49 protein-coding genes and 4 pseudogenes are annotated in these 57,671 nt (G+C 44.5%); 47 read left to right on the top strand and 6 right to left on the bottom strand.

Annotated features, from left to right (window positions below; all coding sequences use genetic code 11):
- Positions 1-238 precede the first annotated feature (238 nt).
- From hxlB to AC3WTJ_RS36750, 3 genes are all read right to left on the bottom strand, one after another.
- A complete protein-coding gene (gene hxlB / locus AC3WTJ_RS36760; RefSeq protein ID WP_492526659.1) occupies positions 239-790 on the bottom strand; it encodes a 6-phospho-3-hexuloisomerase in 552 nt (183 codons plus the stop codon).
- 5 nt (positions 791-795) lie between these two features.
- The gene (gene hxlA / locus AC3WTJ_RS36755; protein ID WP_492526657.1) at positions 796-1,428 is read right to left on the bottom strand and encodes a 3-hexulose-6-phosphate synthase; all 633 of its coding nucleotides are present in this window, start codon (positions 1,426-1,428) and stop codon (positions 796-798) included.
- Positions 1,429-1,606: 178 nt separating this feature from the next.
- Positions 1,607-2,002 (bottom strand): winged helix-turn-helix transcriptional regulator, encoded by a 396-nt coding sequence (locus tag AC3WTJ_RS36750; protein WP_127455617.1) that lies wholly within the window; start codon positions 2,000-2,002, stop codon positions 1,607-1,609.
- A gap of 450 nt (positions 2,003-2,452) precedes the next feature.
- Here AC3WTJ_RS36750 and AC3WTJ_RS36745 point away from each other — a divergent pair, with 450 nt between their 5' ends.
- The 6 genes and pseudogenes from AC3WTJ_RS36745 (at position 2,453) to AC3WTJ_RS36720 (ending at position 9,979) form a co-directional block, all read left to right on the top strand.
- Positions 2,453-6,412, top strand: coding sequence for an S-layer homology domain-containing protein (locus AC3WTJ_RS36745; protein WP_492526654.1), 3,960 nt, complete (start codon positions 2,453-2,455; stop codon positions 6,410-6,412).
- Between the two features lie 199 nt (positions 6,413-6,611).
- Complete coding sequence (locus AC3WTJ_RS36740) at positions 6,612-7,517, top strand: NUDIX hydrolase (RefSeq protein WP_492526652.1); 906 nt, start codon at positions 6,612-6,614, stop codon at positions 7,515-7,517.
- 21 nt (positions 7,518-7,538) lie between these two features.
- Positions 7,539-7,646, top strand: a pseudogene (locus tag AC3WTJ_RS36735) (NADAR family protein); the annotation flags it as partial.
- 87 nt (positions 7,647-7,733) lie between these two features.
- Positions 7,734-8,198 (top strand): macro domain-containing protein, encoded by a 465-nt coding sequence (locus AC3WTJ_RS36730; protein WP_492526650.1) that lies wholly within the window; start codon positions 7,734-7,736, stop codon positions 8,196-8,198.
- A gap of 42 nt (positions 8,199-8,240) precedes the next feature.
- Complete coding sequence (locus AC3WTJ_RS36725) at positions 8,241-9,104, top strand: TIGR02452 family protein (RefSeq protein WP_492526648.1); 864 nt, start codon at positions 8,241-8,243, stop codon at positions 9,102-9,104.
- Complete coding sequence (locus AC3WTJ_RS36720) at positions 9,101-9,979, top strand: ADP-ribosylglycohydrolase family protein (protein WP_492526646.1); 879 nt, start codon at positions 9,101-9,103, stop codon at positions 9,977-9,979. Before AC3WTJ_RS36725 ends, AC3WTJ_RS36720 begins: the two co-directional genes overlap by 4 nt.
- 389 nt (positions 9,980-10,368) lie before the next feature.
- On the opposite strand, the gene AC3WTJ_RS36715 is transcribed toward AC3WTJ_RS36720, so the two are convergent.
- A complete protein-coding gene (locus AC3WTJ_RS36715) occupies positions 10,369-10,707 on the bottom strand; it encodes a helix-turn-helix domain-containing protein (RefSeq protein ID WP_492526644.1) in 339 nt (112 codons plus the stop codon).
- A gap of 251 nt (positions 10,708-10,958) precedes the next feature.
- Here AC3WTJ_RS36715 and AC3WTJ_RS36710 point away from each other — a divergent pair, with 251 nt between their 5' ends.
- Positions 10,959-11,240 (top strand): hypothetical protein, encoded by a 282-nt coding sequence (locus tag AC3WTJ_RS36710; protein ID WP_492526642.1) that lies wholly within the window; start codon positions 10,959-10,961, stop codon positions 11,238-11,240.
- 466 nt (positions 11,241-11,706) lie between these two features.
- Positions 11,707-12,843, top strand: a complete 1,137-nt coding sequence (locus AC3WTJ_RS36705) for an MORN repeat-containing protein (RefSeq protein ID WP_492526640.1) — start codon at positions 11,707-11,709, stop codon at positions 12,841-12,843.
- A 591-nt stretch (positions 12,844-13,434) separates the two neighbouring features.
- Here the strand turns inward: AC3WTJ_RS36705 and AC3WTJ_RS36700 are convergent.
- On the bottom strand, positions 13,435-13,677 hold the full coding sequence (locus AC3WTJ_RS36700; protein WP_492526638.1) for a hypothetical protein: 243 nt from the start codon (positions 13,675-13,677) through the stop codon (positions 13,435-13,437).
- Positions 13,678-13,930: 253 nt separating this feature from the next.
- Between AC3WTJ_RS36700 and AC3WTJ_RS36695 the strand changes: the two genes are divergently transcribed.
- The 15 genes and pseudogenes from AC3WTJ_RS36695 to AC3WTJ_RS36625 all read left to right on the top strand — a co-directional run bounded on the left by AC3WTJ_RS36695 (position 13,931) and on the right by AC3WTJ_RS36625 (position 32,640).
- Positions 13,931-14,590: a CPBP family intramembrane glutamic endopeptidase gene (locus AC3WTJ_RS36695; RefSeq protein ID WP_492526636.1), complete on the top strand. Its 660-nt coding sequence runs from the start codon at positions 13,931-13,933 to the stop codon at positions 14,588-14,590.
- 128 nt (positions 14,591-14,718) lie between these two features.
- The gene (locus AC3WTJ_RS36690) at positions 14,719-15,546 is read left to right on the top strand and encodes a protein-glutamine gamma-glutamyltransferase (protein ID WP_492526634.1); all 828 of its coding nucleotides are present in this window, start codon (positions 14,719-14,721) and stop codon (positions 15,544-15,546) included.
- Positions 15,547-15,634: 88 nt separating this feature from the next.
- Positions 15,635-16,252 carry a hypothetical protein gene (locus tag AC3WTJ_RS36685; protein WP_492526632.1) on the top strand — a complete coding sequence of 206 codons (618 nt, stop codon included), beginning with the start codon at positions 15,635-15,637 and terminating at the stop codon, positions 16,250-16,252.
- Between the two features lie 209 nt (positions 16,253-16,461).
- Entirely contained in the window at positions 16,462-17,385 is a 924-nt protein-coding gene (cysD, locus tag AC3WTJ_RS36680) for a sulfate adenylyltransferase subunit CysD (protein ID WP_492526630.1), read from the top strand.
- 1 nt (position 17,386) lies between these two features.
- Positions 17,387-19,018, top strand: coding sequence for a GTP-binding protein (locus AC3WTJ_RS36675; protein ID WP_492526628.1), 1,632 nt, complete (start codon positions 17,387-17,389; stop codon positions 19,016-19,018).
- 511 nt (positions 19,019-19,529) lie between these two features.
- Positions 19,530-20,570: a hypothetical protein gene (locus AC3WTJ_RS36670; protein WP_492526626.1), complete on the top strand. Its 1,041-nt coding sequence runs from the start codon at positions 19,530-19,532 to the stop codon at positions 20,568-20,570.
- Between the two features lie 182 nt (positions 20,571-20,752).
- Complete coding sequence (locus AC3WTJ_RS36665) at positions 20,753-23,221, top strand: RHS repeat-associated core domain-containing protein (protein WP_492526624.1); 2,469 nt, start codon at positions 20,753-20,755, stop codon at positions 23,219-23,221.
- Positions 23,222-23,244: 23 nt separating this feature from the next.
- Positions 23,245-23,511, top strand: a complete 267-nt coding sequence (locus tag AC3WTJ_RS36660; RefSeq protein ID WP_492526622.1) for a CPCC family cysteine-rich protein — start codon at positions 23,245-23,247, stop codon at positions 23,509-23,511.
- A gap of 712 nt (positions 23,512-24,223) precedes the next feature.
- A pseudogene (locus AC3WTJ_RS36655) lies at positions 24,224-24,765 on the top strand (site-specific integrase).
- Between the two features lie 1,224 nt (positions 24,766-25,989).
- On the top strand, positions 25,990-26,421 hold the full coding sequence (locus AC3WTJ_RS36650; RefSeq protein WP_492526620.1) for a transposase: 432 nt from the start codon (positions 25,990-25,992) through the stop codon (positions 26,419-26,421).
- 394 nt (positions 26,422-26,815) lie between these two features.
- Entirely contained in the window at positions 26,816-27,817 is a 1,002-nt protein-coding gene (locus tag AC3WTJ_RS36645) for a glycosyltransferase family 4 protein (protein WP_492526618.1), read from the top strand.
- An 18-nt stretch (positions 27,818-27,835) separates the two neighbouring features.
- Entirely contained in the window at positions 27,836-28,954 is a 1,119-nt protein-coding gene (locus AC3WTJ_RS36640) for a glycosyltransferase family 4 protein (RefSeq protein WP_492526616.1), read from the top strand.
- Between the two features lie 23 nt (positions 28,955-28,977).
- Positions 28,978-30,261: a protoporphyrinogen/coproporphyrinogen oxidase gene (locus AC3WTJ_RS36635; RefSeq protein ID WP_492526614.1), complete on the top strand. Its 1,284-nt coding sequence runs from the start codon at positions 28,978-28,980 to the stop codon at positions 30,259-30,261.
- A 614-nt stretch (positions 30,262-30,875) separates the two neighbouring features.
- Positions 30,876-31,978: pseudogene (locus AC3WTJ_RS36630) on the top strand (slipin family protein).
- A gap of 320 nt (positions 31,979-32,298) precedes the next feature.
- Complete coding sequence (locus AC3WTJ_RS36625) at positions 32,299-32,640, top strand: DUF805 domain-containing protein (protein WP_492526612.1); 342 nt, start codon at positions 32,299-32,301, stop codon at positions 32,638-32,640.
- A gap of 678 nt (positions 32,641-33,318) precedes the next feature.
- Here the strand turns inward: AC3WTJ_RS36625 and AC3WTJ_RS36620 are convergent.
- Positions 33,319-34,011, bottom strand: coding sequence for a YHYH domain-containing protein (locus AC3WTJ_RS36620; protein WP_492526610.1), 693 nt, complete (start codon positions 34,009-34,011; stop codon positions 33,319-33,321).
- A gap of 219 nt (positions 34,012-34,230) precedes the next feature.
- Between AC3WTJ_RS36620 and AC3WTJ_RS36615 the strand changes: the two genes are divergently transcribed.
- From AC3WTJ_RS36615 to AC3WTJ_RS36500, 24 genes and pseudogenes are all read left to right on the top strand, one after another.
- A complete protein-coding gene (locus AC3WTJ_RS36615) occupies positions 34,231-35,202 on the top strand; it encodes an aldo/keto reductase (RefSeq protein ID WP_492526608.1) in 972 nt (323 codons plus the stop codon).
- 29 nt (positions 35,203-35,231) lie between these two features.
- Positions 35,232-36,101: an NAD-dependent epimerase/dehydratase family protein gene (locus tag AC3WTJ_RS36610; protein WP_492526606.1), complete on the top strand. Its 870-nt coding sequence runs from the start codon at positions 35,232-35,234 to the stop codon at positions 36,099-36,101.
- 157 nt (positions 36,102-36,258) lie between these two features.
- Positions 36,259-36,441: pseudogene (locus tag AC3WTJ_RS36605) on the top strand (hypothetical protein); the annotation flags it as partial.
- Between the two features lie 67 nt (positions 36,442-36,508).
- Positions 36,509-36,889, top strand: coding sequence for an iron chaperone (locus tag AC3WTJ_RS36600; protein WP_492526604.1), 381 nt, complete (start codon positions 36,509-36,511; stop codon positions 36,887-36,889).
- A gap of 444 nt (positions 36,890-37,333) precedes the next feature.
- Complete coding sequence (locus tag AC3WTJ_RS36595) at positions 37,334-38,626, top strand: O-antigen ligase family protein (protein WP_492526602.1); 1,293 nt, start codon at positions 37,334-37,336, stop codon at positions 38,624-38,626.
- Positions 38,627-38,712: 86 nt separating this feature from the next.
- A complete protein-coding gene (locus tag AC3WTJ_RS36590; RefSeq protein WP_492526600.1) occupies positions 38,713-42,891 on the top strand; it encodes an S-layer homology domain-containing protein in 4,179 nt (1,392 codons plus the stop codon).
- 135 nt (positions 42,892-43,026) lie between these two features.
- The gene (gene eutL / locus AC3WTJ_RS36585; protein ID WP_492526598.1) at positions 43,027-43,692 is read left to right on the top strand and encodes an ethanolamine utilization microcompartment protein EutL; all 666 of its coding nucleotides are present in this window, start codon (positions 43,027-43,029) and stop codon (positions 43,690-43,692) included.
- A gap of 16 nt (positions 43,693-43,708) precedes the next feature.
- Positions 43,709-44,227 (top strand): BMC domain-containing protein, encoded by a 519-nt coding sequence (locus AC3WTJ_RS36580; RefSeq protein ID WP_492526596.1) that lies wholly within the window; start codon positions 43,709-43,711, stop codon positions 44,225-44,227.
- Entirely contained in the window at positions 44,224-45,732 is a 1,509-nt protein-coding gene (locus tag AC3WTJ_RS36575; RefSeq protein WP_492526594.1) for an acetaldehyde dehydrogenase (acetylating), read from the top strand. Before AC3WTJ_RS36580 ends, AC3WTJ_RS36575 begins: the two co-directional genes overlap by 4 nt.
- A gap of 26 nt (positions 45,733-45,758) precedes the next feature.
- Complete coding sequence (locus tag AC3WTJ_RS36570; RefSeq protein WP_127455654.1) at positions 45,759-46,046, top strand: BMC domain-containing protein; 288 nt, start codon at positions 45,759-45,761, stop codon at positions 46,044-46,046.
- Between the two features lie 3 nt (positions 46,047-46,049).
- Positions 46,050-46,811 carry a phosphate propanoyltransferase gene (gene pduL, locus AC3WTJ_RS36565; RefSeq protein WP_492526592.1) on the top strand — a complete coding sequence of 254 codons (762 nt, stop codon included), beginning with the start codon at positions 46,050-46,052 and terminating at the stop codon, positions 46,809-46,811.
- Positions 46,812-47,663 carry a PT domain-containing protein gene (locus AC3WTJ_RS36560; protein WP_492526590.1) on the top strand — a complete coding sequence of 284 codons (852 nt, stop codon included), beginning with the start codon at positions 46,812-46,814 and terminating at the stop codon, positions 47,661-47,663.
- A gap of 6 nt (positions 47,664-47,669) precedes the next feature.
- Positions 47,670-47,978 carry a EutN/CcmL family microcompartment protein gene (locus AC3WTJ_RS36555; RefSeq protein ID WP_492526588.1) on the top strand — a complete coding sequence of 103 codons (309 nt, stop codon included), beginning with the start codon at positions 47,670-47,672 and terminating at the stop codon, positions 47,976-47,978.
- Positions 47,954-48,295: a BMC domain-containing protein gene (locus AC3WTJ_RS36550; RefSeq protein ID WP_145668689.1), complete on the top strand. Its 342-nt coding sequence runs from the start codon at positions 47,954-47,956 to the stop codon at positions 48,293-48,295. The genes AC3WTJ_RS36555 and AC3WTJ_RS36550 overlap by 25 nt, the downstream gene beginning before the upstream one ends.
- Before the next feature lie 4 nt (positions 48,296-48,299).
- A complete protein-coding gene (locus tag AC3WTJ_RS36545) occupies positions 48,300-48,740 on the top strand; it encodes a EutP/PduV family microcompartment system protein (protein WP_492526586.1) in 441 nt (146 codons plus the stop codon).
- Positions 48,741-48,764: 24 nt separating this feature from the next.
- Positions 48,765-50,210 (top strand): sensor histidine kinase, encoded by a 1,446-nt coding sequence (locus tag AC3WTJ_RS36540; protein ID WP_492526584.1) that lies wholly within the window; start codon positions 48,765-48,767, stop codon positions 50,208-50,210.
- Complete coding sequence (locus AC3WTJ_RS36535; RefSeq protein ID WP_492526582.1) at positions 50,207-50,815, top strand: ANTAR domain-containing response regulator; 609 nt, start codon at positions 50,207-50,209, stop codon at positions 50,813-50,815. The genes AC3WTJ_RS36540 and AC3WTJ_RS36535 overlap by 4 nt, the downstream gene beginning before the upstream one ends.
- Positions 50,808-52,289, top strand: coding sequence for an ethanolamine ammonia-lyase reactivating factor EutA (locus tag AC3WTJ_RS36530; RefSeq protein ID WP_492526580.1), 1,482 nt, complete (start codon positions 50,808-50,810; stop codon positions 52,287-52,289). The genes AC3WTJ_RS36535 and AC3WTJ_RS36530 overlap by 8 nt, the downstream gene beginning before the upstream one ends.
- Positions 52,286-53,647 carry an ethanolamine ammonia-lyase subunit EutB gene (locus AC3WTJ_RS36525; RefSeq protein ID WP_492526578.1) on the top strand — a complete coding sequence of 454 codons (1,362 nt, stop codon included), beginning with the start codon at positions 52,286-52,288 and terminating at the stop codon, positions 53,645-53,647. The genes AC3WTJ_RS36530 and AC3WTJ_RS36525 overlap by 4 nt, the downstream gene beginning before the upstream one ends.
- A 13-nt stretch (positions 53,648-53,660) precedes the next feature.
- Positions 53,661-54,527, top strand: coding sequence for an ethanolamine ammonia-lyase subunit EutC (eutC, locus tag AC3WTJ_RS36520; RefSeq protein WP_492526576.1), 867 nt, complete (start codon positions 53,661-53,663; stop codon positions 54,525-54,527).
- A 24-nt stretch (positions 54,528-54,551) separates the two neighbouring features.
- Positions 54,552-54,680: a hypothetical protein gene (locus AC3WTJ_RS36515; protein WP_315955750.1), complete on the top strand. Its 129-nt coding sequence runs from the start codon at positions 54,552-54,554 to the stop codon at positions 54,678-54,680.
- A 45-nt stretch (positions 54,681-54,725) separates the two neighbouring features.
- Entirely contained in the window at positions 54,726-56,249 is a 1,524-nt protein-coding gene (locus tag AC3WTJ_RS36510; protein ID WP_492526574.1) for an amino acid permease, read from the top strand.
- A gap of 84 nt (positions 56,250-56,333) precedes the next feature.
- Complete coding sequence (locus AC3WTJ_RS36505) at positions 56,334-57,086, top strand: YwmB family TATA-box binding protein (RefSeq protein WP_492526572.1); 753 nt, start codon at positions 56,334-56,336, stop codon at positions 57,084-57,086.
- 14 nt (positions 57,087-57,100) lie between these two features.
- Entirely contained in the window at positions 57,101-57,313 is a 213-nt protein-coding gene (locus AC3WTJ_RS36500; protein ID WP_492526570.1) for a hypothetical protein, read from the top strand.
- The last annotated feature ends 358 nt before the right edge of the window (positions 57,314-57,671 follow it).

The raw sequence follows: 57,671 nt of genomic DNA, 5'->3' as shown, positions 1-57,671 counted from the left end.
CGGATGAGTAGGTGAAATCTATGAAGGTATATATTAAAAGAGGTTTTGATAACGAAATTGCCAATCATAATTTTACGCGGCTTTTGATGGGTTTAAACAAATGGGATTTGAAATTCAATATTTTAATGAGATCAACGACATATCAGATCATAACAAGTTTAGATTTAAGCACAAAAACTCGGCCTCCTCTCCAAACGGTAAAATACCGATGGAAGGGTACCGAGTTTTCTTGTTGCTTTTATTCCAGATTGGCGTGATTCTTAAACATAGTCGCACCTTGAAGTTCCTTTATCTCCATAAGGCTTAGTACGACCGTATCCAGCAGCAGCAGGAGGGCTTGTTCGAATAAGCTTCCCATAGGCTGCCTGGAACTGCCCGATGTGCTTTCTTTGGTAGAAGCGGGAATGCGTACGACCGTAGAAGATAATATACCTAAGGTTGATTCTGATACAATTGTAATGGCAGCAACCGAGGCGCCTGTGCTTTTGGCTTTGGATGCCATTGCCGTCAAGCTTTTGGTCTCGCCAGACCCTGACCCAACCAGAAGCAGATCACCTTGGGTAATACCTGGTGTTATGGTCTCTCCTACCACATAAACACGGAGTCCCATATGCATAAGTCTCATCGCGAATGCGCGCATCATCAGCCCAGAGCGTCCTGCTCCTGCTACAAAGATCGTTTCAGCTGTTAAAATCTGATGAGCAAGCTCATCAATCTCATTTGGTTGAATACCTTGAAGCGTGCGCTCCAGTTCTTGAAGAATAGAGGATACAGTTTGCAGCGTACTCATTTCCATTATCTCTGTCTGATCAGTTGCTGCATTTGAGCTGCAACTGCTGGTTTATCTTCAACGCCGGTAATACCGCCGCCCACGATAACCAGATCAGGCTGTGCGTGGATGACTTCAGGCAGTGTCTGAAGTTTAATGCCGCCAGCGATTGCTGTTTTTGCCTGTTTTACGACACGCTTAATTGTAGCCAAGTCCTGAAAAGAGTTTTTACCCTCTGCTTGATGGTCGTAGCCGGAATGTACACAGATATAGTCAACGCCAAGGTTGTCGATTTCTACTGCACGGACGGCAATATCTTTCACATTAATCATATCAACCATAATTTTTTTGTTTTGTTTCCGAGCTTCTTCCACAGCGCCTCTAATCGTGGAATCATCGGATACACCAAGCACGGTAATGATATCAGCTCCTGCTTCGGAAGCTTTCATCACCTCATAACCGCCGGCGTCCATGATTTTGAGATCGGCGAGTACTTTAAGCGATGGGAATTCTGCTTTGATTTCTTTAACGGCGCGAAGCCCTTCGTTGATCACAACAGGAGTTCCAATTTCCACGATATCGATATAAGGCGCTACCTCTTTTATAAGTTGTTTTGCCTCAGGGATGTTGACCAAGTCGAGTGCCAGTTGAAGTTCCATATAATGAAATGTCTCCTTTAGATGAATTATTATTTTAGGGCTGAGTTCATAGTAGGACGATACCGAAATTTATGGAAGTACGCACTTTCAAGTAAGTCTGTATCCTGTAGGATACTGTAGAGCGCAAAAAAGCAGACTCCATGCGGAGTCTACCGGTTTGTAATAGATATATACTCGTTTATTTTTCAGTAGCTTGAAGTGGTATTAGCTCAGAATTAGAGGTTCTGCCGAGCACTTCTTCGCCATAATTTTTCCCCCAGTTGTACATCAGCTTAAGAATCGGGACGAGGCTTTCTCCATATGGAGTCAGCTTATATTCAACCTTTGGGGGAACAACCGGATACACGGTTCGCTCGACAAGCTGGTCTTCTTCCAGCTCGCGGAGCTGGTTGGTTAAAATCTTTTGCGTGATATGGGGAATGAGCCTCTGAAGCTCACTAAATCTCTTAGTACCGTCGATGCCCAGATGCCAGAGGATAATAAGTTTCCATTTGCCTCCGATTAACGCGAGAGTGAGTTCTTTCTCACAGTTAATTTGATCAATTTCAATTCTTGAACGGATATCTTTCGCCAAAGATTAAGCACCTCCACATTCCTATAGTGTCACAATAGATTACAGGATTATAGGGCACATGTCTATGGAAGAAGATGTCGAGTATTATTCAGGAAGATCGCGGTTTGCTAGATGAACTCCGAACTGAGAAAGCAGTTGTTGCAGAGTATCCTCTGTGATGGCTGCTTTTTCTTCTAAGGCTCCGGGCACATTACATCTGACAAAAAGGAAAAGTCGAATAGCGACCAGCGCTGGATTTGCTAGAAAAGTTATTGATAATGATTGGATACATCGAGATTGACCCCATTAAGATCCCCCGGCGATGCCAACGATGATTGAGTCGAAGGCGTAAGCCGTCTTTTTGCTCAGAATTTGCTCAGAACGGTGTGCTATGGTTAATGGGCATGACAAAAAAATACACAATGCGACAGAATTAATAACTGGGCCTTGTGCAAAGGATTGGGGATATCAATGAAGAAAGTGTCTGCGTTTCTTATCATGGTTGCCATGTTATTTGTTAATTGTTCTTTTGTATCTGCTGCTGTAAAAACGGGATGGGATATAAATGCTGCTCGTGGCCTGGCGGTTGACGCAAGCGGTAAAATATACGTCGCGGATCTGGGGAATCATCGCGTTCAAATTTATAATAGTGACGAAAGTCTATATAAGACGCTTGGTGTTAAAGGAGTACTCGGTTCAGACAACAGCCACTTTAACTCGCCGAGGGCAGTTGAAGTCGAGAGGACGACAGGGGATATCTATGTCCTAGATACTACCAATAATCGTGTGCAAGTGTTTGACGCCCAAGGTAACTGGTTGCGAACCATCACGCTGCCGCCAAATGCTAGCAAAACACCAATCCCTGAAGCCATGACACTGGATGGCAATGGGCATCTATTCGTGTCTGATCAAAATATTAATATCGTATACCGATTCGACCTCGATGGGACGAATATGATCGTCGTTGATTCTTCCGGGGTTAGTGGAAGGCCAATGGGGCTGGCCGTGGATGATTCAGGAAATCTGTACGTCTCACAATATAATTCTCAAGTTGTGTTCAAATACCAATATAACTCAGGTTCGGGTACGTACTCAAAAGTAAAAACGATTGGATCTCTGAACGCTCCAGATACAGACAATAGCCACTTTAATGGTCCTTGGGGTTTGTACACCGATAGCAGCAACCGACTATATGTTACAGATCAGACTAATAAACGCGTGCAAGTTTTTAATAGTGACGGCAGCTATGCGCTAACATTGTCCGATACTGGTTTTATGATTCCGCATGATGTAGCTTCAGATAGCAGTGGGAATGTTTATGTGTTGGATAGAGGGGCCAATAAAATATTTTTATTTAAACCGCAAGAAACCTCTGGTACAGCACTTGGTCAAAACATCGTTCCGATTTTTATAGGAAGTATCACGACCCTGACCGTCGATCAAAATTCCGGTGCTGCCGATATCACAAGCTTATTGCACGTCAGCGACACGGATTTGGGTCAGATCGAGACATGGACAGCCAGTACTCCACCTTCCCATGGTACGTTGAGCATCACCAATGTGACAGCTCCCAGCGGTGGTGCCGATATCGCTCCAAGCAGCCCGATTACGTATACACCGACAGCGGGATACTCCGGTACCGACAGCTTTACGGTACAGGTAAGCGATGGCGTCGGCGGAACGGTAACCCGTACCATATCCGTAAATATAAGGGGGCAGGTTGCCACGCCGACAGCCAATCCAGCAAGCGGGGCTACAGTAGCGAACAACAGTAAAGTGATTTTGGGATCCGCAACAAGCGGAGCGACGATTTATTACACGACCGATGGCACGACGCCAACGACAGGCAGCGCGAGCGGGACCAACGTGACGATCAGCGGCGGTCCTGGCGCAACCGCAACTGTCAAAGCGATAGCGGTAAAGGCAGGCAGTTTGAACAGCAACCTGGCAACGTTCACGTATACGATTCAAGCTCCTGCGCCAACAAACTTGACGGCAGCAGCAGGAGACGGCCAAGCAACGTTGAGTTGGATCGGGGTTCAGGGAGCAGTTACGTATAGTCTTTATCAAGGAATAGCCAGCGGTAATTACGATTCGATTCCAGTGGCTACGGTTAGCGGTGTGTCTCATACGGTAACGGGATTGACGAATGGCAATACTTATTACTATGCAGTCAAGGCCAATTACGCAGGAGGAAGCAGCGGCTACTCCAACGAAGCGATTGCAAAGCCTAGATCAAGCGATGCGAATTTGAGCGGCCTAGCAATATCGAGAGGTACGCTGAATCCGATATTTGCGCCGAACATAACGAGTTATGAAGCAGACGTAACGTACGACGTGACCAGCGTCACGGTAACGCCGACGGTATTCGATGCCGGCCATACTGCGGTAACGGCGAGTGTCTACACAAGCAGCGGCAATCTTACGGACGGACCGTTTACTTTGACGAGCGGTACGGCTTCTCCTGCGATTACCCTGGACGAGGGAAGCAACGTGATTAAGGTAGTTGTGACAGCACAAGATACCACAACGAAGACGTATACGGTGACGGTGTCAAGGGCTTCCGCACCTGCGCCGACCAATTTAACGGCAGCAGCAGGAGACGGCCAAGCAACCTTGAGTTGGACGGGGATTCAGGGAGCAGTTACGTATAGCGTTTATCAAGGAACAGCTAGCGGTAATTACGATTCGATTCCAGTGGTTATGGTTGGCGGTGCGTCTCATACGGTAACGGGATTGACGAATGGAACCACTTATTACTATGCAGTCAAAGCCAATTACGCAGGAGGAAGCAGCGACTACTCTAACGAAGCCATTGCAAAGCCTAAATCAGGCGATGCGAATTTGAGCGGCTTGAGTCTGACGAGCGGGTTGCTTAGTCCAGTGTTTGCATCGGGTACGACGAACTACAACGCGACAGTGCCTAATGATGTATCAGTCACCACAGTGACCTACCATACTACTGATGGCCATGCAACTGCGGATTTACGGCTTAATGGAGCTTCGGCTAACAATCCAGTTAATCTGACCGTGGGCTCAAATATCATTAGTGTTGTTGTTACTGCGCAAGATGGAACTACGAAAAGCTATTCAGTGGCCGTTACACGTGCAGGTTCAAATAACGCAGTCTTAAGTTCGCTGAACTTAAGCGGCATTACGCTAGATCAACCGATAACTGGAAATGTTTATGCGTATACCGCGACCGTGCCTTATGATGTTTCTGTTACAACAGCTACGTACGCAACTACGGAAAGCCATGCGACCGTTGCTTTGAGTTTAAATGGAGCACCAGTTAATAATCCGATAAGTTTACAAATGGGGTTAAATATCATTAGTTTTGCAGTGACTGCACAGGATGGAACGGTGCAAACCTATACAGTTAATGTTACACGGGAACCCCAACGGGTTGCTAATATCTCAGTGTCCAGCGCTAGCGAAACCGTGTACGTCGGAGACTCTCTACAATTTAGTACAAGTGTAACTCCTGACAATGCAACGGATAAAACAGTTAGCTGGTCGGTACTTCCAAGTACGGGGGCGGCAACAATCAATGAGGATGGTTTGCTCGTTGCAACTCAAGTGGGTATGGTTACCGTTCAGGCAACTGCACAGGATGGTTCCGGTATTGTAGGAAGCAAAGTTATTACGATCTCTAACAGATCTACTAGCGGCGGTAGTCATTCTGATTCTCATACAGACACTCAATCGCCGCCTGCACCTGTACAGACTACGGAACCTGCACAGACACCGGATTCGACACCAAATCCTTCAACAGATGTGTTTAGGTCGAATGTAGTACAAGGCGACAATAATGTTGTTAAGAACATAGAAACACGTATTCAGGAAGCTAAAAAAGACCCGACTACAGCTAATCTTTCGGACACTACAGGACACTGGGCAGAAAAGACGATTAATATTTTGGTAAAACTACATGTGATTGAAGGTTACGACGATGGTGCGTTCAAGCCGAATGGTGATATCACACGCGCTGAATTCGCAATGATTCTGAACCGGGTATTCGATATCAATGGCGGTGACAATACCAGCACTGTCTTGAAGGACGTTGATAGCCACTGGGCGAAAGGCGCAATCGAGAAATTTGTAAAGGCAGGGGTAATCAGCGGCTACGAGGACGGTACGTTCAAGCCGGATAAAACGATTACTCGCGAGGAAATGGTAGTTATGTTGTCCCGCATAGTAAACCTTAACAACGTGGCGAAGGACACTTCCAAAGGCAATTTCAATGATCTAGAGGGGGCTTATGCAACAAATGAGATCAAAGCTGAAGCGCAGGCAGGAATCATTAGTGGTAAAGCGGATGGGAAATTTGATCCCAAAAATAATGCCACACGCGCTGAAGCTTTGCAGATTATATTGAATACGCTGAAGCTCAACCCGCAATTGAAGACGTTGTTGGATTCGTTTAATTAATATCGTTGCATAGCGAGGCGGCGAATTGTGAATTTATTTTTACCTTGTCACGGGAATATGAATATGAATTTCTACTCTTAAGTCCGAGAAATCGGACTTTTTTATTTTCCATGTATTGACAATAATCTTCAAAGCTATATAATAACAATTAGATATTAACAAAGTGTTATTAACAAAACGAAAACAACAGGTGACTAAGATGACGGAAATAATCATGAGAGACCGCAACGGGTTGACGGAGCGGGAATTTTTGCAAAAATATGATGCCAGTATATATGAACGTCCTTCGGTTACCGTGGATATGCTTATTTTTACTGTTTTTGATAAAGATCAAGATAATTACCGGAAACTGCCCGAAAAGTCCTTGCAATTATTGCTCATTAAGAGGGGCGAGCACCCCTATTTGGGTCAATGGGCACTACCAGGAGGATTCGTATCTGTACGTGAAAGCATTGAAGAGGCGGCGCAAAGAGAATTGAAAAGCGAAGCCAATATCGAGAACCTCTATATGGAGCAGTTATTTACATGGGGCGACGTGGGGCGTGACCCAAGAACGCGGGTAATCAGTTCCTCTTATATGGCGCTTGTGGACCGGACGTCACTAGATGTTAAGGCGGGTGACGATGCAGCGGACGCGCGTTGGTTTGAAGTCAAACATCAAGTTTTCCAAGAGAAAAAAACGATTCTGGAAGATGGGTACGAGTTTGAGCGAATCGTAAAAATAACGCTGAACCATGAAGCGGAGCTTCTAGCCGCAACGGTGAAGATAACGACAATGATTACTGGGCGGACAAGGAGAGTCAGCCGTGAAATTGTCGAGTCGCAGGGGCTTGCTTTTGATCATGCCAAAATTATTGAATACGCCGTAGAGAGGTTGCGCAATAAAATCGAATACACCGACATCGCGTTCCATCTCATGCCTCCATTATTCACGCTGTCAGAGCTTCAACAAGTCTACGAGGTCATTCTCGGAAAAGAGCTGCTTGCTGCAGCATTTCGAAGAAAGATAGCGCCTATGGTTACAGAGACGAATGAATTTACAAAAGATGCCGGGCATCGCCCCTCCAAGCTTTATCGCTTTAACCCCAATTGGGAGAACACTTAACCATGTGAGGACGGATTTACTATGGAAAAATTCACTTTTTTCTACCGGACAGAATCGCCATTTTCAAAATGGCATCCTGCTCCATTTCAAATAGATGGAATAACCTTTAATTGCGCAGAACAGTACATGGAGAGGGACTAACTGGTTGGGCGAAGTGCTTACGAATTTAAGGGAAGACCTGCTCTCTGCGATGAATAAATGAGAGAAGAAAGTGAAGTGAGTACGGTGGTTAACGTCGTAATAGGGGACTTATTTCAAGCATCCGAATCCATTATTGGTCATCAAGTCAATTGTCAGGCCGTAATGGGCTCGGGTGTAGCCAAGCAAGTGAAGCAGCTCTATCCTGAGGTGTTTAGAGAGTATATATCATTTTGTAACCAATATAAGGGAAACTTGCTCGGATCGTGCCAAATTGTCGAAGTTGGTAAGGGAACAAATAAATACGTGGCGAATTTATTCGGCCAGCAAACTTTCGGTAGGGATGGCAGGAAATATACGAACGATTACGCTTTAAAGAATGCTCTATCCCAGTTGTACGAGTTCGCCAAGGCAAACCATTATTCAATAGCACTTCCTTATAAAATTGGCTGCGATCGCGGCGGTGGGGATTGGAGTGTTGTTTTAGGAATGATCAGTGATATTTTCACGGATGTGGACATTAGACTATATAAATTGGAATAGAAAATTGAATTAATTGGAAGTTCGAAAAATGGAGTGAGTGATATGAATCTACAAAACAGTAACAGAGAAATAAGATCAAAAGTAGCGAAAGAAACGTTAGCTATTCTAGAAAAAGGTTACTACCTTAACACAGAAGGGAACATAATTACAATAGAACAAGAGGTTGAGACGGCTATACGTAACTCAAAACTATATTCGCCAAACGGACTGCCGGTAATTAAACAGGAGGCTGTATCCCGGATAAATAATCATCAGGGAATTCAAACAAAAATTGAAGTGACGGACGAATCTACTTTGGCTGCCGCCCGAAGACTTGTGGTACAGGAAGGGTTGCAGAACACCCTGTGTCTAAATTTTGCCTCTGCGAAGAATCCAGGTGGGGGGTTCCTTGGAGGCAGCCAGGCGCAGGAAGAAAGTTTGGCTCGTTCCTCTGCGCTATATCCCTGCATTTCACAAATGGATGAGATGTATACTTATAACCGGAATCTTAAGACTTGTCTGTATTCAGATTATATGATCTATTCCCCTAAAATTCCCGTCTTCCGAAGCGATGATTGCACACTTTTAGAAAATCCGTATTCAGTTTCCATCCTCACAGCGCCAGCTGTTAATGCTGGAGTTGTCCGCGAGCGGGAACCGCAGCAAGTGAGTATGATTGAACCGGTCATGCTGGAGAGAATCCGGTATATTCTTTCCGTAGCGGCAAAACATGGGGAGAAAGCTATCATTCTGGGGGCATATGGATGCGGCGTTTTTAGAAATAATCCTAGCGATGTTGCCAAAATGTTTAAGCGTGTGTTGATGGATGAAGGCTATCGGATGCTATTTGATCATATTGTTTTTGCGATCCTGGATAAGACTGACGAAAAGAGAGTTGTTAATCTATTCAAGGGGGAGATTCTATGAGTCTGAATAGTAAAATTAAAGGCGGTCTCTACGGAGTAGCAGTAGGTGATGCATTAGGCGGGACGACGGAATTTATGAGCACCCGGGAAATCCAGAAAAAGTACGGATATCTCACCGATATCGTCGGTGGCGGAGCTTGGGATCTCACGCCAGGAGAAGTAACAGACGATACCATGATGACCCTTTGCGTGGCGGAAGGAATTCTAATTGACCCTCACGAACCCGAGCAGGCGATCGGCGAGAAGTTCCTCGAGTGGTACAGATCGGATCCTAAAGATATTGGAAATATCATTAGAAGATCTCTCAGTAACTATCAAGGTAACTGGTTTGAGGCTGCGTTTTTAGCTGACTTAGATTTAGGACAAAGTGCAGGTAATGGCTCACTTATGCGCTGTCTTCCTGTTGGTTTGATTTACCCTAATCTTTCGGATATTGAAAGGGTATCTCGTTTACAATCGAAAATGACCCATTACGATGAACGTTGCAATCAGGCATGCGAGATATATAACCGAATCGTTTGGAGACTACTGGACGATGAAAAGCTCACAGAGGCAATTCAAAGTGAGATCATGAACACGGAATATGAGGATATTTTAAATGGAACTCCTGAATGTGAGCCAAGTGGTTTTGTCGTCCATACGTTTCGTCACGTTCTCCATTTGTTGCTGACTAGCGATTCGTTCTCGGATGTTGTTGAGCGAGCGGCTAACTTGGGTGGAGATTCGGATACCATAGGGGCTATAGCGGGGGGGCTTGCTGGAGTGAACTATGGATATGAGGGAATACCCGAGCGGTATTCGGGTGTGATTCTTGTTAAGGATAGGCTTGATGCTTTGTCGGAACGGGTTTTTGAGTTGCGGAATAGGTTGGTTTGAGTTGTTAGCGTAGGGTGTAGGGAGAGTTAGAAGTGGATATGGAGATTTAGCAGGTATTTATACAACAAAACCTAGTCTTTATGAGGGCTGGGTTCTTTGATAGCCGATAGCCGATTAATTAGATTGGGCGGAGTGCATTGCCATCTTTTTAAGATCCATAATTATGTCATAGCTTTTAATAGGTCGAGACCAATTAATCCATTAATATAATTAATCTCTTCATGAAAACATCAAAAACACTAATGCGTAATCGTAATGGACCTGCCCCGCAAAGGCTACGACGCCAGTGGATATGTTTCCGTATACAGTGCATGTAAATTTAATTCCGCTGTTCATTTTGTAATAATCGGCGAGAATAAGCAATAAAACCCACCTTTGCATGGTGGGTTTTATTGCTTATTCTTTTTTGCTAACTGCGATTCATACTTACGAATCAAATTGAGACTATCTTTTAAATAATCAGCTTCTTCTGGTGTTAGGTTCTCTTTGCTTCCAGTCAGAAACGCAATATTTTCTAGCTCTACGTTGGCTTTCAATTCTCTACCGAGAAGTGTATCCAAACTTACCTCAAAAAAGTCAGCCAACGCAATAAGCGTTGCAAAATCAGGTTCGCGAGTGCCTTGTTCATAATTAGCGATTTGTCCGCGTGATAGGTTCATCTGTGTTGCAAGCTCATACTGACTAATGCCTTTATTGTTTCGAAGTTCTGCTAGTCGTTTGCCGAACACGTATAATCACCTCAAAACCATTATAAGTAACAAAATTCGTTTGCTACTATAATGGACACGATAAGTTTCGCTTATGCTTGATGGTTTGAGGGAAATAAGATATATTAAAATACAAATGACACGAATTGTGTCTGAATATTCATTGGAATGCCGTTATCCCGTAATTTTTCATCCAGTTAAGAGAACTAGTTTTTAACTCAGACACAGAAGGTGTCCTTAAAGCAACCCTAAGTTTATCGGAGGTGGCAGCCATGCAAGAAATCCAAACCAAATACGAAGAAGCCCTAAAGGAAGAATCCATCCTAACCCAAAGAATCAGCCTCTGCCATGAATTCATCGACATTATTCTAAAGTATATCTCCCATAACGCAGATTCTATTCACATCCTCACAGCAGAGGACATTGTCACCGCAGTGCATACAATCGGGCAGGACTTGGGTACAGAGCTACTTCATTTAAAGCTAGAGAAGGGAATTCTTGAAAATAAGTTAAAAAGTTTAAATGCAGAATCAAGTGAATTGCACAAAAGTTAAATATAGTGGTAATTATATAATTTTAAAATTAGGACTCATATTAGTGCTCGCCGGGCGTGGAAAATCAGATGATTTCAAGCATGAAGTAGTGGTTAGTACTGATAATGGGAGGGAATATACTAGCGTACATCTCCGAGAAGGCAGATTCTATTCATATACTTACTGCAGAGGATATTGTTACTGCGGTTCATACCATAGGTCAGGACCTGGATACGGAATTGCTCCATTTGAGGCTGGAGAAAGGGATTTTGGACAATAAGCTTAAAGGGCTAATGGATTAACAGGATCTTCAAAACCTCTCAAGTTGAGAGGTTTTTTGTTCTATTACTGAACGGAAAGCGCCCCGACAATACTTTCAATATTAACTCTAGTATGTTAACGTAGAAAACAGTTGTCTATGTAGGAAATATATGTATTTGCGTCATGCGGATGATATCCAAAACTAAATAATTTTTGAGGTGACAACATGAAGAATGTGCTCGCTATTTTGTTGTTAGGTTCTCTTCTTGCTATTAGTGGAACATTGGCCTACAACCTGTATGAGAAAATCACGGCCCAGCCAGTCTACGTAAGCTCTGGACCATCTGCCTCCACACCTCCTGGTCAGAACGCTTCAACTATCCTTGCCAATGAACCGGTGACGGGTATCGCCTCCAAGGCTGCAGAGAATGGAGCGGCAATTGCCAGCATGCCAGCGACTGCATCGTCAGTGCCTGCCAAAGCGGATAAGTCTGGCGCAGTTGTGAAGGAAACAACGGTCAAAATGTCCGATAAAACATACAAATACATAGGTGAGGTAGTAAATGGTGTGGCGCATGGACAAGGAGCAGCGTACTACCCGAACGGACAAAAGCGTTACGAAGGCGAATTCGTGAATGGGAAAGTAATTTTGGTTGGCAAAACATTTTTCGAAGATGGAAAACTGCGCTCAGAAGGAAAAAGAGTGAATGGAGTCATTCAGGACATAGGCTACAATGAGGATGGCAGCGTGTATTCGGAAATGACACGTCCGGAGAATAATAAATTGGGGGATGCCAAAATTTATGCGCCCGAAGGTTATCTGCAATACGCGGGGCAGGTTACTCCAGATTCGGTCATTCCTGAGGGAACGGGGACTGAATATCATTCGAATGGAAAAACAAGATATACGGGAACTTTCAAGAACGGTCAATACAACGGAACGGGTACATTTATTTCCGACGATGAGCGGGATAAGTATGTAGGCCAGTTCACATCTGGAGCTATGTCAGGGAAAGGCAAGTTCTATGAATATGGAACGCTTTATTATGATGGAGAGCATCAGGATGGTATTTATCAGGGTAAAGGCAAGTTTTATATGAATGGCTCGATTGCATACGACGGCGATTTCGTGAATGGCAACGCCAACGGAACCGGAAAGATGTACGATAATGGCAAGCTTGTGTATGAAGGTGAAGTTGCAGACAATATACCAACGGGCAACGGAACAAACTACTTAGGAAGTACCAACCTAAAGATTAGCATCACGATACGAAATCCTAGCGTACAGCAGTCTTCCGGTGTATCTTCCTTTAATGTGCCCCAGGGAGTCCGAATTCCGACAAAGGGCGAAATAGTGAAGTAAACGAATTTCTTGGTTTTTAATATCAGTTTCAACAAAATGAAACCTCCAATTTCCACTTTGATAGTGTGATTTAGGAGGTTTCTGTTGCTACTCTATCTTATAATTAGTTATTTTATCATTTAAGTAGATTTCAATTTTCTTAGGTTGGGTTTTTAAGGTTATTATTGTTTATGATTCTTTTTTTACGTATTGATCGTTTGATGCCATTTTATCATTTAAATAAATACGTAAAGTCCCATTTTCTAATTTCGATTTAGTTATTCTGTAATCATAGCTAAGTTTTTTTCTTGAATAAATTAAGTAATTTATTTCCTCTGTTTGGTCATTATTCTCATTGATTTTTTTAAGTAAATGCCAATTTCTTCAAATTGTTTTGTACCCAAGTTTGAAGGCTTTGATCTAGATCAGAAATATTGACATCCTTTGTATTCACGGTAGTTTGTTCATTTGAACAAGCTCTCAAAATAAAGAAGCAAATAGAAATGATAATTTTTTTTGCAATAGTATTCATCTCCGCCGATACCAAAGCTTCGTACAACCTTGTCCCCATTTTCAAATTTAATACCGTGGTCGATTAGGTAAATTTGCATCTTATCGTCCTCTGTAGAAGGCACTTCTTCTAATTTCTATAGTGATCTGATCTTGACCTGTATGATAAACAATATTATTTTGTCTACATTGTAAAAGTTCTCTTGTTGCATCATCTGGATGTGGAATAGCTTTAATCAAAGCAACCTCATCGACGTACTGAATGTTCTCTTCTGTATGGGAATTTAAAATTTCGAGAAGGACGTACTGATCAGGATAAATATTGCGAACTTCCTGCCATTGCATAGTAAACACACTTCTCTGTTTATAGATAACCTTCTTAATTATAACATAACTATCTGATTTTGCTGGCTTGTCTCAGGAAAGAGTTAAATGAATTAAATTTGGATAAAGACAGAGGGGTTTTCCTCTTTCTAACGAAGTCATTAGACTGGATGAAGTTGGGGGGAAAGTATTTCAATTACTACATCTGTTAGGTAGCAAAGAAGTTTTATTACACGATTGTTTATTCCGTTAACGAAGCTCGAGGAGAACTGAGATGCTAGACTTTGAGGCAAGAAAAAGGTTAATATGCTTAATTATTGTACTGTTTTTTGCAGTAGGATGGCCAATTATGAGTTCAACATATCTTCTATTTCACCCTTCCTATGGCGGAGAAGATAATCATTTAAGTTTCGTTTTTACCTTGGTCTTGGAACTTCTCGGATTAATCTTATTGAGAGTGGTACTCAAAAGCCAGGGGAGAAGCTTTAAAGAACTTGGCTGGACCTTCAAATTTACCGATATTGGTCACGCGTTATTACTATATCTCTGCTTTTATGTACTCGAAATTGTATTAATTCTATTCGTTCCATATGTAAGGTCTGAGCCCGAGAACATTGGATTTTTAAAAAGCAACATCACGCTATTTTATTTTCTTTTCATTATTGTGAATCCTTTCTTTGAAGAGTTAATTGTAAGGGCGTATGGAATAACCGAGTTTCTTCACTTTTTTAAAAAGGAAGAGATTGCTGTACTTGCAAGTACGCTGATCCAGACGTCGTATCATTTGTACCAAGGTGCAGTACCTGCGATCTTAAATGGATTACTATTTTTTATTTTCTCTATTTATTTTGCTAAAAAGAGGCGTATTATTCCCATTATTCTGGTTCATGGATTTTTGGATATTTATGCGATGTTTCAGTTGCATGGAACGTGATGGAAGTGTACTTTGAGGCTCAGTTTGGCAAGTCGAAGGAGGGGCAAACTATACATGATTCACATAACCCGGAATCTCCACATATAAAAATAGGTGAATCACACTTACTTCATTATGAGGAGAAGTCCATGATCGTAATCGAAGGTATCAACTATATAACCTTTGGGGAAGGCACGCTGTCTGAGCTGGAACTAGCCATTTTCCAAAAGAAGCAGGCCAGTCCTTATGAGTATCGGTATGACTCCATACATGATTTGCTTTTTGAGCTGCGTATGCGAACGCAGATTATGGAGTCGGCGAAGGAGCTGAGTAGAGCCGGTGTCTATTTTGCCGGATTCCAGAAAACGCTGTGCAACCCGACCTATTGGCATTTAACGAACGAGGGCAGGTTTCAGTTAAATCATGGTGTTAAGCCGCGAGACGCGATAAGGGATATTTTTGAAAATGGCGGTTCCTACGGGTTCGAGTGTTCGATGGCTGTCATCGTTGTTATGTATCATGCTCTGTTACACTCCATAGACCCTAGTCAATTCGACCGTTTATTCGCGGGTCTTTTATTATTTGATTGGCATTCCAATGGCAAATTGAACCTCATCGACCGATTCAATAAGGAGGAGGCGGTGGTGGGGGATGTGCTTTATTTTGAAAATCCCGACGTTGAAGAGCTGCTTCCCTGGTGGAAGGGGGAGAATGTTGTGCTGCTGGAGAACGAGCTATATTATGGACATGGTCACGGCCTCGGAATTGCATCTGGGGAAGAAGTTATTCATGTCCTAAATAAATATAGAATGCCTGGCAGTACAAAATCAGCATTTCTGACGGATCGTTATGTTCATCCGGATTTCTCCCACTTCTCAGAATTTCAGCATCCTTTGCGGGAGAAGCCCCTTATTACGAAAATTGGAGACTGGATTCATGTCCGTAAGGCTGGTTTTTTCACGACTCTTGGTAAATGAGCCCATTTTCTATAGACATATATCCTAATGGCAAAACGATGCATAGGATGACGTATTGACATATGCCTACTTCAGGAGGGAACAAAAAATGCCAAAAGACAGCCGATCAACAGAGGATAGCTTACCGATTTATCATGCTTCAACCAGAACGGAGAAACTCCAAAAAGCTCAACCTGTGCAGCCAGTCCAACCCGTTATACCGGCTCAACCCGTGCAACCCATTCAACAAGCTCAGCCAGTTCAACCGATTCAACAAGTTCAACCTGTGCAACCAACTCCACAATGGTCCGGAGATAACCTCCCGATCTACCAACAACCTATCGTAGCGCCAGTAGGCCATGCTCCAACACAAGCCCATCACGCACAAGCACAAGCTCAAGTTCACCATGCCCAGCCTCATCACGTTTACCATCCGCAGCATCATTATGCCTATCATCCACATCATGTTTATCATCCTATGCATCATATGGCTTACCATCCGCAGCATCACTACGTTGCCTATGTTGCACATCCCTACCATGCTTATATGCATCATCATCCGATGCACCACCTTCAACACCATGTTCAGCACCATCAACATACCGGACAGCAAGGCCAGCAGCATCACACGGGCCAGCATCACAACATGGGGCAACACCACAACACAGGGCAACATCACCAAACTTGGCAAAATCACCAACATTATACGTCTACACAAAATAATTAATACGGTCGCCGAATTCAAAATAGACCCTGGAGGCTTTAAGCATCCGGGGTTTATTCCTGTTCGCTGATGATTTGTTACGACAATATTCGAGAAAATTGATATAATTATTGAGATTTTCACTTTCTTCCACTTTGCATAAAAGCTAGAATCTGATAGTATATAATAAAATACCGATGGATTTAGTAAGAATTAAAAGGAGGCACCTTTCCATGCAAAAACTGATGCTTGATTCCATACAAGAAATGACGCATCTGGATCAACTCGAAGCTGAAGCGATTTATATTATCCGAGAAGTAGCCGCGGAATGTGAGAATCCCGTGATGCTGTATTCGATCGGGAAGGATAGTTCCGTGATGCTGCATTTGGCGCTCAAAGCTTTTTATCCCGAGAAGCCGCCGTTTCCTTTCATGCACATTGATACAACGTGGAAGTTCAAAGAAATGATCGAGTTCCGCGACCGCAAAGCGAAAGAGTTCGGAATCAAGATGATCGTTCACTCCAACGAAGAAGGGATTGAACAGGGGATTAACCCTTTTGATCACGGTTCCGCGTATACGGACATCATGAAAACGCAAGCCCTGAAACAGGGATTGGACAAGTACGGATTTACGGCTGCGTTCGGCGGCGGTAGACGTGACGAGGAGAAGTCGCGTGCGAAAGAGCGGATTTTCTCCTTCCGCAATAAGAACCATGCCTGGGATCCGAAGAACCAACGCCCGGAGATGTGGAAGCTTTTTAACACAAGAATTAACAAAGGCGAAAGCATCCGCGTATTCCCGATATCCAACTGGACGGAAAAAGATATTTGGCAATACATTCGCAGAGAAAATATTGATATTGTGCCGCTTTATTTTGCCCAAGAAAGACCTGTTATCGAACGCGACGGCCATCTCATCATGGTGGATGATGATCGCATGAAGTTGGAGCCGCACGAGAAAATTGAAATGAAAAAGATGCGATTCCGCACATTAGGCTGCTATCCTCTTACTGGTGGGGCCGAGTCGGAAGCGGATTCGCTGGATAGCATTATTGAAGAAACACTTGGTGCGGTTTCATCCGAACGGACAACCCGGGTTATCGACCAAGAAGCGGCGGGAAGTATGGAAAGACGCAAACGGGAGGGTTATTTCTAATATGAAAAGTCTGCTTAAATTTATTACATGCGGAAGTGTGGACGACGGGAAATCCACTCTAATTGGGCATATGCTTTATGAGGCGAAGCTTTTGTTCGCCGATCAGGAGAAAGCGCTTGAACTCGACAGCAGACTTGGCAGCCGCGGCGGCAAAATTGACTACTCCTTGCTTCTTGATGGATTATTGGCTGAGCGTGAACAAGGGATTACGATTGATGTCGCTTATCGCTATTTTACGACGGACCACCGTTCCTTCATTGTAGCGGACACACCGGGACACGAAGAGTATACACGTAACATGGCCGTAGGGGCGTCCTTTGCGGATCTTGCCGTCATTCTTGTGGATGCAACCAAAGGGATCATTACTCAAACCAAACGCCATACTCGCATTTGCGCACTTATGGGCATTAAGCATCTTGTTTTAGCTGTGAATAAAATGGATTTAGTTCATTTTGAACAAAAGATTTTTGAGCAGATTAAAGATGAGTTCTTCCAAACAGCTGGTGAGTTCCATTTCCAAAGCATTGAAGTGATCCCTGTTTCGGCAACAGAAGGGGATAACATTACGAAGAAATCACAACATACCCCTTGGTATGAGGGCCTTCCTTTATTATCTTACTTAGAAAATGTGGATGTTCTTGAAACGAATGACACGAAACAATTCATGATGCCGATCCAGCGTGTATGCCGACCGGACCATACGTTCCGCGGTTTCCAAGGCCAGATTGAGGCTGGCAGTATCGCGGTCGATGATGAGTTGACGATTCTGCCGAGTCGTGAGAAGGCGAAAGTCAAACGCATCTTAGTGACAGACCAAGATCGAGAATCCGCCTATGTTGGACAACCCGTAACGATCCAGTTGGATCGTGAAGTCGACGTTTCTCGCGGTTGCGTATTCACGAAAGACAGTGAAATCAAAGAGGCTGATCGTTTTAGCGCGACGATTCTGTGGATGGATGACTCCGTACTGACTCCGGGCAAAAATTATTTGGTCAAAGTAGGAACGAAAATCCTGCCAGGTACCGTGACGGCGATTAAGCATAAAATCGATATCAACACAGGAAATACAGTTCCAGCCGATCAAATTGTCAAAAACGAAGTGGCAAAATGTGAATTTTCCTTATCGGACGACATTGTTTTTGATTCCTTTGAACAATATAAAAGCATTGGCGGATTTATCCTGATCGATCGTGTTACCAACATGACATCCGCTTGCGGAGTCATCGAAGAGGCCCTGCAAAGCTCCGACAGCGTCGTAAGTTTAGATGCGGAAGTTACCAGAAATGTTCGTGCTGAGCAAAAAGGACAAAAGCCCTTGACCCTCTGGTTCAGCGGTTCGGTTTCGGATAGCTTAGCACTAGCTAAGGAAGTCGAGAAACGTTTGGTATCGACAGGCTACCATACGATGTTACTTGAGAATAGCCGCGGTGAATCGTCGCTACGAATCGCGGAAGTTGCCAAATTGATGAACGATGCGGGACTTATCGCCTTGGTCGTGAATCAGAATGACAATGACCAAGCAACCGTGCGAGACATCATTGGGCATGAGTTGATGGAAGTTGATTCAAGCAACTCGATTGAAGAGGCTTCGAGTGTTGTGAAGCGGGTTGTGCGGTTTTTGATTAATTCTTAGTGAAACGTGGAATAAATGAAAATATGACCCCTATATCATCGTGTATTTGATGATGTAGGGGTCTTTTATTTTTTTACAGTTTTAACGACCGGACTCTCAACATACCGCATAATTTAAAATACTATCCCCTCATGAGTTTTGAGAGGGTTATTTGACGTTCAGGAATTTTTATAAAAATTTTATTTGATTTGACATATTTCGACTTAAACTAAATGTACTAAGAAATATAAAATATTTCTTCGATTCAGAGGGGAGAATTCTATCCATTTCTGATGCTTATAATAATTCAATACTGTTTACATATACTCAAGATGCAGTCTATGGTAAAGTTTTATCTTCTATACACGATGTAATCGGAAACAGTATTGATATCGCTTATACAACAGATAAAGTTACTATAACAAGCGCTGATAAAATAATTACCTATAATAAAGTTGAACAACAGGTAGAGTTTCCAGATAAGCCTTGGAGAAATACCAAAACGGAAATATTAACTTCTGTTCAGGATGCTATGGGTAGGACAACCAGTTATTCTTATTTAAATAATTATATTTTTCCAGTATTTAATCTTTTTACGAAAAATATTTCTGATGATTTATCTACATCAAATAAAATGGCTTTACTTAATAAAGTTGTTTATCCAACGGGTTCAGAAACAGTCTATTCATATGAGAATAGACCAGTTACACGTGATGTCGGAACAGGATCGGTCTCCCAAGGCTATCGCATAATTAGTAGAGAAGACCAATTAATCAATGGAGGAGTAAGCACATCCTTTAATCGCAAGAATTTTGAATATCCTACCGACATCGGTAAAGTGTATTGTACCCAAGTTGAATACGGTTATATTAAAAGTTGTGGCGACGTCTCATCTACAACAGTTATAAAAGATGGATTAGTTACCCGAACATTTGAAAATTTAAAACATTATGAAACCATTAATGGTGGCGCTCTCGCAAGACTTCCGTATGAGTATTATTATAATACAAGAATCACGGAACAAGATGGGGATTTGAGAAAAGTAACGGAATACACCTACGATAAGGAGCGCAATTTCCCAAACCCAATTAAAACTAATATTCAAACGTTAACAACGACGAAAGCATCGACTCCTGTTTCAGTAAGCGCAACCTTTGATAAATTCGGAAATGTACTTACAGAAACGGACCCGTATCAGAACATAACAACATACACCTACGATGCTAACGGTAAACTTAGTACTATTCTAAAACCGATTAACTCCACCCTTAAGTCTTATACGACTTTTAACAGAAATCAGCAGGGGAGCGTAACGGAACTTTCGGTTAAAGAGAATGACCAGGATGGTTTACAATTATTAAAACTGAACAATAGTTATGATACTTTTGGAAATCTGGTCAGTGCAACTGCAACAGATGGAACTAATACGAGTACAGTTAATAAAATATATTCCACTAATGCGCCTTATAACAGTGCGTTTATGACACAACAAACGATTCAAGCGACAGATGCTGATGGTATTACTACTCCGGTGACCCAAACAATTGATTATGAAGTACTTCAGGGAACATAAAACAGTTCACGAATGGTAAAACGCAATCAACAAGTTATCAATACGATAAATTAGGCAGAATATTATCGGCTACTTATCCTGATGACAACAAGGTTACAGTTGCCTACGATGATGTAAACAACACAATTACAACGACGGATGAAACTGGCGTTCAAAAGCGATTAAACTTTAATGGATTAGGAATGAAGGTCTCAGAAGGTATCATTGGAAGCGGTACTTACCTCTATGGATATGATACCTATAGCCGGCAAATATCAGTTCAAGATGCATTAGGGCATACAACACAGTTTGGTTATGATAATTGGGGAAGAAAAGTAACCGTTATTAATCCTGATAACACCCAATTAAAAATTAGTTATGATGATATCTACCGTACACAAACGTCAACAGATGCGGAAAATAACCAGTACCTCAGCTCCTATGACCTTCTTAATCGATTAACAAAAAAAGAGTGGTTAAAACCATCCGGTTCCATTCAACTGGCTAAATACGATTATGATTTTGTGGGAAATGCGGTAAATACGGTTGACGGGAACGGAAACTCGACCAAATATAAGTTTGATGTATTCAGTAGATTAATATCTGTCACCGATGCTTTAGCTCAAACTACGAATTATTCCTATAATTACGCCGATAAGATTACTCAAATCAAGTATTCGGATGGAAATATGGATCAGAAGTTGTACGATGCATTAGGACGTCTTGTGCAAAAAGTGGATTCGACTGGCCAAATTGAGAAGTATTATTACGATTTGAATAACAACTTGATTAAACATTTGGATCGTAAAGGTCAGACTCAGACATTCACCTATGACCAACGTAATCGATTATCGCAAAATATAACAGCCAAAGAAACGATCTCTTACACTTACGACGCAGCAGGCCGTAGACTTAGCATGACGGATGTAACGGGCACTACTTTTTATTCTTATGACACCATTACAAAGTTGCTTAATAAAGTTGCTTACCCTGATAATAAAACAACACAATACCAGTACGATGTTCAAGGAAATCTTAAGCAACTGACGGATCCTTTTAATCAAAATACATTTTATAATTATGATGTTCTTAATAGACTAACCAATGTAGGTCCAACTCTAAATACATGGGATGCCACTTACACATATAAAGCCAATAGCCTCTTATCGACCATATTAAATAATAATGGTGTCTCAGCAAGTTATAGCTACGACGGAGGTAATTTAACTAATTTAACAGAGCGTAATTCAAGTGGGACCGTAATTAACACATTCAACTATGGTTATGACAACAATTCAAATCAAACAAGTAGAGTTGAGAATGGACAATCAAACTCCTTTACGTATGACCCTCTAAATAGAATTAACACTTCAAGTCAGTTTGCGGAACAGTACAGTTACAATTCCCGTGGAAATCGTCAAACCTTACAGACCTCTGGAACAGTTAATATTAATCCAGGTAATAATCAATACGACGAGCGAAATCGACTGATTCAAGTCAATAAGCCAGACGGAAGTAGTGTAGCTTATAAGTACAACGGCGATGGGCTCTTATGGGAACGGACGGAGAATGGTCAGACGACAAGATATTATAACAATGGTGCCGATGTTATTGCAGAAGGTAACGTTGTTAATGGTGTTGCAGCGCTAAAAGCGCGATACATCCGTGGCAAGGGGTTAGTGGCAAGGGAGGACTCCGCACGTAAGTCATACTACCTCCACAATGGTCATGGTGATGTGGTAAACTTAATGGATAGTACTGGAATGTCGAAACTTAATTCGTATTCGTACGATATTTGGGGAAACATCGTCAGTCAAACGGAAAGTATAGCACAGCCATTTAGATACAGTGGTGAGATGTTTGATGATTCAACGGGTTTACAGTACTTGCGAGCACGTTGGTATGACCCAAGCATGGGGCGGTTTATTAATGAGGATAGCTATGAGGGGCAGATTGATAATCCGCTGAGTTTGAATTTGTATACGTATGTGCAGAATAATCCGTTGACGAATGTTGACCCTACTAGACATTGGTGTGAGTCCTCAGATGGTAATTATGCACATGCTGGTGGATGTTATGGTACAAGTGACAAGGAGACTTTTGCTGATGTAGGTGGTTCTCATTACTCAGCTGACTTTGAACATGATGGGGATTTAACATATTCAGCTGGAAAGGAAACTGGTATCTATGAGCATATTGAAGGCGCACATGAAGATCATACATGGACTGGAGTGGTATTTGATACCGTAGTTACGGGAGGAGTTGGAGCAAGTGGAAAGCTGATAAAAGGTGGAGTCTCAAAATTATTTGCAAAAATAGTTGGGGCTGAGATAGCGGAAAGTTTGGCATATTCTGGGGTCAGAAATACTGCTGTCGATTTTATGAATGCTAAGGGGAAAAGCACATTAGCCAGACATTTAGCGGATCATGCAGATGATTTCGGAGTTACAACAGAATCAGAATATTTAAATGCCGCAAATAACTTCCTTTTGAAAAAGGCCAATTCGACAACAAAGGCATTTACATCAAATGAAGGAACGTATTTCAGATATGATACCGCAACAAATGAGTTTGGAATAATAAACAAATTTGGAGGAATTTCAACATACTTTAAACCAGGTCCTGGGCTTGAATATTGGTTAGAACAAGTAAGCAAATATGCACCGAAATAATTGAATTTGAATAGAGGTAAAACATGAAGAAGTATAAATGTCCTTGTTGCGGATTTTTCACATTTGAAGGTGCTTCTGAAGAGGATCTATTATTCGACTATTGTGAAGTTTGTTTATGGCAATATGACCCTGTTGTTCATGATAAACCTGATACTCTTATAGGTGCGAACCATATTTCATTAAATCAGGCAAGGGAAAATTACAAACAATTCGGTGTTTGCAAACCTGAAAACAAGAGTAAGGTAAGAGAACCATTAGAAGAAGAATTGCCAAAAAATAATTTGGAGTAAGTTTAGTCCTGAACCTTGATTGGCATTGTGCCTTTCAAGGTTTCTTTTTATCCGCCGCTGTATCGCTAACATCACAAATAACCGCTAGAACGATGCTAGCGGCTGTACGTTCAACTCAGCCAACGATTTTTAAGATGTTTGATTTATAGCATATTACGCCTGAGAACCACTTTACTACTCTGACCGATTCTGAACTAGTCTGCGACGTTGTGTGCGTAGCTGTTAATCAGCATCAATACGACAATCAAGAGACGTAGCTGTTAATCAGCATCAATACGACAATCAAGAGAGAACAGAGGGACGTTTCTGTTCGGCAGGATTCGTTCGGTGCTTACCCTGTCATTTAGATGAAATACAAGTTTTATCGAAGGTCATAAAGTGAAGCAATGTCTAGGAGATGCAGCGCATAGGGCTTTTGGGGAGGAAGCTAAGAAGTGATTGAATTTTAGTACCCCCTGGGTCGTATTTAGCTGGAAGCAATGCATGGTACAAAACAGAATCCTTCTAAAGTGGTAACATGAACAAGACGTTGTCGGTATTCATCCCCAGACCACACAATTGTCATTTTGTTGCATCATGAAAACTCATGAAAGCTTGTACAGTCAACGTTCTTGTCGAATCCTCCTAAATTCCCACTGGACAATGCAACATAGTGGATGGTACAGTTCCAGCCAATGAAACATATTGGATGGGAAAGGGAGTGCCGACACTAATGAACGTAGTCCAGCCGATTCGTGACAAAAACAAGATTGAAGAAATTAAAGACCGTCTACAACGCCAATCTATTCGTGATGAATTTCTATTCACTCTTGGCATTAATAGCGGTCTACGTATTTCTGATCTTCTACCGCTACGTGTGGTTGATGTGAAGGATAGTCGCACATTACGATCAAGGAGAAGAAAACTGGCAAAGACAAGCGTTTCAAGATCAACAGCAACCTCCGTACCGTCATTGATGATTACATCAAGCGCATGGACGAAGAAGAGTTTCTGTTCGCTTCTAGGAAGACAGGATTGCCAATTCGAAGAGAACAAGCGTATAAGATTCTCAATACCGTTGCAAAAGAGGTTGGGCTTGATGAAATTGGTTGCCATACTATGCGTAAATCGTTTGGCTTCCACTTCTACCAGAAGACGAAAGACGTAGCGCTTTTACAAGAATTGTTTAATCACTCTGCACCTAGCGTTACTTTGAGATATATTGGCATTAACCAAGACATAATGGACAAAGCGATTGATGATTTTAGCTTGTAAATGGGGTTAAATGGGCAACAACCACGAATGGAATTGAATGTCCAGTGTGGCTGTTGCTTTATTTTATATGAAGAAGTGTAAAAGGTTACGCTATTTTAGCCAGAGAAAACCCTTGTATTATTTGCAATTAACGATTTGTTCTTGATTCCCATCGTTATCGCTACTTCTTTCGTAAAACCGTATACGATTAGTGCGATTTCGTCCGAACAAAATAGCATGGTTTATCGCAGAAATTAACATGAGTCGTTACCGCTCACACATCAAGAGCAGGGACTCTTTCGATTGTATTTACTTTTTTCGAAACAGGTATGAAATTTGGGGTTTACAGAATACACAGATACAGAACTCTCCTTGCTTTCTCAGTTCTATTTCTGTATCTATTTTTTTAGTACTGTTCCTGTTCTGTATTTATATTCTGTAAACCCCAGAAAACTAACCTGTCTAAAATGGCAACATACTTCCGTCAACATCTTCCTCAGTCAGTTTTAAAAACGCTTTGAAAGAGCCATCCTCACTGCTGTTAGAGATATTTCCATGTTCATTTTCGTATGCGTGTATGCTCAGCACCGATCGTTTTTCTATGGGAACTGATAATTTACCAAATTGACTATATTCCTTCGCCCAATACGTGTTTGGTCGTCGCAAGTGTTGCGGTAGGTCAAAAATGTAATTGCTGATCTTCCATCGTATCATGTTATGTTCTTTCAAGCGTTCCATATAAGTATCAACAATCCCATCTGGTAGCATTCTAGAACCTTTAACTATAGATGATCAAAAGTAAGCTAGAACTCATCTGTTGCTACAGTCTTGTTACGATTAACGATAACGATAAAAACTGCATAATCTTGAACATAATGCTTTTTAGTTTTTGTGATATTCCCTTGCAGATATTGGTTGTTCAGAGTTGATTGCTAGAAAATTTAAAGTTAAACGATAGCATGTGTCGTATCAAAACATGGGGGGGATGGTTATTATCAAAACGCCTTAGTTTTAACTCACAAACATGCTATGCACATCTGTAGCGACAGCCATGCTGGAATTGAATGCGATACCTAATCGCTAGAATCATCTTCAACAATAAGCTGACTTAATCTGATACAAGCAGATGGCAGTACCAAGCGTGAGTATCAGGAAGACAGGGATTTTATTATCCAAAGTCACATTCGACGCATACGGAACTGTAAGGAAGAACTTCAAGCTACTGAGGAACGATTGACAGTAATAATGAAGGAAACAGAGTATAAACTAGAATCTATGTATGGCATTGAATTGGTAACAGCGGCAGGGTTTGTTGCTGAAATTGGGAACATACATAGGTTTACAAGTCCCGAAAAATTAGCACGTTTTGCAGGAATTGCTCCTGTAGTTTATGGCTCTGGCGACAACCACAAGCACTACAAATGCAAACAAGGCAACAGAGTCTTGCATGAGTTGTTTTATAGGCTTGCTTGTAGACAGATTGGAACGAAGCGTGGAAGCAAAGAGCCAAATAATCCATATTACTATGAATATTATCAACAGAAGATGTTGGCAGGAAAGACAAAGACACAAGCAATCATATGTATCATGCGGAAGTTAGTTGATGTGGTCTATGCTTTGATGAAGAATAAGACAAATTATGTCAAACCAACAATACAATTGAAGCAAGCAGGGTGATATACTTGGTGGTAACTGGAAAAACGGTTGCCATCTTTTTTATCCCATAAGAACGGTTTTATTAACTAGGATACGTATGAAGGGCAGATTGATAATCCGCTGAGTTTGAATTTATATACGTATGTAAAATGCCCACTGGACAATGCAATATAATGGATGGTACAGTCCCAGCTAATGACACATATTGTAGGATAGGGAGTGACAACTCTAATGAACATAGTGCAACCAATTAGACAAACTAGAAAGATTGAAGAAATTAAAGACCGTCTACGTCGCCAGTCAATTATCTGATAAGGATTTATTTCTCTGTAAAGATATGGTAGTATAAACAGGACGTGTTGTTCTTTATTGAGAACACTTGCAGTAATAACACTGATTTAACGGAGAGAATACTATGCAACTAATCATCTTCTTTCTAGCAGCCCTAATATGCATGATATTGACGCCAATTGCGAGAGTCATAGCTAAGAAACTAAATATTGTTGATTCCCCTAATACCGATTTGAAAAAGCACAGAGAACCCATTCCCTATTTAGGTGGAGTGGCAATTTTCGCTGCAATAGTTATTTCTATGGCTATCTTCAAAGGAGATTCAAACCTACTATTAAACGCTCAGCAACGGGGATTATTGTTAGGCACATCAATCATTTTAGTAATTGGGTTAATTGATGATATGAAGGGAATGACCCCTAAGATTAAACTGGGCTTACAATTGTTAGCGGCTTATATCGTTTGGTTTCAGGGAATTGGTTTTTCATTGTTTGATCATTGGTATTTAAATATGGCACTTACATTGATTTGGGTTGCAGGCCTGTCGAATGCTTTCAATTTAATCGATATCATGGACGGTCTCGCCGCGGGAATTGCTGCTATATGTGCTTTGTTTCTTGCGTTGTTCCTTCTACTATCGGGCGATCCATTCCACAGCACCTTAATGGTAGTTGTATCCGGATCATGTCTTGGATTTCTAATTTTCAATTTTAAACCCGCCAAGATCTACATGGGTGATACCGGAAGTTTACTGCTGGGCTTCTTGCTTGCCTGTACGGTAGCTCATTGGGCCAAAGATCAACAGCTTAATCATCATTTCATCGTACCGGTATTAATTTTGGGGATACCGATTTTTGAATTGTTCTTTGTATCGATACTTCGGATAAAGGCCGGGAAGTCTCCGCTATTAGGAAGTCAGGATCATTTTGCCTTAAGGCTTATTAAGATGGGATTTTCGGTCAAAAGAACGGTGGTTCTGACTTACGTCTGCTCTGTAGCCTTTGGCGCTATAGGTTTTATGATTTTATTTTTTCACTATTTTACATACGGTTTTGTGGCGTTCACTCTAGCGTTTGTATGCTTTGCTGCACATAGATTAAGCCAAGTAAAAATAAACAAAGCTTAACTTGAGGAGTCAGACCAGATGGCTAAAATATTGTTCATCGTTCCTTATGCCAAGTGTTACTTGAATTTTTATTGGGATCTTATTGAATCGTTGGTGCAAGACGGGCATCATGTGACGGCGATAGCTCCAGATACCGATGCGGAGGTCGATTTGACTGCTATAGGTGTGAGGTTTATTCAGATTCCGATAAAAAATACAGGCATTAACCCGTTTTACGATATACGCAGTGTTTGTTATTTGACCCGAGTTTTACGAGAGGAGCGTCCCGATATCCTTTGCTGCTACTCAATTAAGCCTATACTTTACGGCTCTCTGGCTGCCCGGATGGCAAGAAGCAGAAGAGTCTTCGTGACAGTCACAGGTTTAGGTTATTTATTTACAGGACGCACATGGAAACAGCGGTTGCTGCTACCTCTTGTCACCTTTTTGTATCGATTTGCTTTTCAACATTGTGAAAGGGTCTTCTTCGAGAACCCGGATGATTTACGTTTATTTAAACAGCTTGGTTTAATCAAGAGGAACAATACGACCATCGTGAATGGTTCAGGCGTTAATCTCAATAAATTTACAATGACCGGAAATCGCCCTGTCCCAAGCCAAGTCTCATTAACTTTTATACTAATCGCAAGAATAATTAAGGACAAAGGAATCTACGAGTACATCGAGGCGGCGAGGATTTTAAAGGCTAAGTATCCTGCTGTAAAATTGTCCCTCTTAGGACCATTTGATTCGAATCCGAGTTCCATCAGCAAATCACAAGTTGCAAAATGGATGGAAGAGGGAGTGGTCGACTATCTGGGGGAGGCAGCCGACGTGCGCCCTTACTTAAGGAATTCGAATATTTTCGTCCTACCTTCCTATCGCGAGGGCACCCCCAAATCCACACTGGAAGCCATGGCAATGGGACTGCCAATAATTACGACTGACGTACCTGGGTGCCGTGAGACAGTCATTCAAGATTTTAACGGACTGATAGTCCCTGTAAAAAATGGGGGAGCACTTGCCGCAGCGATGGAACGTTTTATCTTGAACCCGCAAATGGCAGAAGTCATGGGAGCAAATAGTAGAGAGCTGGCTGAGTCTAAGTACGATGTCCGCAAAGTAATCGGAAAAGTAAGAGACATGATACAGATTTAATTAAAAAGGGGAGACACATGTCCATGTACATAATTGGAGCTGGGGTGACCGGATTAGCTTTTGCGTCGGCATCGGGACGCGGAAACGTGCTGGAGAGCGCTCCGGAGCTAGGGGGAAAAGCATCTTCGTATCATGTTCAGACATCTGTCGGCAAATTTACCTTCGATATCGGCGGACATTGGTTCCATCTTCAGAACGCACCGAAAGTCATGCAATTACTGGATGGCCTTCCTCTCGAGAAACATGTACGACAAGCATTCGTATATTGGGATAATAAGTGGTTTGATTTTCCAATTCAGCAGAGTTACAAAGCACATCCCGATCATCGTCTGGTCGATCAGATTGAATATGAATTAACTGTAATTGCCAACGAAGCAGCGACGAGGAGCCGTGGCTATCTGAATTATTCGGACATGCTGCTCCATTCTTATGGTCCTACTTTGTTTGAGTGTTTTTTCAGAGATTATAATGTGAAAATGTTTGGGGTGCCGAACTTATCACAAATCCAAATCGGCCAATATGAAGAAGTCAGGAATGTACGCACGAATCAGAGCATCGAGGGGTATAATCATTATTTTTACTATCCGAGAAGTGAATTAGGAGCTTCAGCTATTCCTTTGCATTTGGCTCAAAATAAGCAAATTCAATTTAGTTCCCACGTCCAATCGATAAATTTACATCAACAAACCATGAGCATAAATAATCGAACGTCTCCTTGGAAAACCATTGTATCAACGATGCCTCTGCCTAAATTGATTGATATAATTACCGATGTTGATCCTGATATTGTCTATTTGTCCCAGCAATTGCAATCGAGCAAAGGGTTCATTCTCAACTTAGGCGTTAAGAGAAATCCAATGCATGCCAACAAAAGCTGGATTTACATACCTGATCTTAAGTACCGTTTTTACAGGATCGGATTCTATAGTAACGTTGAGTCTAAAATGGCGCCAGAAGGCTACAGTTCCATGTATGTGGAATGTTCACCGCTGTTTTTTCAGAACCAACAAGAGGCTTTGAACTTGGTTCCGCATGTTATAAAAGACCTTATGGATATCGGTATGATTGAGGATGAGAGGGATATCATTACCTTGAGGCCAATCTACTTGGAACATAATTATTGTTTACCGAATAGTAAGGTAACTGCTCATATCCAAAGCTACTTGCGGCGGCATGGCATTTACAGTATTGGCAGGTATGGCAGCTGGCATTGGTCCAGTCAACACGAAGATATGCAGCAGGCCATTACTTTAGCTGAGGAGTTGGACGCGGTATCCAATTTTAGAGATATGTTAGGGGTTCGATAGAGCCTTAGTAAAATAAATCCCTCTGTCATAGTGGCAGTGGGATTTATTTGCATAATGAGCTAAAATGGAAAACTTTTGCATCATCGTAATACTTTCGCCATGTTCGTTATTTGGAAAATAAGCGAAGATAGAACCTGTAAGGCTTACATTGTTTCTTGTACGAACGGTCGTAACGAGGCGAGGATATCAAGATATCCCGCAGTGCTGTGCATCGTATGCTACGGTATCCTGTACGCTCGGATCGGTAAGAAACCACCATTTGGGGTTCGATTCCCCACTCGCATAGTGAGCGATTCTGGTAGAATACTCGACTTCCCATCGAGCGATGAAAACTCAATTAGACCTGTTAGCGGGAATCCTCGGCCTCCTTCGGGTAGGCACTGATGAAGCAGCTTTGCAGCCTGTGGATACCGGTCGAGAAAAAAAAGTACAAGACCACGTAACGGCAAGATGAGTGAGCGCAGGCTGGAATGGAAGCCGACATCACCATCAGAAAGTTTCGTGCGCAGGTACTGATTTTCCAACCTTAAGCTGGCTCCGCTTCCGACTCAGGGGGATTTCCTCATATAAGGTCACAACACACCGCAAAGTTTCCATGAAATGAGGAGATATATATGTTTAAAAAAGTGATTGTTAAGGCTGACGAACGAGGATTATTGTTTAAGAAAGGCAGTTATGTGAAGCACTTACAGCCAGGTGCTCATCGATTAGCTCCATTTTCAGATGATGAAATTGTGTTGTTAAATGTCACTAAACCATTTGTCGTACAGGGAAAGGATCTGAACTTATTTCTTCAGGATGAACGGTTGCTTGAGGAGATTACGGTTATCAATGTTCAGGATCATGAGTACGTGCTTCATTATGAGGATGGAAAATTCGTATCGCTTCTGATAGCCGGTAAATATGCTTTCTGGAATGCGCTGAAAAAGCACGACTTTACCCGAGTCGATATTCGACAACCAGAGGTTGGTGCAGACATAGATAGAGCTATATTTGCGAAAGTTGCCGGATATCTTTATGTTTCGGAAGTGGCCAGCCACGAGACAGGATGCTTTTTTATAACAATGTCATGCAGAAGGAGCTTGCCCCAGGAAAATATTACTTCTGGAAGGGGCCAGTAATCGCCTCGATAAAAACCGTGGATTTACGGCAGCAGCAGCTGGATATGAGCGGTCAGGAAATGATGACGGAGGATAAGGTAACGCTTCGCTTAAATTTCGTCTGCCAGTACAAAATTATCAATCCGCTGCGCGCACTGGAGATCAAAGCTTTCGAGGATCAGATTTATATTCTGTTGCAGCTAATTCTGCGTGAGTATGTCGGGACATTGAAGCTTGATGACCTGTTGCGGATGAAGCAAGAAATAGCGGCATTCGTACTGTCTCGTCTGAACGAAAAGAGTGAGGACTACGGGGTTCAATTCTTTTCCGCCGGTGTAAAGGATATTATTCTTCCTGGGGATATCAAAGAGATACTAAACACAGTACTGTTAGCAGAGAAGAAAGCTCAAGCAAACTTGATTACTCGTCGTGAGGAAACCGCTTCTACCCGCAGTTTGCTTAACACAGCTAAGTTAATGGACGAGAATCAGACGCTATTCCGCTTGAAGGAGCTTGAATTTCTCGAGAAAATTTGTGATAAAATCGGGACGATTTCGCTTACCGGTAGAGACAATCTGCTGGAACAGCTGAATTCGCTGGTTGGGGGAGCTAAGTAAAAGGTAATGTTGTGAATCCTCAACTATTCAAACAGTAAATCTCTACATCCATGTGATGTAGGGATTTTTTATTTTTGGCCAGTAATATCCATGTTTTAATCATCAAGACAACCCTCATCAAAATACATATAAGGGCATAGCATTATTTGGAGCCTGAAACGCCTTGGCTTTATTCGGGGAGGTGGAGTGAGAATATGCAAACATTCCAAAGGGGGGCAGAGTCTTTACAAGATTAAATAATTACATACAAATGCGAAGGAGACTGTAAAAAGGAAACCGTTTTATGAATCCAAGTTGGTGAATATAAAGGAGGAAGATACATGGAGTGGTATTCAAAGGTGTTGAAAAACTACGTTGGATTTTCAGGTAGGGCTCAACGCAAGGAGTACTGGATGTTTGTGCTTTTTAATCTGATTATCTCCATCATCCTTGCCATATTGGAATCCTTATTGGGGATTACAAATGTTTTGACTGGCCTGTACTCACTGGCGGTTCTATTACCGTCTTTAGCCGTTGCATGCCGGAGGCTTCATGATACCGGGAGAAGTGGTTGGTGGATTTTGATTGGATTAATTCCACTTATCGGTGCGATTATTCTTATCGTATTTTACTGCCAAGACAGTGATCCTAATGAGAACCAATATGGACCTAATCCTAAGTAGTTAGCATAAGCAGGTGCAGTAGCGTCAGAATAGAACCCCATCCTAAATAGGTGGGGTTTATTTGCTGTTAGATTATTTTGAAATATAAAAAGCGTTGTTTGCATAATTAGATCGTAAAGTAGGCAAATAATGACCCCGCAAGAATGAGGATCAGGCATACAAAAAAGTTAGCTTTTTTTTGACTTAGTTTTATCTTTTCAAAAATAAAAATAACTACTCCTACTAGAAATAAATACTGAATTGATGAAAGAATATTGTTATTTGGAATTATGAAAAAGATATTCTTAGATAATTGAGCTAACCCTGCAAAGATACATAGTACTAGGAAAATTAAGGGGATACGAAGTTTCAAAAAAACCACCTCTCATAATTTTAGGGATTTAATGCTCTAAAATTGTGTTATATATAATTATACTATAATAGTATATAATTTCCAATTTATTGATATTGCAATTAATAGGGGTCATTGATTCAATTGTTTTTAAAAAACAGTATTAGTTTTAGCAGTTTTGCAACAACTGTATGGGGTAAATTGGAATTTATTTAATTTAACCGCAAAGTTTACTAAGTGAAATCTCAAGACAAAAGACACCCGTGTGGGTGTCTTTTGTCTTCCTCTCTATTTCCCCTGCAATCTCACTTATGCTGAAGTACTAACTAACTAACAATTTTAGAATCTTATTTAGAAATATAAAAAGTGTTGTTTTCAAACTTTATGGCTAAACCGAGTTCATCAACCGCATAATGCCATGTCATTGGAAAATAGGTTACATCATTTAGCACCAATAGCGGGTATTCCTCGGAACCATTATCAATCCAAGCATCATTCACATAGATATTAAAATCAGGTTGACTAGCATACAGGTTAGAGCTAGTACTTCCATAATCCAATTCAAGCTTTCCAGCCTTATTGGAAGTCTTGCGAATGACGAATCCAGTTTCAGCGTCCCATACTGTTTCTAGAGCAAGCGCTTGAGTAAACTTAAAGGTCATTGGAAAATACGTAATGTCCTTATAAGAAATGACGGGATATTTAAGGGCCGAGTTGGTGATTGAAGTACCATTCACGTTAATCGTGTATGTTGGCTTTTCTACTTTGACATACCCACTTGAAACTGTTTCTACAGGTGTTGCTGCTGGTTTAGCATTGGAAGTTGACCCGCCGGATGATGTTGATGGCGAACTGCTTCCGGAGGAAGATCCACCATTGTGATAATGGTAGCCGGTACATAATCCTTTGGCCTTGGAACTGGCTGAGCAATTATGCCCGCCGTTCGCATCCGTCCTACCTGAATGTGCGTAAGCGGATTGTGAGAAAGTCGTTACTAGAATGAATGATAATACTAGTAGTCCTATTTGCCTAAATTTCATTGCTGTCCATCTCCTAAATATAGTAGTTTTTACCTACGTGATGATACCAGATATTTCAAGGGCTTTCAAATATTATTTTTATGTAGCATGCGGTTTTTATTTTTCGATCCCCCCACTTACGCCAAAGTAACTAACTGACAACTTTTTCAGTTCTTATGCAGCTTTTCCTTTGCCTGTATAATAACAAGTGTAAGTAAATCAGTGGATGGAGGACGGAAGATGAACGTTAGAACTCTTGGAAAAACAGGACTGCAGATATCAGAAATCGGTTACGGTGCATGGGGAATCGGTAAAACGGCTTGGATCGGCGCTTCCGATGAGGAATCCATTCAAGCACTGAATCGCTCGATTGAGCTGGGGTTGAACTTTATTGATACGGCTCTAGGTTATGGCGACGGCCATAGTGAACGACTTGTCGGACAAGTGGTGAAAGCCCATGATAAGCCTATCTATGTAGCGACCAAAATCCCTCCGAAAAACAGACAATGGCCGGCACGCGACGGCGTACCTGTGGAGGAGACTTTTACAGCGGAGCATGTCATAGCAAGTACAGAGCAAAGCCTGCGTAATCTAGGTCTAGAGACGATTGATGTGCAGCAGTTCCACGTCTGGTCGGACGAGTGGGTGGGACAGGGAGACTGGCTGGAGGGGATTCGCAAGCTGAAAGAGCAGGGCAAAATCCAACACTTCGGCATATCCATTAATGATCATCAACCGAACAATGCGCTCAAGCTGATTGAAACGGGGCTCGTGGATACGGTGCAGGTGATTTATAACATTTTCGATCAAAGTCCTGAGGATCAATTGCTTCCTGCCTGTGCAGCGCACAATGTAGGCGTTATTGTCAGAGTCTCGCTGGATGAAGGCGGTCTCACGGGCCGTATTACACCTGACACGACGTTTAGCGAAGGCGATTTCCGCAACAACTATTTCCGGGGTGATCGCAAGCAGCAGGTGTATGATCGCGTTCAGAAGATTACAGCTGATCTGGATATTGCTGTTGAACAAATGCCGGAAATCGCACTGCGGTACGTGTTAAGCCATCCTGCTGTGTCAACGGTCATTCCGGGTATGCGCTCTGTGCGCAACGTGGAAGCAAATATGCGTGTTGGTGACGGACAAGGACTGACCAAGGAACAAGTGGAAAAGCTGAAAGCGCATCGTTGGATTCGGGATTTCTATAGAGGTTGATTAGACAAAACGAGGAGGATTTAGCGTTCATGGACAAAAAGAGGATCATTGTAACTGGCGGCAGCGGTAAGGCGGGCCAGTGGATTTTAAAACATTTTGTGGAAAATAATTATGATGTCATTAATTTGGACGTGAAAGCTCCAGCGGAACCGATTTGCCGGACGATTATTACTGATCTCAATGATCTGGGTCAGGTACATAATGCGATATCGCAATTCAGTACTGGCAATCGGAAAGAGGTCGAGGGTATTGTGCATTTTGCCGCTATTCCTCAAGCCTATACACATACGAATGAGGTATGTTTCCGTAATAATGTGATGAGCACTTACAATATTCTAGAGGCGGCGGCCAACTTGGGGGTCAAGAAAGTCGTGCTTGCGTCGAGTGAGTCCTCGTATGGCATTTGTTTTGCCAGTGAATTTTTCGAGCCTAATTATCTACCCATCGATGAAGATCACCCACAGTTGCCGGAGGACAGCTATGGCTTGTCCAAAGTGGTGAATGAAGTGACCGCGCAGGCGTTCAATCGGCGTACCGGTATGCAGGTGGTCAGTTTCCGCTTAGGCAACATTCTGGTGCCCGAAAGTTACGAGCAGCTGAAAGCTAACTTCGATAATACGGACGCGCGTTTGCGCATCCTGTGGTCCTACATTGATGCAAGGGACGTAGCTACTGCTTGTCTTAAAGCCATTGAGGTCGATGGGCTTGGCGCGGAGGCGCTTATCATTGCAGCGGATGATAGCTCGTCGAATCGGCCAACGCTGGATTTAGTAGCGAAGTACCTGCCTGGTGTAAAAGAAATTCGTTCCTCGTTAGAGGGAAGAACATCTCTTATTTCCAACGCGAAAGCGAAGAGATTATTGGGCTGGGAACCACAAATTAAAGTGATGGAGCAGTAACGAGAAGAGGTAATGAGAAGCAAGCCAATCCTTTGGGATTGGTTGCTTTTTTTATTGTAGGGAATGGTATATGCGATTGAACATTTTCTACCAATCACCGTCTTAAGCCCTACCTACTGTGATATAATGGTAATAATTGAGATAGAGGAGCGGCATGATGAACTTCGATAACATCGATCGATTAAAAAAAGAATTAGATGGGCTCAGGCCTCTGCCTGCGGCTGCTTTGAAAAATTTGGATGAAGTTTACCGAATCGAGTAGACATATAACTCTAATGTAATTGAAGGTAACACGCTTACTCTCCTAGAAACGAAACTTGTTCTTGAGGAAGGTTTAACGGATTTCCGCCGGCTATCGTAAAAGCAGCAAATATATTGGTACGGTCAAGTGACCTAAAGGAGAACCTATGAAAGAAAAAATCACATACACATCCATCGATGAGTACATCTCCGCCTTTTCGCCGGATATTCAGGAGATTCTGCAAAAGCTGCGAGAAGTCATTAAAGAATCCGCCCCGGACGCCAAGGAAAAAATCAGCTATGCGATGCCAACTTTTGAGCAGCACGGGAATTTGGTGCATTTTGCAGCTTTTAAAAATCACATTGGATTTTATCCGGCACCGGACGGAATTACCCAATTCCAAGATGAGGTCGCAGAATATCATGCGTCAAAAGGAACTTTGCAATTTCCACGTGGCAAACCGATACCTTATGAATTGATCAGCCGGATAGTGAAGTATAGGGTTGCTCGAAACATAGAGAAGGCGAAGAGTAAGAAAAAGAAGTGAATGTTTTAACAGTTACTTACCGTCTATTCACGCTTAAATGTGTGTTGGGCGGTATTTCTTGTTCAAGTCGCAAATCTTCCTATGATAAAATATGGTTACAAAAGTCTCTAAAGATGGATGATTCATGAGACCGTCACCAATTTCGTAATCGAAAAAGGAGTTATCCACAACTATTCTTCTCCTAAGGACAAGTACTACTAGATTTAAACGGAGGACAACACTATCCAGAAATTTATCTATATCGTCATTTTACTCTTTTTGGGACTGGGTCTCCTAAAACAAGGCTATCTATATGAATTAAATTATTTATTCGCCAATATCTTTCTAGTCGCTGCATTTTTAATCTACAGCCTTACAATTAAGCAGATACGCTTACATCTGGTGCATCTATGTTTATTCTTAATCGCTTTACTTTACTGGATTAGTGTGTTTATCGCGGCAGATGTGGAAAATGCCATTTTAGAGGCTATCAAAATAACCACCATGCTCCCATTTGCAATACTTTTTTCTGCCCTGTCCAAAGAACAAATGATGAAAATTTTCAGATGGATTCCTTACATGGGAGCATTCCTCGTTGTGATTGGAGTCATCTTTCAGTTGGAGAGGCAGCAACGACTAGAATCAACAATAGGTTATGCCAACGCATTAGCTATTTTCTTATTGGTTTCTCTGTTAATGAGTATCTTCTTTTACATGAGGAAAGCCAGTAAGATTGACTTCATATTGATGATTATTCAAGCTACAGGACTTCTACTTACATTCTCCAGATCAGTATGGGTGCTGTGGATTGTGTCAGTTGCTGCATTGGCATTATTTCAAGAGTTCCGGAAGAGAGCTATTTGGCTAAAAATAGTGTCTGTTCACTTTATTAGTTTTGCAGTAGCAGCTTTATTAAAAGGGGATATGCTCTTTTTTTGGTCAAGGCTCAAAACGATCCAGCCAGAAACCTCTGAATTTCAGATGAGGCTTATGTACTGGAAAGATAGCTTACCCATGATTACCGATTATTTTTGGCTTGGAACAGGCGGAGGAGGATGGAGTGTATGGCAATCCTTTTACCAATCGCAAGCGTATTTTGTTCGGTTTGTACATAATCATTATTTACAATTAGCACTAGATATAGGTGTATTCGGATCTTTGTTGTTTATATTAATTGCCATAATCCTATATTATCGCAGCTTTGCTCTGTATAAATCATTAAAAACAGTTGCTGAGAACCATTCGCTAGTATGGATAAAAGGAGTTGTGCTAGCGAGCACTGTTCTACTCCTTCATGCCGGATTTGATTTTGATTTTAGTTTTCTTTTCATCCTCGCTATCTTCCTTATGTTTGTTGAGTACATTATGGTACAGAGTCCAGATATGGCTACAGTACTAATCAATCCAAGTAAGTCTGTAAAGGCAATTCTATCTATTTGTCTGGTAGTCATGTTGTTTTTCACAAGTTGGGTGGAGGTAGGGAAATACTTTCAGATGAGAGGCCAGAATAACGTTGCAATTGGGAATATGCAATCGGCGATTCAAGATTATTCGATAGCACAGAAATTGATGCCTTGGGGTGCATCGGCCTATTATGACATGGCGAAAGTGTATGTTTTACTTGGGAATAAGTCAGGAAATCGTAATGATTATTTGGAGGGGAAGAAACAAGTTGAACAAGCGGTGAATCGACTTCCTCATGAGAGGTTGTACCAACAGTTAAACGAGGATCTTTATGAAAATTTAATGAAGGAATAAAGTTGATTTATAAGATGATTATATCATTTATGGTATAATCATTTTTGTTTAATTATTCCATTACTTCGAAGAGGTGGCTTGGATTCATGAGTTATTGGAAACATATTCTCCAAAAGATGGGTTTGTCTTTAATTGTCGTATTTATCATCCAGATTATTTTGCCTACAGTTTCGTTTGCTTTTCCTGGCTTTTTTATGTATTCACCGGAAGATGGGAGATTAAGAGGCTACGTTTATGTGAAAGATCCTACGAAAGTGTCCGTAGACATAACGAATAATGGATCGGTAACAACCATTACTTATGATAGTAACAAGGATAAATTATCATTTCATGATAGCACTTATTATGGGTATGATGATGCAAATCTCAAATTGAAAAATGTTAATATCAATCAAGTCGGCTATACAGCTAACACAGCTCCTAGCAGAATCGTAGCTTCAGATGGTCAAACCACGCAGGAGTTCACCAAAGAAATAGATTCATATGGAAATGTTCGGTATTTTGGTGACAATACGAAACTTGGCTTATATCGTATAGTAGGTGAGCAATATTTATCTAAAGTAAATGCTAATACATATATACCCCGGAATAATCAGCTTGTGAGTTTCATACCTGCTAGCGACGATTCGAACGCCATACAGCTCTCGTTGCCATCGGCAAATAACCTACCTGCGATAGATTTCGGTCATCTTGCTCTATCTGACTTCTTATTAAAAGATGTTACCGCAGGGACTAATGTAACTTTAACAAGTCTTAATAGGTTAACTGGATATGAAACACTACAACAATATCCTAACAGTTATTTCAACAGCGTTATAACACTGGAAACATCAACATCACTAGTTAAAAATCATGAGTATGAATTGAGCTTATCTTCATTAAGCAACGGTGATGAGTTAAAGCTTCCTGCACAAGGGACTTATTCTTTTAGTCTGACACTGGGTAAGGTAAAAGTTGAATTCGCAGATCAAGGAAAACCTAATTATGACTTCTTTGAGGGTCACAGTGCTGCTTACTTTGATAATGTACAAATAAAGGATAGTCGACAGTTAAGGATTAGTCCGGAAGCGATGACTGTGGGGCAAGAGAAAGATTTTAAAGTGTTCAATCAATTTGATGATGGGACGGTTAAGGATGTTACGGATTATGAGATTGCTGCGTTGACGTTTTCTGATGTAAAAAATAAAGCAATTTCTTTGGATAGCACAACTAAAAAAATTACAGCTCTCAACCCAGGTTTAGCATCATTAGTAATAAAACTTAATGGAGTACATTATCCTTTCACTATTACTGTTATAGCTGTCAGTACAGGTGGAGGGGGAGGTAGTGGGTTCTTTCAGTACTTCTTGGAAGATCAAGACCTAACTCGTGGTCAAATTCACCCGAAAGTATCTTGGATGACATCTTCTGAGCCGCTCTATTCTGGATATGAACTAACCTTCTCTGATACAAATGGTTCAACGATCGGTCAAACGATAAACGTTCCTAAGCAGGTAACAACAGGGGGTGGATTTAATTATTTCGATATTCCAAATAGTTCATTGCCGCTCGGTGCTGTATATGTTGATCTAACTCCAAAAGACTTAGCTGGTCATAAGGTTTCAGAAATGTATCGTATGCAAATTTTTGATAACACATCGAATAGCCCAGTCCTAACAGGAGGTAATCCCGCAATCCCGGTACCGGTCATTCAGGATATGCAGTTTGATGATCAAGATACAAGACTGTGGAACTTGGGTGGACACATTGCTTGGTATGATGCATCAACGAGTCCCTCTTCTGCTACTTCTTACAGCCTTTATTTTGTAGATGCAAATAACGTGAAGCTGAAGCCTATTGCGGAGATACAGCGAAATAACTTTAAACGTCCTTATCAAGATCTAGATCTACCCAGCTATGAAATTACATTGCCGAATGGTTTTGTGATGCCAGAAGGTGCTCAGAAAATAGGCATTTTCGGAAAGAATGCTCAAGGAGAAAGTACTCAGGGCTATTATTATAGATTCTGGGATAAAATTGCGGGGACAATGGGGAATGATTATTTCGAAGATACTGATAATCGTGCAAATCACATAAACGGAACCTTGAACTGGACACCGATGCTAAATGAAACTAATATCGTAGGTTATGTAGTACAGTTCCTTGGAAAAGATTTCGAACCTATTGGTAAAAGCTTTGCACAAATTGAAAAAGGGCAGCAGCAGTACAGTGTATCTATTCAGGAAGATGAAATTCCAGTTGAGGCCAAAGTTATTACACTCAGTGCTGTGAACGCTGACGTTAAATATTTTCCAGTCGGGACTTATTCTATCTCAGACAATATTCTTGGAGAAGCGACTAGTTCCTTACCTGTAGACCAGCTATTGCCTGGGATAACTCAGCTCATGAATTGGGATTTAGATGGTGAACTAGGAGAAATAGGCGGATACATGTACTTTAACGCTGATTACAGTGCGATAAATTCGTCAATTCTGCGTTATGATATTTATTTTGTTAATGATCAATTGCAAAAAATGAAGTCTATTATAAGCTTGCCTAAAAATAATGTTGGATATTACCCAACAAGTATCCCAATGAACACTAAAATACCGAACGGTGCAACCAAGCTCGCTGTTTATGGAATTACAGCAACTGGCGAGAGTGTGCCGAAAACAATTGATTTAAATGACCGAATCTACAGCCCATCTTTATTGCCAAGTCAGATTAGAATAACCAACAATAAGTCAGACTTAGCGGATACGATTACAATTACAGGGTTGCAGGCATATGATGCTGTTAGTATATACCGTGATGTCAATTCATCAAATGCTTTCTTAGTTGGTTCTGTGGAAGATAAAGCTTCTTCGATATCATTCAGTGTGCCGCAGTTAGGGAAAGAAGAGGGGAGTTTGTATTTTGCTCTTCAACGTAACGGAGGAATTCGGAGTCTAAAGGTACTTAAATCCTACGATAAAGAGCCAACGATAGGCGGCGCCGTTGGAGGAGGGGGTGGCGGTGGCGGCCCAGTGGGCCCTGCAGAACTCTTCAAATGGGATATCGTCAATCAAAATGGTGCGATTCGCGTATCATCGAGTATCAGTCCTGAACAATTAAAAAAGCTAGTAGAAGAACAAGCTAAAGCTAGCAAAAATGAAGTTCTAATCGACTTAAAGACTACTGCTGATGGCTACGACTTCAAGCTCAATGCTCGTTTAATTGATGAGATTAAAAGCAAGCTAGAAGATCCTGTTCTAGTTTTTAATACGACTATAGGAACAGCGAGAATCCCTTTTGACGTACTTCAAGATGCATTGAAAGCAAGTGGTGGAAAGGATTGGATGAGTCTTAGAGTTAGCGTTGATAAGCTCCCGACGGCCGACCAACAGGAATTAGAAAAATCGATTGCTTTAAATGGGGGAGAGAGTGTAGGTAATGCTCTAACTTATGAACTTTCACTTATTGACGATAGCGATAGCATCGTTGCGACTATTGATTCGTTTTCCGAATTTGTTGGACATAATGTTCTTTTACCTAAAGATTTTAAGTTAAATCCAGGTGAAAAGTTAAACGGAGCCGTATGGGATCCTCAATCCAAAACGTTGGCTTCCGTCCCATTGACCATAATTTGGGACAAAGATGACAAGCCTGCATACGCAACACTTTGGAGAAAAGGGAACTCCATCTATACGGTGTTTAAATCGCAAAAACAATTTGCCGATGTAGAAGAGGGCTATTTTGCCAAAGATGACATTGAGTCATTAGCGGCTAGCAACGTGATTCAAGGATTTGAAGATGGTTCTTTCCGTGCTGATGAGAACGTAACTCGTGCGGAGTTTGCGACACTTTTAGTTAGAGGCTTGGGCTTAAAACCAGCAAGTAGCACGTATAAAGGATTTTCAGATGTTAATGATGCGGATTGGTATAGTCAAGCTGTCTATACGGCAGTAAGCTCGGAACTTATTAGTGGGTATGAAGATGGAACCTTCCGTCCAGCGCAAAATATTACGCATCAAGAAGCCGTCACGATGATTAGTAATGCTTTGAAATTCATTAATAAGGCAATAAAGTTGGATGATTCAGAGCGTGCGCGATATGCACAGCGTTTAACTGAATTATCCTGGCCAGTAGATGAGTGGGCAATCGATGCTGCTGCTATGGCGATGAAAAGAAATATACTGAATGCAGGTAATGGATTTTCCTTTGAAAAGGATGCCAAGACGACGCGCGGTCAAACCGCTCTATTGATTAATAAACTGCTTCAGAACGCAGCTTGGCCAAAGAATTAACATATTTGTCTCACTCATCGCATATCCATTAACAAAAGCATAAAACAGGCAAAGGTGCCTCAGGTCCAAGAACGTCGAGCGTTCTCCGAACCGGGGCACCTTTTTGCTTCCATTCGAGGCGGAGAGGTGAAGGGAGTGCCCCCTAACGAGAAACCGATACGCGCCGTACCGCTCGCCGTCCGGATCATTCCGAACGTCGACGCCGGGCTCGCGCAGAAGCTGGAGCTGAAGCCGGGCATCCGCAGCCTCGGCTTGCTGACTTCAACCATCGATGATGTAGGTTACACCGCCATCGATGAAGCAACGAAGAACGCAGCGGTTGAGGTGGTATATGCCCGCTCGTTCTATGCCGGATCAGGGCACGCCTCGGGGCCGCTGTCCGGTGAATTCATCGGCATCATCGGCGGCGCCTCGCCGGACGAAGTGCGAAGCGGGCTGGATGCCGCTATACAAGTGATGGAGAGTGGCGCCTGCTTCTACGCGCTGAATGCCGACGCAACCCACGCGTACTATGCGCATGTAGTATCCCGCACAGGCTCGTATCTCTCCAAAGAAGCGGAGATCCGGGAAGGCGAGCCGCTTGCTTACTTAATTGCTCCTCCATTGGAAGCCGTCTACGCCATGGATGCCGCACTCAAAGCCGCCGATGTGCGTCTGTGCAAATTCTATGGTCCGCCGACGGAGACGAATTTTGCGGGCGGATTGCTGACAGGCAGTCAATCGGCCTGTATGGCAGCGGCTGAAGCATTTGCGGAGGCTGTCCGTAGCATCGCTAGAGAACCGAAGAAAATAGGCCAGTAAGAGGTAGGTGTCCGTAATGATTGAACAAAAGCTAGCCTTGGGCATGATCGAAACCTACGGCTTGCCGGCATTAATTGCCGCCGCAGACGCTGCAGCAAAAACGGCGGATGTAAAGGTCACGATGTATGAGAAGGTGGATGCCGGCATCGTAACGGTTTATATCTGGGGCGATGTGGCAGCAGTCAAAGCGGCTGTAGATGCGGGGGCTGATGAGGCGAAGCGGGTCGGCAAGCTGCTCGGCACACAGGTGATCCCGCGTCCGGATCCTTCGGTCTACTTGATGCTGCAGAGCGTCCAAGAGCGGGAGCAGCCCAAAGTCCCTGAACAACCAGAAGCACCCAAGCCAAAAGAGCATGAAGAGCCTCCTGCAACTGCACCGAACTGGAGCAAAATGTCCGTCGCCCAACTCAGAGAGCTCGCCCAAAGCATGCCAAAATTCCCGCTGGCCGGACGAGATATTCAGCTGGTTAGCAAAGCGGAGCTAGTCCGGCTTTTCTCGGAGCTGTCCGCTGAAGAAGGAGAGCGGCCGACATGAAGCTGGACAGCGATTTGCAAGCGCTCCAGGAGGTTCGCAATTACCTGCAAGAGGCCAAGGCCGCTCAGAAATTCCTGGAAAAAATGACGCAGCCACAAATTGATGCGATCGTATCGGCCATGGCCGAAGCGGCGGAGCAGCAGGCTGAGCGGCTTGGCGCTATGGCCGTCCACGAGACCGGCTTTGGGAAAGTCGCCGATAAAAAGGCGAAGAATCTGTTCGTCGCGAGGGACATCTATGCGGCGATAAAGGACATGCAAACGGTGGGGATCATCCGCAAGGACAACACAAGACAGGTCTGGGAAATCGCCCAACCTGTCGGCACCATTGCGGCCATCATTCCCTCAACGAACCCGACTTCGACGGTGCTGTTCAAATGTATGATCGCGCTGAAAGCACGCAACGCGATCGTCATCTCCCCGCATCCTTCGGCGTTTCGCTGCTCGCAAGAGTCAGCCGCCGTCATGCGGGATGCGGCAGAGCGTGCGGGAGCTCCGCCGGGGCTTATTCATTGCCTTTCGCATCCTACTTTGGAGGCGAGCGGGGAGCTGATGCGGCATAAGCTGACGGATCTCATCTTGGCCACAGGCGGAACCGCCATGGTGAAGGCCGCCTACAGCTCCGGCAAACCCGCCTATGGTGTCGGGCCCGGCAATGTGCCGGTGTACATCCACCGGAGTGCGAACATCCCAAGCGCGGTGAACCATATTTTGCATAGTAAAACGTTTGACTACGGCACGATCTGCGCTTCCGAGCAAGCGCTTGTTGTGGATCAAGCCATTAAGCCGTACCTCATCCAAGAATTACAACGTCGTAACGCCTATTTCCTCAATAAGCACGAAAAGCAGAAAATCGCCTCTATCCTGATGACCACGAAAGGGATGAATCCGCAAATTGTTGGCCAATCACCACAGGCCATAGCAGGCAAAGCCGGCATCGACGTCCCGGATAGCGCGCAGATATTAATCGCAGAAGAGACGGAAGTTGGGCACGATTACCCTTTTTCCATGGAGAAGCTTTGCCCTGTGCTTGCCTTATTTACGGTGGACGACTGGCAGGAGGGCTGCCAAAAGTGCATTCAGCTGTTAACGCTCGGTGGCTTAGGACATACGCTCGGCATTCACGCTGAGGACCAGGCGATTATTGAAGCTTTCGGGTTGGAAAAGCCGGCATCACGCATTGTCGTTAACACGGGAACAACGTTCGGTGGTATCGGTGCTACGACAGGAATCTTCCCCTCCATGACACTGGGCTGCGGGACGTTTGGCAATAACATCACCTCGGACAACATTGGGCCGCAGCATTTGCTGAACATCAAGCGGGTTGCCTTCGGCATAAAGGAAATGCCTCAGCCTGAGGAGCCTGTGGCGACGAATTCCGACGACTCTAGTCAAATCGCCAGCCAAGTGGCGGACAGACTAATCAAGACGAATCAGCTCGGCATTACGCGTGAGGAAGTTGCTCAGATTATCAGAAAGGTCCTTACGGATATGCAATTATCTTAATCCCATCATCCAAGGAGGAGATTGCAATGGCAGGTGAATTGGCCGCATTAGGTTTAGTGGAAACGAAAGGCTTGGTAGGTTCAATTGAAGCGGCGGATGCGATGGTGAAGGCGGCGAATGTCAGGCTGGTCGGGAAAGTGCATGTTGGCGGCGGGCTAGTGACAGTGATGGTCAGGGGAGATGTCGGTGCTGTCAAAGCAGCCACAGATGCAGGCGCAGCAGCTGCGGAGAAGGTAGGAGAGCTGGTTTCGGTGCATGTGATCCCCCGTCCGCACTCCGACATTGAGTTCATTCTTCCTAAGCTTGAAGGGTAAAAGATGGCGCTCATTACGGAAACGTATCTGCGCGCACAGCTGATCAAAGGTTTGGCGAATCCGTTTCCCGTTACAGAGGGGGATAAGCTGACCCCCGCAGCGGCCGATTTCTTGAAGGAGCGAGGAATTCGTTTACAGCGTGTGGCTTCTGCGCCATCCGGCACCCTGCCGCCGAACTTCCTACCTGTCGGCGTCTCCAACCGGCATGTACACCTCGCACCTCATCATATCGATATGCTTTTCGGCAACGGTTACCAGCTGACACCTTTGCGCGAGCTGTCCCAGAAGGGGCAATTCGCCGCCATCGAAACAGTGACACTCAAAGGCTCGCACGGCAGCCTGTCTAACGTCCGCATTTTGGGACCCTCACGTGGTGCGACCCAAGTGGAAATCTCGCGCACAGACGGATTCGAGCTTGGCGTTCATCCACCGATTCGCCTTTCCGGCGATCTTGTAGGCACACCGGGGATCACGCTGGTTGGCACAACGGGAACCCTCACCTTAACCGAAGGGCTGATCATCGCCAAAAATCACGTACATGCCTCCCCGGTGGAAGCCCAGACCTTGCGCCTAAACCACGGGGACCGCATACACGTGCAAGCAATGGGGGAGCGCTCCATCATTTTTGCCGATGTGATCGTGAGGGTGAGCCCGCAGTATTCGCTGGATTTCCATATCGACCGTGATGAGGCGAATGCAGCCCACTTAACGACAGGGGACACAGTCCAGATCATCCCTAGGAATGCAGAAAGGAGGTTGCGCTAGTTGGAGATCAAGCAAATGGTCGAAGCGATCGTTCGTGAGATTTTGAACCAGCAGGCCAAGAGGCCGAAGGTGCTTTATCTGTTTTACGACAGCACGGCGCATGAAGCTTTCACCGATCATTTTATAGCATTAAATATTCACGGCATTGACCATGATCTGATGTTCCTGGACGGCGAAGCCTCCTGTTGGCTCGGTAAGCACAAAATCGAATGCGCCGGCCGAGGCCAGACCATTGCTTCTGACGAATTCGCTCCAGCTCCCATAGAGGTGCCTCTTGCGTACGAAGGCATCGTGATTCCGGAAATCGATCTGGATAGTGCGGCGAGAGCAGCCCTCGGCATGAAAGGGACGATCGTCTCGGAGATCATTTTTTCTACGCTAGTTCAAAATAAATTCGTCCTCATCGGTGAGGATATCTCAGGATTGAAAAAGGCGGACCGCCGGACGCTTCAAACGCTGATGCTGCCCACCCCGTATCGCAATCTTTTTGATTATTACAAAATGGAGCTCCAAATGTATGGCGTCGAATTCGCCCCCAGTAAACAGCTTGCCGAGAAAGCCGTGAGCAAAATTCGCTCTGAAATTCTTGAAGCTCCAGAATCTTCTGCCCCATCCGAACCCACATCCGAACCCACATCCGAACCCACATCCGAACCCACATCTGCACACGAACCCGAACCCGAAGCCATCGTATACGAAGGAAAACTGGTCTCCGCAGAATGGATCCAACGGGAGCTAAGAAATCGTCCCATTCGCTCCTTGAAAATCGGCAGAAAAACAATCATTTCCGCTCTAGCGCAAGACATGCTGAAGGATAGAGGCATCCAGATCGAATATATGGCCGAAAGGTGAGGTCCTATGTTTTACGGGAAAGTCATTGGCAGTGTATGGGCTACGCAAAAGGAAACAGGCATGGACAATTTAAAGCTGCTCGTCATCCAACCGATGGATTTCAAAGACAGCGAAGCGGGTACGCCGATTATCGCCGCAGACCGCATTGGAGCAGGTGTTGGCGAACGTGTGATCGTATCTAGGGGAAGCCCGGCCCGAACCTTGTTCAAGGATAAAATGGTGCCCATCGATGCGATGATCGTTGGCATTGTCGATAGCTTCGAGGTCGCGAAGGAGGCCGAGGAGGAAGCATGGAAGAGCACAAACAAAGAGTGATTCAGGAATATGTCCCCGGCAAGCAGCTGACACTGGCTCATGTCATTGCCAATCCGGACCCGGTTTTGTATACGAAACTTGGCATCGAGGAGCGCAGTGCGATTGGCATTCTTACGTTGACACCAACCGAGACAGCCATCATCGCTGCGGACATTGCGACCAAAGCAGCCGACGTCGGCATCGGCTATTTGGACCGATTCACCGGTTCGCTGGTGCTCACGGGAGAAGTCGCTGCTGTGGAGATGGCGATTGCGGCTGTGAATGTGTTTTTGCTCGAAAAGTTGAAATTCTCGACGGCACCGATCACGAGGTCATAACGCGATGAAAAAAGTGATGATCATCGGTGCCGTCGGCGCAGGCAAATCAACGCTGATCAAAGCCTTATTCGGGGAGGCCCAGCCCGCATCCAAAACACAAAGCCTCATCTACCGTGACTGGGTGATCGATACTCCCGGCGAGTACAGCGAGAATCCGCTGTATTACCGCTCGTTAATGGCGACCTCGCATGAGGCCGCCGCCGTTCTGCTGGTTCAGGATGCTACGCGGGACAGGAACTATTTTCCCCCTGGATTTGAACAAGGTTTTGCCGTGCCGGCTTTAGGGGCTGTGACCAAGATCGATCACCCCCAGGCAGATATCGATCATGCGATAGAACTTCTGAGGCAGGCGCTGCCGGAAGGCGAAATCTTTCTGACATCCGCTGCGTCAAACGAAGGCATTACCAAGTTAAAAGATAAGCTTATGCAAATCGTACACTCTTGATCCTAAAGTGAAGAGGGATGCACCATGGCGTCCATAATGGAATTGTGCAGGAAGTATACGCTTTTGAGCATAGAAGAAACCCAAACCATCCAAGAGATGGCGGATCATCTCCAACTATTTGCCAATGTATCCGAATCCGATGTCTTTATAGACTGCCCACTCCCTGACAAAGGGATGGCGCTAGTCGTAGCGGAGGCGCGTCCCTCCAAAGGCTCTTCCTTGTACAAGACATCAGTCGTAGGTCAGTACGCTTTTGTGCAAAATGAGCCCGCCGTCATGTTCTGCCTGCTTTCCGGCCAATCCGTGATCGGCTCGCGCGGCATTTCGCAGGAGCAGATTGCCATCCAGCAAAATGTCGTGCCGATTCGGTCCAGAACCGGCCAGGTTATCGGGGCACTCATCATGGAGAAGGACATTACGGAGAAGCTTGAGCAGGAGAAGAATGTGACCCGATTGATGGAGACAACGGAACAGCTGAGCGAAACGCTGCTTAGCGTGGCCATGTCGCAGGGCAGCATGCAGTCGCTGATGCATGAAGGCGTCATTGTTTTTGATGACAAGGAGCGGGTCACCTACACGAATCCGCGTGCGCTCGACATGCTGAAGGAAATCGGTCATACAGCTGAGGCTGCTAACGGCTCCCTGATCACCCAGTTATTTTACGGGAAATTGACGGTACTTGGCCGCTCAGGCCTCATCCAGCAGGAATTGCAAATCGGGCATGTGACCTTCGAGCTCAAAGCTATGTCCATTTACCGGGATCAGCGGGAGGTAGGCGGGATTATTTTACTGCGCGATATTTCGGATATGAAAGAGAAGGAAAAGCAGTTGATCATCAAGTCCGCCGTCATCAAGGAGATTCACCATCGTGTGAAAAATAATTTGCAAACCGTTTCCAGCTTGCTCCGCCTGCAGATGCGAAGAACGAAACACGAAGAGGTCGTGAGGGTGTATCGCGACAGCATCAACCGTATTAATTCGATTGCTGTCATTCACGAAATGCTTGCGTTCGAAGGACTGGAGACGATCCATTTTAACGAGGTTGTGGACCGCATCATTAAGAACATTATTTCCTCCTCGTCCAAACCGGATCAGACCATCGTCCCGGTTATTTCCGGGGATGAGCTCATCTTACAATCCGATGCCGCTACGACGCTTGCGCTTGTTGTGAATGAACTGGTGCAGAACTGCGTACTGCATGCTTTTGGAGAACGGCGTACCGGACATATTGAAGTTTCTCTGCAGCACCAAGACAGCTTTGCCCGGGTTCGGGTGTCGGATAACGGCGTCGGCTTCAAAGCGGCGAATCACTCCGAGCGAAAAGGCCATCTCGGCTTGAAGATCACGGAGACATTAGTAGAAGAAAATCTCGGCGGCGTGCTGGATATCATGACGGATGAGCGAGGAACCGAAGTGCAGCTTACATTTCCAATAGCGAGAACGCAGCCAAAGGAGGACGAAATGCCATGAAAAATGCCATCGTCGTCGTCGATGATGATCCGATCATCCGTATGGATATCCGTGAAATGCTGGAGGAGGGCGGCTACCTCGTCGCAGGCGAAGCCAAAAATGGTGAGGAAGCGATAGAGCTCATAGCTCGCGTGAAGCCGGATTTGGCGATTATGGATATTAAAATGCCCGTCATGAACGGCATCAAGGCGTCTCATATTATCCGCAAGCTGCAGCAGGATACGTCGGTGTTGCTTTTGACGGCTTACAGCCAGAAGGAGCTGGTGAAGGATGCACGCGAAGCGGGGGTGGCTGCTTTTTTAGTCAAACCGGTGTCGGAGGAAGACTTGCTGCCAGCTGTCGAGATTGCCTTGAGCCAGAAGGAGAAGATGGACTCGCTAAAACAGGACATCAAGCTTCTCAAGCAATCCATTGAGGAACGGAAAAACATCGAAAAAGCGAAAGGGCTTGTCATGCAGAAGCACGCTTTGAGTGAGGAGAAGGCTTACGCCAAAATGCGCGAAGTGAGCATGGCGACTAGCATCCCCCTCTCGAAGCTGGCGGCAGATATTCTGCGGGATGGAGCTGAGGCCTTAGCAGGTGCGGGTGAGCGAACACATGGCTGACCAATGGATTACGAGTGTTGGACTCGATATCGGAACAAGTACGACGAAGATGGTTATTTCCCGGTTGAAAATCGTGCGCTCCTCCGGCGTGCTCAGCCTGCCGCGCTTCCAGATTGCGGACCGGGAGCTGCTGTACGCGAGTCCGATTTATAGCACTCCGCTACTCAGCAGCGATGAGATCCACGCCGAGCGTATTTGGGCCATCGTGGCTCAGGAGTACGAGCAGGCCGGCATCCTGCCAGCGGATATCAAATCCGGCGCCGTCATTATTACCGGTGAGACGGCGAACAAAACAAACGCGCAGCACATCCTCCATCTGCTCGCAGAACGAGCGGGCGATTTCGTTGTCGCGACAGCCGGCGCTGATCTCGAAGGGCTGCTCGCCGGCAAAGGCGCCGGCGCGGAGCAGCGCTCCTGGCAGCTTCGAGGCGCAGTCGCCAACATCGATATCGGCGGCGGTACGGCCAATGCCGCGATTTTTCATCGCGGCAAGCTGCTCGGCACGGTCGCCTTTCATGTCGGCGGCAGGCTAATACGGATCGACTCGACTGGTACGATCCTTGAGGTGTCGCCGTCGCTGCGCCCTTGGCTGCAGGAGGCCGGCTACACCGTTCAGCCGGGCGACCGGCTAAGCCTGCCGCAGCTGAACGAGATCTGCACAGCCATGTGCCGCTGCATCATGGACTATTTAAGCGGTCGCGGTTCGTGCGCGGAGCTAACGGCCTTAATAATCGGAACGCCGTTACCTGCCATCCCCTCTATAGAAGAGTGGATGGTCTCCGGCGGCGTAGGCCAACTGATGGCAGAGACAATGCCGTCCCGCAGCTTGGAGGAAGCTGCCGCATACCAGGATATCGGCCTGCTGCTTGCCCATGCCTGGAAAGATCTGGCCGCTGGCTACCCCGCTCGCCAGATTCAAGCGGATCAGACGGTCAGAGCGACCGTCATCGGCGCCGGCATGCAGAGCACGGAGATCAGCGGTGCGACGGTGCACTTGGATGCTTCGCTGCTGCCGATCCGTAATTTGCCCGTGCTCAAGCTGGACCTATCGCCGCAGCTGCTAGTCCAGGGCAGTGCGCTTGCGGACCGGTTTGACGCTCTCATGCAAGATGGCGCAAGCTTATTCGCTCTTGATCGTTCGCCTCCGTTTGGACTCGCGTTGTCTGGGACGCACCACTTAACCTATCCAACCCTTCAATACATAGCCGATAAACTGTATCTGAGTTTTATTCATCATTTTCCTCACAGCGAGGCGATGGTCGTCATTTGTGAAACGGACATCGCCAAAGCGCTCGGCCAATCCCTCTCGAGACGCTGCGCGCAGCGTCCGAAAGTCATATGCATCGATCAAATCCGTGTGGAGTACGGGGATTATATCGATTTGGGCGAGCCGATTTCCGGTATCATGATTCCCGTAGTGGTCAAAACATTGGCCTTTCAAGGCCAGGGAAGAGGGGAGGAGAACGGCCGGTGAATTTGAAAACGACGCTGCTCGGCAAAACGTTTCAATTCAAAGATTTGAAGGAAGTGATGGCCAAAGCGAATGAGGAGAAGTCAGGCGACCAGCTCGCGGGCATTTCCGCGCAGGATGCGAAGGAGCGAATCGCCGCCAAAGAGGTGCTTGCCGATTTGACGCTGGCAGATATCCGGAACCATCCCCTGCTGCCTCCGGAGACCGATGAAGTTTCTCGAGTCATCGAGCATGCTTTGAATGAGAAGATCTATGCCGAGGTGCGGAATTGGACGGTGGCTGAGCTGCGGGAGTATTTGCTGCGTCAGGAGACAGGGAACCCCGAGATTCGCCGGCTTTCCCGAGGCCTAACGAGCGAGATGGTAGCGGCCGCCGCCAAGCTGATGACCAATCTGGATCTGGTGCAGGCCGCGTCCAAGATGGAGGTCACCAGCCATTGCAACATCACGATCGGTCAAAAAGGCGTGCTCGCCGGGAGGGCGCAGCCCAATCACCCTACGGATAATATTCAAGGCATAAAAGCAGCGCTTTTTGAAGCATTAAGCTACGGGATCGGCGATGCGGTAATCGGCATTAATCCCGTGATTGATTCCGCAGATAGCGTGAAGCGCATTTTGCAGATGACCAAGGCGGTCATGGAGAAATGGCAGATCCCTACGCAGAACTGCGTCTTGGCGCATATCAAAACGCAGATGCGCGCTATTCGGCAAGGAGCGCCTGCGGATATGGTGTTCCAAAGCTTGGCGGGAACGGAAGACGGCAATAAAGCTTTTGGCATCGATGTCGCTCTGCTGGATGAAGCGGATGAACTGATCACGCGGGAGGGGACAGGGACGGGGCCGAATCTGTGGTATTTTGAAACGGGCCAGGGCTCTGAGCTATCAGCGGAAGCGCATCATGGCATCGATCAGGTCACGCTGGAGTCGCGCTGTTACGGGCTTGCCCGCAAGTATAAGCCGTTTATTGTCAACACGGTGGTTGGCTTCATCGGGCCCGAGTATTTATATGACAGCAAACAGGTCATTCGCGCCGGGTTGGAGGATCATTTCATGGGTAAGCTGCAGGGGCTGCCGATGGGGGTGGATGTTTGCTATACCAACCATATGAAGGCGGATCAGAATGATATGGACAATTTGGCTGTGCTGCTTTCCGCCGCAGGCGTTAACTATTTGATCGGAGTCGCCATGGCGGACGATTGCATGCTCAATTATCAGTCGACCAGCTATCACGATATCGCTACTTTGCGGGAATTAATGAGACTGCGACCGGCTCCTGCTTTTGAACAATGGCTGGTTCGAATGGGCCTTATGGACAACGGCCGGCTAACGCCGCTTGCGGGGGACCCGAGCCTATTCATGTGAAGGAGGTGTAGCGATGAACCAAGCTGTCCCTATCGATGCGCTAGTGGATCTGGTGATGGCAGAGCTGGAGAAGAAGCTGTCCGTTACTGTTTCAAAAGAAGAAGAGCCCTCGCCGACCGATCAGCCAGATCCCGATATGCCGTCAGAGGAAGAGCCGCAGTCGCAGGTTCCTAGTCCCAAATGGGGGGAAGGGATGAACGAACTGCTCGCCAGTACTCCTTCGCGAATTGGCGTTTGGCGGACCGGAACGCGGGCATTAACCAAAGAAGTGCTGAAATTTCGCCGTGACCATGCGGCTGCTGTCGATTCCATTTATGGCGAAGCAAGTCAATCGCTTTTGGACCAATTCGGCTTATTTGTCGTGGAAACGCGTTATGAGAATACAGAAAACTACCTGAAGCGCCCCGACATGGGACGTATTGTTACCGAAGAGGGAATCGCTCTTATCCAGCAAAAATGCAGCAAGCATCCTCAAGTGCAGATTGTTGTGTCGGATGGGCTTAGCGCCAACGCGGTAGATGCCAATCTGGCCGATGTCTATCCCTCGCTTCTTGACTCGTTGGCGGCTTATAAGTTATCCACAGGCACTCCGTTTTTTGTGCGAGGCGGGCGGGTTGCCGTGATGGATCACATCGGGGAAATCTTGCAGCCGGATGTGCTTGTGCTTTTGATCGGAGAACGTCCTGGGCTGGTTTCGTCCAAATCATTGAGTGCCTACATCTGTTACAAACCGAGAAAAGGCACGGTAGAAAGCGACCGCACGGTTATATCCAATATTCATCGCGGAGGCACACCTCCTTTGGAGGGCGGCGCACATATCGGGACCATTGTACAAAAAATGCTCGAACAAAAAACGAGCGGAGTTAACCTGGAAATCTGATTTCAGTGAAGGAGGTGGGGCGGAATGGGACTGGCGATTGGCATCGTCATCGTTGTCATCACATGTTTGTTTGCTGGTTGGATCGTTAGCGTTGCGAACAAGAGCATTCGGGAATTCGATGAAAGCAAGCACGAAAGCTTTTTGGGGAAATGAGACTTGGCTGCACAAATCGTTGTGAATGGATGAGGAGGAGTAGAGATGAGCGTATCTTCCAATCATCAGGACAAAGACAAAAGTGATTTGAACAAGTTCGGCTATGCCCAGGAGCTGCTGCGCAGTATGGGCGGATTTTCCAACTTTGCGATCTCATTCTCCATCATTTCCATTTTGACTGGCGCTGTATCCTTATATGGCCATGGATTAACCTATGGCGGATCGGGCATGATGGGCTTCGGCTGGCCGATCGTCGCGTTTTTTGTGATGTGCGTTGCGGCGGTGATGGCTGAGCTGGCTTCGGCCATTCCGACGGCAGGCGCCTTATACCACTGGGCTGCGATCCTCAAAAACAAACGCTGGGGCTGGTACACCGCCTGGATCAACCTCATTGGCCAAATCGGCATCGTCGCTGGCATCGATTATTCCGTTGCGCTCTTCGCTGACCCTCTAATTGCGAGTGTCTTCGGCTATGAATCGAACAATACAACCGTGTTGGTTTGCTTCTCGGTCATTTTGCTCACGCATGGGATTCTCAACCACATCGGCATTCGGATCGTTGCGAAGCTGAACGACTTCTCCGCCTGGTATCACATCGCTGTCGTGGCGGTGCTGGTCCTGTCTCTAGCCTTTTTCACCAAAGGCAGCCTAAACCCGGTCTCGTACCTGTTTCATGTAGGCGAAACCTTCTCTGACAAACCTTATATGTTTGCATTTTTGATCGGACTTTTGCAGGCACAGTGGACGTTTACGGGTTATGACGCTTCGGCGCATACCATTGAAGAGACGATTAATCCGCGTGTGCGCGCGCCTTGGGGCATTTTCACCTCCGTCGCCTATTCATTTGTCATTGGTTTTATTATGCTTGCTTTTGTCACTCTGTCCATCAAGGATGCTAGCGCTGCTGCTGGTTCCAGCAATGCGTTCATCTATGTGATCAGCGAAGCGCTTGGCGGCACGTTCGGTTCCGTCATTTTGTGGCTGGTCACCGCTGCGATGTGGTTCTGCGGACTTGCGTCCATCACTTCTTTTTCCCGCATGATGTATGCTTTTTCAAGGGATAAAGGGATGCCGTTAAGCTCGCAGTGGGCGCAAATTTCAAAAAAATACCGGACCCCGGCCAAAGCCATCTGGCTGGCCATCATCCTCTCCTTCCTGCTTGCTTTCATCGACTATCTCATCAAAATGGTGAACCCGGATGCCACATATACAACGATAGCGTTTCTAACGGCGGTTAGTGTTGTTGGTCTTTATGTCGCCTATGGCATTCCGATTTACTTGAAGCTTCGGGCCAAAGCCGAAGGAAGATTTCAAGATAAGCATCTTGGTCCCTGGAATCTCGGAAAATATAGCAATGCGATCTCCATTGTCGCGCTGCTCTGGATTATTTTTATTTGCGTCATCATGGTTATCCCGCCGAACCAAATGGCCGGTTATGCCGTAGCGGGAATGCTCATTCTCTTGGTTATCATGGATTTGTCCTACTATAACAAGCACTTCCCTGGCCCTCAGGCTGCGCTTAACAAGTCTATGGAGGAGATTTTGCGCCGGGAAAAAGAGCTGGAGTAGTCTCCGCTTATTGGTTTAGCATTTGATAGATTTGGGCATCCTTTTACTAGAGTTGAAGATTCTAGTGAAGAGGTGCCTTTTTATATGCAGAAAAATTGGGTTAACGCCATTATTGCTCTTTCTATTATCGGCCTTATTTTTGGCTGGGTTCGTCATGCAGATGCTCGCAGCGGGCAAGAGGCGCTTCAACTTTTGAACACGGTAAAACCGTACATGGTGAATGAGCAGCATATCACTTTTAAATATACGGGCTATTACGGAACTTGCGCTGGTAGCGATCTCAACATCCTGCAAACCGGTAAAAAACTTTCTCAAGCCTTCGATATCCCGAAAAAAGAACAATTGGGTGAGTCCAATTCTCATGCTGTGTACACTGCGAGTATGGAGATTGCTCCCGGTACGGTCGTTACTTTAACAGTTGCTAGTCCAGCTGGGTCAAACGGCTGCTACACCGTCCTCAAACTAGATGCATCTGAACAAGCGGATCAATCTGAACTTATGAATTGGCAGGAGCAAGCGGGCGATCAATTAAAGAAACTAGGCATCCAAGGACAATGGAATGTGATGGTGCAAGGTTATGTGAACGAACAGGTAGTATACGGGAAAAATAGTGCCAACGAGGTTATTCAAGCGGTAGCGCAGTCTTTTAAAGGGAAAACGGTAGAGAGCTATAGCGATTCGAAGACGATTAGCTTGTCATTGGCTTCTGATGCGTTTCAAACTTCCATCCAAAGCGGAAATCAAACCGTGAATTTGCAGCTTGCTCTGCATCAGGAATCAACTTCAGGCAAATGGCGCCTGACTGCGGGTACACCAATTATCACGATGGAATACTAAAAGGGGTGAGAGAGATGTTAACGATTATGAAGCCGGTCATCCCGGGTGTGATTGCCGAATCCATTGAAAGCTTGCGACGGGAGGGATGGGAAGACGATGATTTCTTCAACTTTCCCAAGTATGATGACGAATCGACGGAGGCTCGTATTCTGTTCCATTATTTTCGAAATAATCGCGTAACGTTCGCCGCGGCGATCATCAACAGCTATACCGTTTATGATGGATAAAAGATGACATTCACACTTGCTTGAAAGGGCAGGTGTTTCTTTGTTTTAGAAAATGAAAAAAAGAGTTGCAATCCACTTGTCGGACATGTTATATTGTCATTCCGGCCGCAAGAAAGCCGCGAAATAAGCGTGTCAAAGCAGCTCGAAAAAAGATTTTAAAAAAGAGTTGCACAATGAAAAATAGTATGGTATATTACTTTTCGCTGCTTCGGTAACACGGCAGTGAACGAAAGAAATTGATCTTTGAAAACTGAACAACGAGTGAGTAAGCACAGTCGAGTAATCGACTATAAATGAGATGAATAATCTCGCTAGCAAGTCAATGAGCTATTCAGCTTTCAAATAAGGACGAGCAATC

Source organism: Paenibacillus sp. FW101-FHT12H11, assembly GCF_058790355.1.
Note: the sequence above shows the minus strand (reverse complement) of the source record. Positions and strands in the feature narration are given on the sequence as shown.

Excerpts from the sequence above, each read along its gene's own strand:
- AC3WTJ_RS36720 (WP_492526646.1), top strand. The coding sequence starts at position 9,101 with ATGAGTCTGAATAGTAAAATTAAAGGCGGTCTCTACGGAGTAGCAGTA.
- AC3WTJ_RS36600 (WP_492526604.1), top strand. The coding sequence starts at position 36,509 with ATGAAAGAAAAAATCACATACACATCCATCGATGAGTACATCTCCGCC.
- AC3WTJ_RS36550 (WP_145668689.1), top strand. The coding sequence starts at position 47,954 with ATGGAAGAGCACAAACAAAGAGTGATTCAGGAATATGTCCCCGGCAAG.
- AC3WTJ_RS36640 (WP_492526616.1), top strand. The coding sequence starts at position 27,836 with ATGGCTAAAATATTGTTCATCGTTCCTTATGCCAAGTGTTACTTGAAT.
- AC3WTJ_RS36665 (WP_492526624.1), top strand. The coding sequence starts at position 20,753 with ATGAAGGTCTCAGAAGGTATCATTGGAAGCGGTACTTACCTCTATGGA.
- AC3WTJ_RS36740 (WP_492526652.1), top strand. The coding sequence starts at position 6,612 with ATGACGGAAATAATCATGAGAGACCGCAACGGGTTGACGGAGCGGGAA.
- AC3WTJ_RS36620 (WP_492526610.1), bottom strand. The coding sequence starts at position 34,011 with ATGAAATTTAGGCAAATAGGACTACTAGTATTATCATTCATTCTAGTA.
- AC3WTJ_RS36535 (WP_492526582.1), top strand. The coding sequence starts at position 50,207 with ATGAAAAATGCCATCGTCGTCGTCGATGATGATCCGATCATCCGTATG.
- AC3WTJ_RS36660 (WP_492526622.1), top strand. The coding sequence starts at position 23,245 with ATGAAGAAGTATAAATGTCCTTGTTGCGGATTTTTCACATTTGAAGGT.
- AC3WTJ_RS36705 (WP_492526640.1), top strand. The coding sequence starts at position 11,707 with ATGAAGAATGTGCTCGCTATTTTGTTGTTAGGTTCTCTTCTTGCTATT.
- AC3WTJ_RS36610 (WP_492526606.1), top strand. The coding sequence starts at position 35,232 with ATGGACAAAAAGAGGATCATTGTAACTGGCGGCAGCGGTAAGGCGGGC.
- AC3WTJ_RS36510 (WP_492526574.1), top strand. The coding sequence starts at position 54,726 with ATGAGCGTATCTTCCAATCATCAGGACAAAGACAAAAGTGATTTGAAC.
- AC3WTJ_RS36580 (WP_492526596.1), top strand. The coding sequence starts at position 43,709 with ATGATTGAACAAAAGCTAGCCTTGGGCATGATCGAAACCTACGGCTTG.
- AC3WTJ_RS36675 (WP_492526628.1), top strand. The coding sequence starts at position 17,387 with ATGAAAAGTCTGCTTAAATTTATTACATGCGGAAGTGTGGACGACGGG.
- AC3WTJ_RS36725 (WP_492526648.1), top strand. The coding sequence starts at position 8,241 with ATGAATCTACAAAACAGTAACAGAGAAATAAGATCAAAAGTAGCGAAA.
- AC3WTJ_RS36505 (WP_492526572.1), top strand. The coding sequence starts at position 56,334 with ATGCAGAAAAATTGGGTTAACGCCATTATTGCTCTTTCTATTATCGGC.
- hxlA (WP_492526657.1), bottom strand. The coding sequence starts at position 1,428 with ATGGAACTTCAACTGGCACTCGACTTGGTCAACATCCCTGAGGCAAAA.
- AC3WTJ_RS36625 (WP_492526612.1), top strand. The coding sequence starts at position 32,299 with ATGGAGTGGTATTCAAAGGTGTTGAAAAACTACGTTGGATTTTCAGGT.
- AC3WTJ_RS36745 (WP_492526654.1), top strand. The coding sequence starts at position 2,453 with ATGAAGAAAGTGTCTGCGTTTCTTATCATGGTTGCCATGTTATTTGTT.
- AC3WTJ_RS36700 (WP_492526638.1), bottom strand. The coding sequence starts at position 13,677 with ATGCAATGGCAGGAAGTTCGCAATATTTATCCTGATCAGTACGTCCTT.
- AC3WTJ_RS36690 (WP_492526634.1), top strand. The coding sequence starts at position 14,719 with ATGATCGTAATCGAAGGTATCAACTATATAACCTTTGGGGAAGGCACG.
- hxlB (WP_492526659.1), bottom strand. The coding sequence starts at position 790 with ATGAGTACGCTGCAAACTGTATCCTCTATTCTTCAAGAACTGGAGCGC.
- cysD (WP_492526630.1), top strand. The coding sequence starts at position 16,462 with ATGCAAAAACTGATGCTTGATTCCATACAAGAAATGACGCATCTGGAT.
- AC3WTJ_RS36635 (WP_492526614.1), top strand. The coding sequence starts at position 28,978 with ATGTACATAATTGGAGCTGGGGTGACCGGATTAGCTTTTGCGTCGGCA.
- AC3WTJ_RS36555 (WP_492526588.1), top strand. The coding sequence starts at position 47,670 with ATGTTTTACGGGAAAGTCATTGGCAGTGTATGGGCTACGCAAAAGGAA.
- AC3WTJ_RS36545 (WP_492526586.1), top strand. The coding sequence starts at position 48,300 with ATGAAAAAAGTGATGATCATCGGTGCCGTCGGCGCAGGCAAATCAACG.
- AC3WTJ_RS36695 (WP_492526636.1), top strand. The coding sequence starts at position 13,931 with ATGCTAGACTTTGAGGCAAGAAAAAGGTTAATATGCTTAATTATTGTA.
- AC3WTJ_RS36710 (WP_492526642.1), top strand. The coding sequence starts at position 10,959 with ATGCAAGAAATCCAAACCAAATACGAAGAAGCCCTAAAGGAAGAATCC.
- AC3WTJ_RS36670 (WP_492526626.1), top strand. The coding sequence starts at position 19,530 with ATGGGTAGGACAACCAGTTATTCTTATTTAAATAATTATATTTTTCCA.
- AC3WTJ_RS36590 (WP_492526600.1), top strand. The coding sequence starts at position 38,713 with ATGAGTTATTGGAAACATATTCTCCAAAAGATGGGTTTGTCTTTAATT.
- AC3WTJ_RS36515 (WP_315955750.1), top strand. The coding sequence starts at position 54,552 with ATGGGACTGGCGATTGGCATCGTCATCGTTGTCATCACATGTTTGTTT.
- pduL (WP_492526592.1), top strand. The coding sequence starts at position 46,050 with ATGGCGCTCATTACGGAAACGTATCTGCGCGCACAGCTGATCAAAGGT.
- AC3WTJ_RS36500 (WP_492526570.1), top strand. The coding sequence starts at position 57,101 with ATGTTAACGATTATGAAGCCGGTCATCCCGGGTGTGATTGCCGAATCC.
- AC3WTJ_RS36650 (WP_492526620.1), top strand. The coding sequence starts at position 25,990 with ATGAAGGAAACAGAGTATAAACTAGAATCTATGTATGGCATTGAATTG.
- AC3WTJ_RS36685 (WP_492526632.1), top strand. The coding sequence starts at position 15,635 with ATGCCAAAAGACAGCCGATCAACAGAGGATAGCTTACCGATTTATCAT.
- AC3WTJ_RS36540 (WP_492526584.1), top strand. The coding sequence starts at position 48,765 with ATGGCGTCCATAATGGAATTGTGCAGGAAGTATACGCTTTTGAGCATA.
- AC3WTJ_RS36645 (WP_492526618.1), top strand. The coding sequence starts at position 26,816 with ATGCAACTAATCATCTTCTTTCTAGCAGCCCTAATATGCATGATATTG.
- AC3WTJ_RS36615 (WP_492526608.1), top strand. The coding sequence starts at position 34,231 with ATGAACGTTAGAACTCTTGGAAAAACAGGACTGCAGATATCAGAAATC.
- eutC (WP_492526576.1), top strand. The coding sequence starts at position 53,661 with ATGAACCAAGCTGTCCCTATCGATGCGCTAGTGGATCTGGTGATGGCA.
- AC3WTJ_RS36530 (WP_492526580.1), top strand. The coding sequence starts at position 50,808 with ATGGCTGACCAATGGATTACGAGTGTTGGACTCGATATCGGAACAAGT.
- AC3WTJ_RS36575 (WP_492526594.1), top strand. The coding sequence starts at position 44,224 with ATGAAGCTGGACAGCGATTTGCAAGCGCTCCAGGAGGTTCGCAATTAC.
- AC3WTJ_RS36570 (WP_127455654.1), top strand. The coding sequence starts at position 45,759 with ATGGCAGGTGAATTGGCCGCATTAGGTTTAGTGGAAACGAAAGGCTTG.